Annotated in this window: 48 protein-coding genes and 3 pseudogenes (2 of these 51 running past the window's edge); 24 read left to right on the top strand and 27 right to left on the bottom strand. The window is 56.0% G+C overall.

Annotated features, from left to right (window positions below; genetic code table 11):
• A protein-coding gene (locus tag ACVWZ0_RS01055) for a NapC/NirT family cytochrome c (protein ID WP_253456727.1) crosses the window boundary here: on the top strand, positions 1–113 show its end. It extends 1,033 nt beyond the left edge of the window; the window shows 113 of its 1,146 coding nt (coding positions 1,034–1,146); its start codon lies off the left edge, out of view; the stop codon is at positions 111–113.
• Positions 103–2,598: a trimethylamine-N-oxide reductase TorA gene (torA, locus tag ACVWZ0_RS01050; protein WP_253456730.1), complete on the top strand. Its 2,496-nt coding sequence runs from the start codon at positions 103–105 to the stop codon at positions 2,596–2,598. Before ACVWZ0_RS01055 ends, torA begins: the two co-directional genes overlap by 11 nt.
• Here torA and ACVWZ0_RS01045 read toward each other — a convergent pair.
• Positions 2,582–4,567 carry an autotransporter outer membrane beta-barrel domain-containing protein gene (locus tag ACVWZ0_RS01045; protein ID WP_253456733.1) on the bottom strand — a complete coding sequence of 662 codons (1,986 nt, stop codon included), beginning with the start codon at positions 4,565–4,567 and terminating at the stop codon, positions 2,582–2,584. The genes torA and ACVWZ0_RS01045 overlap by 17 nt on opposite strands.
• A gap of 154 nt (positions 4,568–4,721) precedes the next feature.
• On the opposite strand from ACVWZ0_RS01045, the gene ACVWZ0_RS01040 reads away from it, so the two are divergent.
• The 8 genes and pseudogenes from ACVWZ0_RS01040 (at position 4,722) to ACVWZ0_RS01005 (ending at position 14,867) form a co-directional block, all read left to right on the top strand.
• On the top strand, positions 4,722–5,285 hold the full coding sequence (locus ACVWZ0_RS01040; RefSeq protein WP_253456737.1) for a DNA-3-methyladenine glycosylase I: 564 nt from the start codon (positions 4,722–4,724) through the stop codon (positions 5,283–5,285).
• Between the two features lie 120 nt (positions 5,286–5,405).
• A pseudogene (locus tag ACVWZ0_RS01035) lies at positions 5,406–6,059 on the top strand (OmpA family lipoprotein); the annotation flags it as partial.
• Positions 6,060–6,230: 171 nt separating this feature from the next.
• Positions 6,231–7,253, top strand: a complete 1,023-nt coding sequence (locus ACVWZ0_RS01030; protein WP_253456743.1) for a LacI family DNA-binding transcriptional regulator — start codon at positions 6,231–6,233, stop codon at positions 7,251–7,253.
• A 189-nt stretch (positions 7,254–7,442) separates the two neighbouring features.
• Complete coding sequence (locus ACVWZ0_RS01025) at positions 7,443–8,165, top strand: sugar phosphate isomerase/epimerase family protein (RefSeq protein WP_253456746.1); 723 nt, start codon at positions 7,443–7,445, stop codon at positions 8,163–8,165.
• Positions 8,166–8,168: 3 nt separating this feature from the next.
• Positions 8,169–9,123, top strand: a pseudogene (locus ACVWZ0_RS01020) (sugar kinase).
• A 103-nt stretch (positions 9,124–9,226) separates the two neighbouring features.
• Entirely contained in the window at positions 9,227–10,510 is a 1,284-nt protein-coding gene (locus ACVWZ0_RS01015) for an MFS transporter (protein ID WP_253456753.1), read from the top strand.
• A 47-nt stretch (positions 10,511–10,557) separates the two neighbouring features.
• A complete protein-coding gene (ghrB, locus tag ACVWZ0_RS01010) occupies positions 10,558–11,532 on the top strand; it encodes a glyoxylate/hydroxypyruvate reductase GhrB (RefSeq protein ID WP_253456756.1) in 975 nt (324 codons plus the stop codon).
• 593 nt (positions 11,533–12,125) lie between these two features.
• The gene (locus ACVWZ0_RS01005; protein WP_253456759.1) at positions 12,126–14,867 is read left to right on the top strand and encodes an inverse autotransporter beta domain-containing protein; all 2,742 of its coding nucleotides are present in this window, start codon (positions 12,126–12,128) and stop codon (positions 14,865–14,867) included.
• Positions 14,868–15,006: 139 nt separating this feature from the next.
• Here ACVWZ0_RS01005 and kduD read toward each other — a convergent pair whose 3' ends face one another.
• Both kduD and ACVWZ0_RS00995 read right to left on the bottom strand, forming a co-directional pair.
• Positions 15,007–15,768, bottom strand: a complete 762-nt coding sequence (kduD, locus tag ACVWZ0_RS01000; RefSeq protein WP_253456763.1) for a 2-dehydro-3-deoxy-D-gluconate 5-dehydrogenase KduD — start codon at positions 15,766–15,768, stop codon at positions 15,007–15,009.
• Positions 15,769–15,995: 227 nt separating this feature from the next.
• Positions 15,996–17,201 carry an aldose 1-epimerase family protein gene (locus tag ACVWZ0_RS00995; protein ID WP_253456766.1) on the bottom strand — a complete coding sequence of 402 codons (1,206 nt, stop codon included), beginning with the start codon at positions 17,199–17,201 and terminating at the stop codon, positions 15,996–15,998.
• A 347-nt stretch (positions 17,202–17,548) separates the two neighbouring features.
• Here ACVWZ0_RS00995 and ACVWZ0_RS00990 point away from each other — a divergent pair, with 347 nt between their 5' ends.
• Positions 17,549–18,817 carry a valine--pyruvate transaminase gene (locus ACVWZ0_RS00990; protein WP_253456769.1) on the top strand — a complete coding sequence of 423 codons (1,269 nt, stop codon included), beginning with the start codon at positions 17,549–17,551 and terminating at the stop codon, positions 18,815–18,817.
• 50 nt (positions 18,818–18,867) lie between these two features.
• On the opposite strand, the gene ibpA is transcribed toward ACVWZ0_RS00990, so the two are convergent.
• Positions 18,868–19,284, bottom strand: a complete 417-nt coding sequence (ibpA, locus tag ACVWZ0_RS00985) for a small heat shock chaperone IbpA (RefSeq protein ID WP_125289205.1) — start codon at positions 19,282–19,284, stop codon at positions 18,868–18,870.
• Positions 19,285–19,561: 277 nt separating this feature from the next.
• Between ibpA and ACVWZ0_RS00980 the strand changes: the two genes are divergently transcribed.
• The gene (locus tag ACVWZ0_RS00980) at positions 19,562–19,939 is read left to right on the top strand and encodes a YceK/YidQ family lipoprotein (protein ID WP_253456772.1); all 378 of its coding nucleotides are present in this window, start codon (positions 19,562–19,564) and stop codon (positions 19,937–19,939) included.
• Here the strand turns inward: ACVWZ0_RS00980 and ACVWZ0_RS00975 are convergent.
• From ACVWZ0_RS00975 to dnaA, 6 genes are all read right to left on the bottom strand, one after another.
• The gene (locus tag ACVWZ0_RS00975; RefSeq protein WP_253461171.1) at positions 19,911–21,185 is read right to left on the bottom strand and encodes a DUF3748 domain-containing protein; all 1,275 of its coding nucleotides are present in this window, start codon (positions 21,183–21,185) and stop codon (positions 19,911–19,913) included. The two genes, ACVWZ0_RS00980 and ACVWZ0_RS00975, sit on opposite strands and share 29 nt — an antisense overlap.
• Before the next feature lie 90 nt (positions 21,186–21,275).
• Positions 21,276–22,085 (bottom strand): sugar-phosphatase, encoded by an 810-nt coding sequence (gene yidA / locus ACVWZ0_RS00970; protein WP_253456775.1) that lies wholly within the window; start codon positions 22,083–22,085, stop codon positions 21,276–21,278.
• A gap of 355 nt (positions 22,086–22,440) precedes the next feature.
• A complete protein-coding gene (gene gyrB, locus ACVWZ0_RS00965; protein ID WP_253456777.1) occupies positions 22,441–24,849 on the bottom strand; it encodes a DNA topoisomerase (ATP-hydrolyzing) subunit B in 2,409 nt (802 codons plus the stop codon).
• Positions 24,850–24,866: 17 nt separating this feature from the next.
• A complete protein-coding gene (gene recF, locus ACVWZ0_RS00960) occupies positions 24,867–25,952 on the bottom strand; it encodes a DNA replication/repair protein RecF (protein WP_253456780.1) in 1,086 nt (361 codons plus the stop codon).
• A 146-nt stretch (positions 25,953–26,098) separates the two neighbouring features.
• Complete coding sequence (gene dnaN, locus ACVWZ0_RS00955) at positions 26,099–27,199, bottom strand: DNA polymerase III subunit beta (RefSeq protein ID WP_253456783.1); 1,101 nt, start codon at positions 27,197–27,199, stop codon at positions 26,099–26,101.
• A 4-nt stretch (positions 27,200–27,203) separates the two neighbouring features.
• A complete protein-coding gene (dnaA, locus tag ACVWZ0_RS00950) occupies positions 27,204–28,589 on the bottom strand; it encodes a chromosomal replication initiator protein DnaA (protein WP_253456786.1) in 1,386 nt (461 codons plus the stop codon).
• A gap of 603 nt (positions 28,590–29,192) precedes the next feature.
• On the opposite strand from dnaA, the gene rpmH reads away from it, so the two are divergent.
• The 6 genes from rpmH to ACVWZ0_RS00920 all read left to right on the top strand — a co-directional run bounded on the left by rpmH (position 29,193) and on the right by ACVWZ0_RS00920 (position 34,001).
• Positions 29,193–29,333, top strand: coding sequence for a 50S ribosomal protein L34 (gene rpmH, locus ACVWZ0_RS00945; RefSeq protein WP_003849659.1), 141 nt, complete (start codon positions 29,193–29,195; stop codon positions 29,331–29,333).
• Between the two features lie 17 nt (positions 29,334–29,350).
• On the top strand, positions 29,351–29,710 hold the full coding sequence (rnpA, locus tag ACVWZ0_RS00940) for a ribonuclease P protein component (RefSeq protein WP_125289198.1): 360 nt from the start codon (positions 29,351–29,353) through the stop codon (positions 29,708–29,710).
• Positions 29,674–29,922 (top strand): membrane protein insertion efficiency factor YidD, encoded by a 249-nt coding sequence (gene yidD, locus ACVWZ0_RS00935; RefSeq protein WP_125289197.1) that lies wholly within the window; start codon positions 29,674–29,676, stop codon positions 29,920–29,922. Before rnpA ends, yidD begins: the two co-directional genes overlap by 37 nt.
• 11 nt (positions 29,923–29,933) lie before the next feature.
• On the top strand, positions 29,934–31,577 hold the full coding sequence (gene yidC / locus ACVWZ0_RS00930) for a membrane protein insertase YidC (RefSeq protein WP_125289196.1): 1,644 nt from the start codon (positions 29,934–29,936) through the stop codon (positions 31,575–31,577).
• Positions 31,578–31,668: 91 nt separating this feature from the next.
• On the top strand, positions 31,669–33,033 hold the full coding sequence (gene mnmE / locus ACVWZ0_RS00925) for a tRNA uridine-5-carboxymethylaminomethyl(34) synthesis GTPase MnmE (protein ID WP_253456788.1): 1,365 nt from the start codon (positions 31,669–31,671) through the stop codon (positions 33,031–33,033).
• 389 nt (positions 33,034–33,422) lie between these two features.
• Positions 33,423–34,001 carry a hypothetical protein gene (locus ACVWZ0_RS00920; protein WP_253456791.1) on the top strand — a complete coding sequence of 193 codons (579 nt, stop codon included), beginning with the start codon at positions 33,423–33,425 and terminating at the stop codon, positions 33,999–34,001.
• Between the two features lie 47 nt (positions 34,002–34,048).
• On the opposite strand, the gene ACVWZ0_RS00915 is transcribed toward ACVWZ0_RS00920, so the two are convergent.
• Positions 34,049–36,145, bottom strand: a complete 2,097-nt coding sequence (locus tag ACVWZ0_RS00915; RefSeq protein ID WP_253456794.1) for a peptidase domain-containing ABC transporter — start codon at positions 36,143–36,145, stop codon at positions 34,049–34,051.
• On the bottom strand, positions 36,138–37,424 hold the full coding sequence (locus ACVWZ0_RS00910) for an HlyD family secretion protein (protein ID WP_253456797.1): 1,287 nt from the start codon (positions 37,422–37,424) through the stop codon (positions 36,138–36,140). The genes ACVWZ0_RS00915 and ACVWZ0_RS00910 overlap by 8 nt, the downstream gene beginning before the upstream one ends.
• 409 nt (positions 37,425–37,833) lie before the next feature.
• Here ACVWZ0_RS00910 and ACVWZ0_RS00905 point away from each other — a divergent pair, with 409 nt between their 5' ends.
• Positions 37,834–38,565: a 4'-phosphopantetheinyl transferase family protein gene (locus ACVWZ0_RS00905; protein ID WP_253456800.1), complete on the top strand. Its 732-nt coding sequence runs from the start codon at positions 37,834–37,836 to the stop codon at positions 38,563–38,565.
• Positions 38,566–38,601: 36 nt separating this feature from the next.
• Here the strand turns inward: ACVWZ0_RS00905 and ACVWZ0_RS00900 are convergent, their stop codons facing one another.
• On the bottom strand, positions 38,602–39,915 hold the full coding sequence (locus ACVWZ0_RS00900; protein WP_125289191.1) for an NCS2 family permease: 1,314 nt from the start codon (positions 39,913–39,915) through the stop codon (positions 38,602–38,604).
• A gap of 207 nt (positions 39,916–40,122) precedes the next feature.
• Here ACVWZ0_RS00900 and yieH point away from each other — a divergent pair, with 207 nt between their 5' ends.
• On the top strand, positions 40,123–40,785 hold the full coding sequence (yieH, locus tag ACVWZ0_RS00895) for a 6-phosphogluconate phosphatase (protein WP_253456803.1): 663 nt from the start codon (positions 40,123–40,125) through the stop codon (positions 40,783–40,785).
• Positions 40,786–40,819: 34 nt separating this feature from the next.
• On the opposite strand, the gene ACVWZ0_RS00890 is transcribed toward yieH, so the two are convergent.
• The 6 genes from ACVWZ0_RS00890 to pstS form a co-directional block, all read right to left on the bottom strand.
• Positions 40,820–42,010 carry an MFS transporter gene (locus ACVWZ0_RS00890; protein ID WP_253456806.1) on the bottom strand — a complete coding sequence of 397 codons (1,191 nt, stop codon included), beginning with the start codon at positions 42,008–42,010 and terminating at the stop codon, positions 40,820–40,822.
• 126 nt (positions 42,011–42,136) lie between these two features.
• The gene (phoU, locus tag ACVWZ0_RS00885; RefSeq protein WP_253456809.1) at positions 42,137–42,868 is read right to left on the bottom strand and encodes a phosphate signaling complex protein PhoU; all 732 of its coding nucleotides are present in this window, start codon (positions 42,866–42,868) and stop codon (positions 42,137–42,139) included.
• Positions 42,869–42,885: 17 nt separating this feature from the next.
• Positions 42,886–43,656, bottom strand: a complete 771-nt coding sequence (gene pstB / locus ACVWZ0_RS00880) for a phosphate ABC transporter ATP-binding protein PstB (RefSeq protein WP_125289188.1) — start codon at positions 43,654–43,656, stop codon at positions 42,886–42,888.
• Positions 43,657–43,698: 42 nt separating this feature from the next.
• Complete coding sequence (gene pstA, locus ACVWZ0_RS00875) at positions 43,699–44,586, bottom strand: phosphate ABC transporter permease PstA (RefSeq protein WP_253456812.1); 888 nt, start codon at positions 44,584–44,586, stop codon at positions 43,699–43,701.
• A complete protein-coding gene (gene pstC / locus ACVWZ0_RS00870; protein ID WP_253456815.1) occupies positions 44,583–45,545 on the bottom strand; it encodes a phosphate ABC transporter permease PstC in 963 nt (320 codons plus the stop codon). Before pstC ends, pstA begins: the two co-directional genes overlap by 4 nt.
• 69 nt (positions 45,546–45,614) lie before the next feature.
• On the bottom strand, positions 45,615–46,655 hold the full coding sequence (pstS, locus tag ACVWZ0_RS00865) for a phosphate ABC transporter substrate-binding protein PstS (RefSeq protein WP_253456818.1): 1,041 nt from the start codon (positions 46,653–46,655) through the stop codon (positions 45,615–45,617).
• A gap of 420 nt (positions 46,656–47,075) precedes the next feature.
• On the opposite strand from pstS, the gene ACVWZ0_RS00860 reads away from it, so the two are divergent.
• Positions 47,076–47,501: a hypothetical protein gene (locus ACVWZ0_RS00860; RefSeq protein WP_253456821.1), complete on the top strand. Its 426-nt coding sequence runs from the start codon at positions 47,076–47,078 to the stop codon at positions 47,499–47,501.
• Positions 47,502–47,546: 45 nt separating this feature from the next.
• Here the strand turns inward: ACVWZ0_RS00860 and ACVWZ0_RS00855 are convergent.
• Positions 47,547–47,790: pseudogene (locus ACVWZ0_RS00855) on the bottom strand (glutamine--fructose-6-phosphate transaminase (isomerizing)); the annotation flags it as partial.
• Between the two features lie 186 nt (positions 47,791–47,976).
• Here ACVWZ0_RS00855 and ACVWZ0_RS00850 point away from each other — a divergent pair.
• Both ACVWZ0_RS00850 and ACVWZ0_RS00845 read left to right on the top strand, forming a co-directional pair.
• Complete coding sequence (locus ACVWZ0_RS00850; RefSeq protein ID WP_253456823.1) at positions 47,977–48,813, top strand: YPO3983 family protein; 837 nt, start codon at positions 47,977–47,979, stop codon at positions 48,811–48,813.
• Positions 48,810–49,277 (top strand): DUF943 family protein, encoded by a 468-nt coding sequence (locus tag ACVWZ0_RS00845; RefSeq protein WP_253456826.1) that lies wholly within the window; start codon positions 48,810–48,812, stop codon positions 49,275–49,277. The genes ACVWZ0_RS00850 and ACVWZ0_RS00845 overlap by 4 nt, the downstream gene beginning before the upstream one ends.
• 129 nt (positions 49,278–49,406) lie before the next feature.
• Here ACVWZ0_RS00845 and glmS read toward each other — a convergent pair whose 3' ends face one another.
• The 5 genes from glmS to ACVWZ0_RS00820 form a co-directional block, all read right to left on the bottom strand.
• Positions 49,407–51,239: a glutamine--fructose-6-phosphate transaminase (isomerizing) gene (gene glmS / locus ACVWZ0_RS00840; RefSeq protein ID WP_253456829.1), complete on the bottom strand. Its 1,833-nt coding sequence runs from the start codon at positions 51,237–51,239 to the stop codon at positions 49,407–49,409.
• Between the two features lie 161 nt (positions 51,240–51,400).
• Positions 51,401–52,771, bottom strand: a complete 1,371-nt coding sequence (gene glmU / locus ACVWZ0_RS00835; RefSeq protein WP_253456832.1) for a bifunctional UDP-N-acetylglucosamine diphosphorylase/glucosamine-1-phosphate N-acetyltransferase GlmU — start codon at positions 52,769–52,771, stop codon at positions 51,401–51,403.
• A gap of 203 nt (positions 52,772–52,974) precedes the next feature.
• A complete protein-coding gene (locus tag ACVWZ0_RS00830) occupies positions 52,975–53,286 on the bottom strand; it encodes a phage holin family protein (RefSeq protein WP_253456834.1) in 312 nt (103 codons plus the stop codon).
• A gap of 65 nt (positions 53,287–53,351) precedes the next feature.
• Positions 53,352–53,819, bottom strand: a complete 468-nt coding sequence (locus tag ACVWZ0_RS00825) for a lysozyme (RefSeq protein WP_253456837.1) — start codon at positions 53,817–53,819, stop codon at positions 53,352–53,354.
• 58 nt (positions 53,820–53,877) lie between these two features.
• Positions 53,878–56,025: a glycosyl hydrolase family 18 protein gene (locus tag ACVWZ0_RS00820; protein ID WP_253456840.1), complete on the bottom strand. Its 2,148-nt coding sequence runs from the start codon at positions 56,023–56,025 to the stop codon at positions 53,878–53,880.
• Positions 56,026–56,604: 579 nt separating this feature from the next.
• On the opposite strand from ACVWZ0_RS00820, the gene ACVWZ0_RS00815 reads away from it, so the two are divergent.
• Positions 56,605–57,051, top strand: coding sequence for a winged helix-turn-helix domain-containing protein (locus tag ACVWZ0_RS00815; RefSeq protein WP_253456843.1), 447 nt, complete (start codon positions 56,605–56,607; stop codon positions 57,049–57,051).
• Positions 57,052–57,193: 142 nt separating this feature from the next.
• Here the strand turns inward: ACVWZ0_RS00815 and ACVWZ0_RS00810 are convergent, their stop codons facing one another.
• Positions 57,194–57,613 carry a F0F1 ATP synthase subunit epsilon gene (locus tag ACVWZ0_RS00810; RefSeq protein ID WP_125289177.1) on the bottom strand — a complete coding sequence of 140 codons (420 nt, stop codon included), beginning with the start codon at positions 57,611–57,613 and terminating at the stop codon, positions 57,194–57,196.
• Positions 57,614–57,637: 24 nt separating this feature from the next.
• On the bottom strand, positions 57,638–57,671 hold the end of the coding sequence (atpD, locus tag ACVWZ0_RS00805; protein WP_253456846.1) for a F0F1 ATP synthase subunit beta. The gene runs 1,349 nt beyond the window's last position; 34 of the gene's 1,383 nt are visible here — the last part of the coding sequence; its start codon lies beyond the right edge, outside the window; it ends in the stop codon at positions 57,638–57,640.

Genomic DNA, 57,671 nt, shown 5'->3' with positions numbered 1-57,671 from the left:
TGGCCTCGCGCACTTCGCTGGATACGGAGCAGCTGCGCCTGCTGACGCGCTACGCACAGCAGTACGCCAGCGACATGAAGTCGACCGCACAGGGAGAACCCCATGAAAAATAATCGTTTCGGCCTCAGCCGCCGCCAGTTTCTCGCCGCAGGCGGCACGCTGCTGGCCGCCGGCTCGCTGGATCTGCTATACGCCCGCTCCGCGCTGGCTCAGGCCATCAGCCAGGCAATGCCGCTGTTTACCGCGCTCAGGCCCGCCAGAAAAGGCATCCTGACCGCCGCTCACTGGGGCGCTTTTGAAGCGCTGGTAGAGAACGGAAAAATGGTCGGCGTACAGCCCGTGGAGGACGATCCCGCGCCCAACGAGCTGATCACTATGGCGCCTTATCAGGTTCACGCAGCCAACCGCATCACCGCGCCGATGGTGCGGCAAAGCTGGCTGGAGCACGGGCCGGGCAGCAATACGGCGCTGCGCGGCCGCGATAAGTGGGTCAGCGTCAGCTGGGAAAAGGCCACCGAGCTGGTCGCCAACGACATCCGCAGGCTACAGCGCGAGCACGGCCCGTCCGCTATTTACGCCGGATCCTACGGCTGGAAAAGCACCGGGATGCTGCACAACTCCCGCGCGCTGCTGCACCGCCTGATGAACCTGGCGGGCGGCTTTCTGGGCTACAGCGGCGATTACTCTACCGGCGCGGCGCAGGTGATTATGTCGCACGTGGTCGGTTCCATGGAGGTTTACGAGCAGCAAACCAGCTGGCCGGTGGTGGTGGAAAGCAGCGAGCTGGTGGTGCTGTGGGGCTGCAATCCGCTGGTAACGCTGAAAAACAGCTGGAACGTGCCGGATCACGTCGGGCTGGAAGGATTTGCGGCGCTGGCCGCCAAAGGCACGCCGGTTATCTGCATCGATCCCGTATTTAGCGACAGCGCCAAAGCGCTGAATGCGGAATGGATCGCGCCGAAAGCCTATACCGACGCCGCGATGATTTTGGGCCTGGCGCATACGCTGCTGGCAGAAAAGCGCCATGACGAAGCTTTTCTTGCCCGCTATACCACGGGTTTTGAAAAGTTTCGCGCCTACCTGCTGGGCGAAAGCGACGGCCTTGTCAAAAGCGCGGAATGGGCCAGCGAGATCTGCGGCATCGCGCCGGCGCAGCTGCGCCAGCTGGCAAGAAGGATGGCAGGTCAGCGCACCATGATCATGGCCGGCTGGGGCATTCAGCGCCAGCACCGCGGCGAGCAGCCGCACTGGCTGCTGGTAACGCTGGCCGCCATGCTCGGGCAAATCGGCCTGCCGGGCGGCGGTTTCGGCTTCAGCTACCACTACTCTTCCGGCGGCAGCCCAACGGCGCGAGGCGGGATCCTGTCGGGCATCAGCGCGGGCGTCGCGCCTGCCGGTTCGCCGCCGCCGATCCCGGTAGCGCGCATTGCCGACTGCCTTGCCAATCCCGGCAAAACTATCGCTTTTAACGGCAAAGAGGTGACTTATCCCGACGTCAAAATGGTCTACGTCGCGGGGGGCAATCCTTTCCACCACCATCAGGACACCAACAATTTGCTGCTGGCCTGGCAACGCCCGGAAACCATCGTGGTGCAGGATCCTTACTGGACGGCCACCGCCAGACACGCCGATATCGTGCTGCCCTGCACCACCAGCTATGAGCGCAACGATATGGATATGGGCGGCGACTATTCGCAGCGCTATCTGTTCCCGATGCGCCAGTGCGTGCCGCCGCAGCACCAGGCGCGCAGCGATTTCGCCATTTTTCAGGCCATTGCGGCCAGGCTCGGCGTCGAACAGGCTTTTACCGAAGGCCGCGATGAAATGCTGTGGCTGAAAAAGCTGTATGACGATATGAAGCAGCAGGCCAGAAACGCCGGCGTCCCGCTGCCGCCGTTCGATCTGTTCTGGCAGTCCAATAACTACATTCGCTTTCCGGTACCGGAAGAGAATAAAAAGTGGGTGCGCTTTGCTGACTATCGCGCCGATCCGCTGTTGAATCCGCTCGGTACGCCCAGCGGGAAAATTGAAATCTTCTCTAAAACTATCGCGGCGATGCACTACGACGACTGCGCGGGCCTGCCGGGCTGGCAGCCGCCGCAGGAGTGGCACGGCAGCCCGCAGGCGCAGCGCTATCCCCTGTCGCTGAATACCGCGCATCCGAGCCATCGACTGCATTCCCAACTGGATAACACGCCGCTGCGGCAAAAATATGCCGTCAGCGATCGCGAAGCGATCCTGATCCATCCGCAGGATGCCGTCACCCGAGGGATCCAGTCCGGCGATCTGGTCAGGGCGTTTAACGATCGGGGTCAGATCCTGGTCGGCGCGCTGGTAACGGAAGCGATCCGTCCCGGCGTAGTGCGCATCAGCGAAGGCGCCTGGTACGATCCCGCCGAGCCTGCCGAACCGAAAACGCTGTGCAGGAACGGCAACGTAAACTGCCTGACCTTCGATATCGGCACCTCACGGCTGGCGCAGGGCAACTGCGGGCAGATGGCGCAGCTGGAGGTGGAGAAATTTACGGGCGCGCCGCCGCCCAATACCGCTCATGCCGTGCCGGAAAGCGCACGCCAGCCGATCAGAAACGCGCGCTGACGCCCAGGTTATAGATAAACTGCTCGCCGGTGCTGAGGCCGCCGGTTTGCGACACCGAGGCGAAGGCCGCCGCGCTGTCGCCCAGCGGCAAGTTTGCGCCGACGGTCACGTCCGCCCAGTTGCTGTCCTGGCGGGCGGTATCGCGCGTGAAGCGGGTCTGCGTTGACTTCAGCCCGCCGCCGGCGCGCCAGACGTTATCGCCAAACTGGTGGTTATAGCTGACCGCCGCCCAGGGATTGATCCCGCCCAGCGTGGCATCCAGCCGCCAGCCCAGCGCGCCAATCTGCGAATGGTAGTTCTGATCGGCGAAGCGCATGGCGGTGCTGCTCTCGCCCCGCTCGCTGTAGCCCTCTACCGAACTGTAATCCAGCGCGTACTGTGCCGTCGGGCCGGTGGTAAGCGACGCGCCCAGCGGAAAATCCCAGCCGGTGGTAATACGCGCGCCGAGCTGTTTACCGTCGGTATCGCCCTTTTCCGTCCGCGTCGCCGGGCCGATGGCAAAACGCCGCTGGATATCGTCATAGCGGGCAAAAGCGTAGTGCACATCCGTATTTATCCAGCCGTTGTCCAGAAAAGCGAGCTCGCTCCAGGCCGAAAATAGCCAGCCGCGCAGCTTGTAATCGAAGCGCGGTGAAGGATGCTGCGTGTCGTCCGAGCCGGAAACCAGCGCGCCCACCAGCAGCGAATCGGTCAGCTTATAGTCCACGCCCAGCGTCAGGTTATGGGTGGTGGCGTTGCCGTCGCCCGCCGCCAGATTGGCGGCATAGTCGTAATGTTGACCGGCGTAGCCGCCGAACACGTTAAGCGATCCCTGCGGATTGTCGCTGTGGCGCTGCTGCTGCAAGCGACTGTCGAGCGTGGCGCGCGCATCGCGAGAGAGCGCCAGCATCGCCTGATCCAGCGCCACCACCTGCGCGGGCGCGTTCAGCACGGCCTCAATATAATCGGCGATCAGCTGGTGCGTAGCGGGGCCGGGATGCAGACGATCGGCAAACAGCAAAGCCTGCTCGTCGGAAAAGCCGGGCGTAGCCGAAGTGCAGACCGCCGCTGAAACGCCGGGCGGGCAGGCCATGCCGGCCGTATTGCTTAAGCCATAGCGCGCCGGGTCACTGAGGATCTCGCTGAAAAGACCGTTGATATCCACGCGCACAATGTTGCCGCCCAGCTGCGCCAGCCGATCGTCTTCCAGCTGGTTATAGCGGTTGGTTAGCGCGCTGCCCTGCTCGCTAAGGCTTTGCCAGGCGGCAAACAGCCGATCGGCGATAGCCTGCCGCACGGCGGTCACGCTGCTGGCCTCACCGGCGGCGGCGTACAGCGCCTGGTAAATCGCCTGATTGCGGCTGTTCAGATCCGGCGTCGTCTGGCCGTTCAGGGAAGCGAAGGCCGCAGCCAGCGCCGTACCGGCAACGGGCGCCAGGCCGGTCTGGATGACCGCTTCCAGCAGCACCGGCGCCGCACCGATATTGGGCACGGTCGGCACGATAACCGTTCCGGCTCCGGCAGCCAGCAGCTGCTGTACCTGGCCTGCGGCGGCAAAAGCACTGTTGCTGACCAGCCCTGCCGCCTGCTGCGGATTCAGCGCGGCCGCCGCCAGATCGTTGCCACCGATCCAGTGAATATAGAGGCCGTCGGCATCCGCCTGGCCGCCCCTGGCCGCCAGATAAGCGGCGAGCTGGTTAGCCGTATTGTTGTCGGCATTCAGCAGCGGCAGCGCCACCGCTTCGCCCGCGGCATAGTTGCTGCCGCCGTTATTGGAAGGCTGGAGCGACTGGTCGATTTTTGCGGCCAGAATTTCGTCATAGAGCGGATGTCGGCTGCTGTCCCAGGTATAGCGGCCGTTATTACCGCCATCGCTCAGGCTGTCGCCAAAGACGGTGTAGCTATCCCAGGCCAGCACCGGAAAAGTCGAGACGGCATAAAAGAGCCACGCGCTTCCGGCAGCGCGCAGGCGCGAATATTTTTTTAGCATGGCGTGACTCCAGAAAGAGCCTGAAAGCGGCGGCATGACGCCGGTTATTTTGTTGCTATCATCGTCAACCTGTCAGATAACTATTGCCTTTCCGGGCATTGCGTCAAGCCTTTTACGTGTATTTTTTAACCGATTCAGATAAGGAACTTTACTTATGCAGCGTTGCGGTTGGGTGACTCAGGATCCGATCTATCTGGCCTATCATGATACGGAATGGGGCGTGCCGATTACCGACGCGCAGGCGCTGTTTGAAATGCTGTGCCTGGAAGGTCAGATGGCCGGCCTTTCCTGGCTGACCGTCTTAAAAAAGCGGGAAAACTACCGGCGGGCGTTCTGCGGTTTCGATCCTGAGCAGGTGGCGTTGATGACGGAAAGCGACCTCGATTGGCTGATGCTGGACAGCGGGCTGATCCGCCATCGCGGCAAGCTTTCCGCTATTGTCGCCAACGCGCGCGCGCTGCTGGCGATGGCGGCGCAGGGCGAGGCCTTTGCTGAGTTTATCTGGCAGTTTGTCGATCGCCAGCCGCAAATCCACCGCTACAGCGACTATCGCGCTGCGCCAACCTTCAGCACCGTTTCCGATGCCCTTTCTAAAGCGCTAAAAAAGCGCGGCTTTAAATTTGTCGGCACCACTACCTGTTATTCGTTTATGCAGGCCTGCGGGCTGATTAGCGACCACACGACCAGCTGTTTCTGTCATCCGGATAACCTCAGGTAGCGTCTCTTTACAAATTTAGGAAGACAACACGGTTTTTTTTCGGCGCGGGGTCGGCATAATCGCTTCTTTTCAGGCTATTTTCGCCAGTCGCTGTTCAGGAAACGCTATCCATGATAAAAACGTTTTGTTACTCTTGCTCTGGTTTTGAGCGGTACCATCGCCCTGTCGGGCTGCACCACGAATCCTTACACCGGCGAACGCCAGGCGGGTAAAGCCGGTATCGGCGCGGGCCTGGGCGCCGCGCTGGGCGCAGGCGTCGGCGTGCTCTCCTCTTCCAAAAAAGATCGCGGCAAAGGCGCGCTGATTGGCGCAGCGGCAGGCGCGGCGCTGGGCGGCGGCGCGGGCTACTATATGGACGTGCAGGAAACCAAGCTGCGTGAAAAAATGCGCGGCACCGGCGTCAGCGTGACGCGTGAAGGCAATAATATCGTGCTGAACATGCCGAACAGCGTCACCTTCGACAGCAGCAGCAGCTCGCTGAAGCCTGCAGGTGCCAACACGCTGACCGGCGTGGCAATGGTGCTGAAAGAGTATCCAAAAACCGCCGTTAACATCGTCGGCTATACCGACAGCACCGGCAGCCGCCAGCTGAACATGAACCTGTCGCAGCAGCGTGCCGACAGCGTAGCCAGCTCGCTGATCACCCAGGGCGTGGCGACCAATCGCATTCGCACCGGCGGCATGGGGCCGGACAACCCGGTCGCGACCAACAGCACGGCCGCAGGTAAAGCGCAGAACCGTCGCGTGGAAATCACCCTCAGCCCGCTGCAGTAATCCCGCCAGCCGGACAATCTTTGTCCGGCTGTTTCCCTGCCCAACCGCCTGACTGTGGGCGAGACCGCCCTTATGCTTTATGATGGCCGGATCCGCTTTCCGCCATTACCCGCTATCTTAAGATTTAAGCCCGTGATGGCTGCTTTCATTTTTACTCGTTCAAGGATCGCTATGAACCGCAAGGCCGCACGCGCGACAATCAGCGACGTTGCCAGAAAAGCCCATACGGGCAAAACCAGCGTTTCTCGCTATCTCAACGGCGAGCAGCACCTTCTGTCCGCCGATTTAAAGCAGCGGATTGAAACCGCCATTGCCGAACTTAACTATCGACCCAGCCAGATGGCGCGTGGCCTGAAGCGCGGGCGCACCCGCTTAATCGGCCTGATTATCGCGGATATTACCAATCCTTACTCCGTTGATGTGATGTGCGGCATTGAGGCGGCCTGCCGCGCGCAGGGCTTTACGCTGCTGATGTGCAACACCAATAACGAGGTGGACCAGGAGCAGCACTATCTGAATCTGCTCAGCAGCTATCAGGTGGAAGGGATCGTGGTTAACGCCGTGGGGATGCGCGAGGAAGCGCTGAGCCATCTCCAGCAGTCGCTGCTGCCGATGGTGCTGATTGACCGTAAGATCCCTGATTTCGCCTGCGACGTGGTAGGGCTGAATAACCACGAGGCCGCCGCGCAGGTCACAACGCATCTGCTTGAAGAAGCCTTTGACGCCATTCTGTTTGTTACCGAGCCATTGGGCACCGTCAATACCCGCCACGAGCGCCTCAAGGCGTTCCGGGAAACGATGGCGCAGCATCCGCAGCGCGAGGCCGAACAGGCCGAAGTGGCGTTAAACGACAGCGCGCGGCTGGATGGCATCCTGCAAGATTTTTATCAGCGCCATCGCCACCAGCGCTGCGCCGTATTGGCCGTTAATGGCGCGCTGACGCTGCAAATCGCGCGCAGCTTCAAACGCCTGGATCTGCGCTGGGGCGAAGATTTAGGGCTGCTGGGCTTTGACGAGCTGGTCTGGTCGGAACTGGCGGGCGGCGGCATCACTACGCTGAAACAGCCTACGTGGCAGATTGGCTACGCGGCGCTGGAGCAGGTTATCCGCCGTATTGAAGGTGACGAAGCGCCGCCGTGCGAGCAGCTCTACTCCGGTGAGTTGATTATCCGCAGTTCCACGAAGTTCGCCTGATTTCTCTTCTTTTCACCGTATTAACGCAGCGGTCGGCCTGACCCGCTTCGTTCTGACGCTTTTCCAGTAAATTTCCAAATAATTGTCCACATCGTGAGCGCGATCATAAAACCGCGCTCCGCCCCTTTCGGTTGGAACCGGTTCCAGTTAACGTTTTTGTAACGTCAGGGCCACCGCCCGGAGGAAAAGATGAAACCTGAAATTATTGTAGTGACCGCCGCCTATGGCCGCGATCGGATCGGCGAACTCGGCGGTCAGCAGGCCGTGGTGCCGATTGTCGCCGCTGCCGGCGCAGACGGCATTGAGATCCGCCGCGAGCTGTGCAGCGAAGCGGAAATCCAGCAGCTGCCCGCGTTGGGCAAGGCAATCAGCGATGCCGGATTGACGGCGTTCTACTCCGTACCGGAAGCGCTTTATACTGAAGAAGGAGCGCTGAATCCTGGGCTGGCAAGCCACCTCAACGAGGCGCAGCAGTTAAACGCCCGCCTGATAAAATATTCATTAGGCCACTATCAGCCCGGTTCGGATGGCTCGCCGCTGCGCGACGGGCTGACGCTGGTGGTGGAAAACGATCAAACCGACTGCGGCACGCTCGCCGCCCTCAACGGCTATTTTTCTGACAACGCGCCTGTTGGGATGACGTTTGATATGGGCAACTGGCTATGGGTGGGCGACGACCCCATCCGGGCAGCGGGAAAGCTGGCGTCTTTCGTCAGCTACGTGCACGTCAAAGCCGCTGCGCCGACCGCTGACGGCTGGCGCGCCATCGCGCTGGACGAGGCTGATAATCTGTGGCGGGAAACGCTGGCGCTGCTGCCCTCCGACGTGCCGCGCGGTATTGAGTTCCCGCTGGAAGGCGACGACCTGGTGGCCGTCACCCGTCACTATGTAGATTTGCTGCGAGAGGTATAAATCATGACCCTTCATGAAAACGGCACGCTGGATGCGGTGACCATCGGCGAAGCGATGGCGATGTTTATCGCCAGCGACACCGGCGATCTGGCGGCGGCGGAGCATTTTACCAAACGTATCGCCGGGGCCGAGCTGAACGTCGCTATCGGCCTGGCTCGCCTGGGCCTGAAGGTAGGCTGGGTCAGCCGCGTCGGCGATGATTCCTTTGGCCGCTTTACGCGCCAGCAGCTGGAAAAAGAGGGCGTCGACAGCCATCAGGTGACCACCGATGCTCGCTATCCTACTGGTTTCCAGCTGAAATCCCGCGTGGAAGACGGCTCCGATCCGCTGGTGGAATATTTCCGTAAAGGCTCTGCGGCCAGCCATCTGTCGGTTGAGGATTTCAACCGCGACTATTTTGGCGCAGCGCGCCACCTGCATCTGAGCGGCGTGGCGGCGGCCATCTCCGACAGTTCGCTGGCGCTGTCAAAGCATGCGGCGCAGGAGATGAAGCGGATGGGCAAAACCATCTCCTTCGATCCGAACCTGCGTCCCGTGCTGTGGTCAAGCGAGCGCGAAATGGCTACCCAGCTCAACGCGCTGGCGGGCTTTGCCGACTGGGTTTTACCGGGCATCAGCGAAGGCAAAATCCTGACCGGCTACGACCAGCCGGAAGCGATCGCCGATTTTTATCTGGCGATGGGCGTCAAAGCGGTCATCATTAAAACGGGCTGCGAAGGCGCCTGGTATAAAACCCGCCGAGGGCGAAAAAGGCCAGGTCGACGCGATCAGAACCGCTAACGTGGTGGATACGGTTGGCGCGGGCGACGGCTTTGCCGTTGGCGTCATCAGCGCGCTGCTGGAAGGGAAAACCCTGCCGCAGGCGATTAAGCGCGGCAACCGCATCGGCTCGCTGGCTATCCAGGTCAGCGGCGACAGCGAAGGCTTGCCCACGCGCGAAACGCTCGGCGATTTTTAAACAGCGGGCGACACGAACCGGACCAGGCTTCTAACCGAACCATAATGAGCCGCACCTACCCTACAACGCAGAGTGCGGCCACCTCCAACAGAGGAAGCAGACGATGAATAAGCAGACAATCGCGCCTAAACGCTGGTGGTACATCATGCCCATCGTGTTTATCACCTACAGCCTGGCGTATCTCGACAGGGCCAATTTCAGCTTTGCCTCGGCCGCCGGCATCAATGAAGATCTGGGCATCACGCACGGCATGTCGTCGCTGCTGGGCGCCCTGTTCTTTCTTGGCTATTTCTTTTTCCAGATCCCCGGCGCGGTGTACGCCGAACGCCGCAGCGTAAAAAAACTGGTTTTCGTCTGCCTGGTGCTGTGGGGCATTTGCGCCTCGCTGACCGGCATGGTCAGTAATATCCCGATGCTGGCGGCCATCCGCTTTGTGCTGGGCGTGGTGGAAGCGGCCGTGATGCCGGCCATGCTGATCTATATCAGCAACTGGTTTACCAAGTCGGAACGCTCTCGCGCCAATACCTTCCTGATCCTGGGCAACCCGGTCACGGTGCTGTGGATGTCCGTGGTTTCCGGCTATCTGATCAATGCCTTCGGCTGGCGCGAAATGTTTATTTTTGAGGGCATTCCGGCGGTGATCTGGGCCGTGGCCTGGTGGTTTATGGTGCAGGATAAGCCCGCTCAGGCGAAATGGCTGAGCGAAGAGGAAAAAGCGGCGCTGGCGGCACAGCTGCAAAAAGAGCAGGAAAACATTAAGGCGGTGCGCAATTACAGCGAGGCGTTCCGCTCGCGCAATGTCATTATCCTTTGCGTTCAGTATTTTACCTGGAGCATCGGCGTCTATGGCTTTGTGCTGTGGCTGCCTTCTATTCTTCGCAACGGGATGCAGATGGGCATGGTGGAAGCGGGCTGGCTCTCTGCGGTGCCTTACCTGGCCGCCACCGTGGCGATGATCCTGGCTTCCTGGGCTTCCGACAAGCTGCAAAACCGTAAACTCTTTGTCTGGCCGCTGCTGTTAATTGGCGCGCTGGCGTTTTTAGGTTCATATCTTGTAGGGGCGAATAATTTCTGGCTGTCGTTCAGCCTGCTGGTGGTGGCCGGTGCCGCGATGTACGCGCCTTATGGCCCGTTCTTCGCCATTATCCCGGAAATGCTGCCGCGTAACGTGGCGGGCGGCGCAATGGCGCTGATTAACGCGATGGGCGCGCTAGGCTCTTTCCTAGGCTCCTGGGTCGTGGGTTATTTGAACGGCGCGACGGGCAGCCCTTCCGCTTCGTATATCTTTATGGGGGTATCGCTGCTTATCTCGGTCTGGCTGACGCTGATCGTAAAGCCAGCAGCCAATAAGCAACCCCCGATGCCGCATGGCGCTAAACACGCTTAACGGTGCGGGCCGCCTGGCCCGTGCCTTAAAGAAACAGGGAGACAAGCATGAAACCATCCGTGGTGCTGTATAAGAAGCTGCCGCAGGATCTGCGTTCGCAGCTCGACGAGCATTTTAACGTTACCGAAATCAACGGCCTGACCCCGGAAACCCTTAGCCAACACGCGGAGGCCTTTCAGCAGGCCGAAGGTATTTTAGGCTCCGGCGGCAAAGTGGACGCTGAGTTCCTGAAAAAAGCGCCGAAGCTGCGCGTCGCCTCTTCCGTTTCCGTGGGCGTGGACAACTTTGATATTCCCGCGCTGAGCGAACGCGGCGTGCTGTTGATGCACACCCCGACCGTGCTGACGGAAACCGTCGCCGATACCATGATGGCGCTGGTGCTGACCAGCGCGCGTCGCGTGGTGGAATCCGCCGAGCGCGTGAAAAAAGGTGAGTGGCAGGGCAGCATCGGCGCGGACTGGTTCGGCATTGACGTGCACCACAAAAAAATGGGCATCCTGGGCATGGGTCGTATCGGACTGGCGCTGGCGCAGCGCGCGCACCTGGGCTTCAGCATGCCGATCCTTTACAACGCTCGTAAGCACCACGAAGAGGCGGAGCAGCGTTTCGACGCGCAATACTGCGATCTGGATACGCTGCTGAAAGAGTCCGATTTCCTGTGCATCAGCCTGCCGCTGACTGAACAGACGCACCACCTGATCGGCCGCGAGGAGCTGGCGAAAATGAAGCCTTCCGCCGTGCTGATCAATGCCGGACGCGGCCCGGTTATCGATGAAGAAGCGCTGATCGCCGCGCTGAAAGAGGGCACTATCCATGCCGCCGGTCTGGACGTGTTTGAGAAAGAGCCGCTGCCAAAGGATTCGCCTTTGCTGACGCTGCCTAACGTGGTGGCGCTGCCGCATATTGGCTCTGCGACGCATGAAACCCGTTACGGCATGGCAAAAGACGCGGTAGAAAATCTGATTGCCGCCCTGAACGGTAAAGTGGAAAAGAACTGCGTTAATCCTGAAGTAGCAAAATAATTTTCCGTGCCGATGCGCTTTGCGTGTCGGCACGTTTTTCAGCGCCCTGCCGACCTCTTTATCCCGCAAAAATTCCCTTCTTAGCCTAAACAGGCGCTAAACAAATAGCCTGTTCGTTCCTGGACGCCTCAGTGCCCTGTTGTTATTTAGTTGATCCACTCAGGTAACCATAAGCTAAATCATTATTTAATTAAGATGATATAAAATGAGATCCTGCGGATTTTTAATTAAAAAAAAGCGGTCATATTGTTAATTAAATGCTCAACATAAAGAAAGCAACAGAAATGTAAAGATCCCTTTTTGTTACCTGGCCTTTTTTCCCCCTTTTGGGCGGCCATTGTACCAACTTAAGATTGTGATATAACTACGCTCATTCGGAAACTCGCTTATCGGTATAAATTATGCCGAGGGTATTATTTTGCCCGTAATAAGCGCCGCGTTAATAAGGAGAGAAGCTTCAACGATTTAAAGATGTTTAATTATCCGTAGCGCCAGCAATCACGAGTGACAGGTTTATTATTCATGGGATCCCCTGAATTAATACAGCACGCTCACGCTGGCTGAAATTCTCTTTTATTTAATATAAAGAAAAAATGAAAAATAAACCTGACCTTAATAAAGCAAATAAGTCGCCGTGGCGGCACCGTTTAACCTGGCTGACCGTAGCGATTCAGGGCGCTTTCCCGATTGCCTGTGCGTTTACGCCCGCGCTGGCCGTTGCCCGCCAGCATTTTTTGACGCAGTCGGCGGATGCCGTTGCTATCCGCACCCAGGTTTATACCCTTGGCCAGGCGGAAACGGTTAAGAGCGTGGCGCAAAAATACAATATGAGCGTGGAAGCGCTGCGCAAGCTGAACCAGCTGCGCACTTTCGCTCACGGCTTTGATCGGCTACAGCCGGGCGACGAGCTGGACGTGCCGCTTTCTCCTTTGCCAAAAGTGCACTGGCACAACGCCGACAACGGCCTGGAGATGAAAGCCGCCGGTCTTGCTACGCAGGCGGGTTCCTCGCTCGACAGCCGCAACGGCAACGGCGCCGCCTCTGCCGCCGCCAGCATGGCCGCAGGCGAAGCGAGCGAGCAGGCGCAGGCGTGGCTGGGCCGTTTCGGTACCGCGCGCGTGCAGCTGGACGCGGATAAAAACTTCTCGCTGAAAAACTCGCAGTTCGACCTGCTGCTGCCTTTAAGCGATCGTAGCGACCGCTTGATCTTCACTCAGGGAAGCTTCCACCGCACCGACGATCGCAACCAGGCGAATCTTGGTCTGGGCATGCGCCATTTTGGCCAGAATTTTATGACCGGCGCCAACGCCTTCTTCGATTACGATCTTTCCCGTCAACATGCCCGTTCCGGCATGGGCGTCGAGTACTGGCGCGACTTTATCAAAGTGGCGGCAAACGGCTATGTGCGGTTGACCAGCTGGAAAGACTCTGAAGATTTTTCCGGCTACGAAGAGCGTCCGGCCAACGGCTGGGATATCCGTACGGAAGCCTTCCTGCCTGCCCTGCCTCAGCTGGGCGCGAAGTTTAACTACGAACAATATTACGGTAACGACGTGGCGCTGTTTGATAAGGATAACCGCCAGAAAAATCCGCACGCCATTACCGCAGGCGTCACCTTTACGCCCTTCCCGCTGCTGTCGCTGGAAGCGGAACAGCGCCAGGGCAAAGCCGGAGAACACGATACGCGGCTGGGCCTGACGCTCAATTATCAGCTCGGGATGCCGTGGCGCAAACAGCTGGACAGCGATGCGGTAGCGGCGATGCGTAGCCTGGCCGGCAACCGCTACGATCTGGTGAACCGTAATAACAACATTGTGCTTGAGTACCGCAAACAAGAGACGATCAGGCTGAGCACCGCGAAGCTCATCAGCGGCACGGCCGGCGAGCAAAAAACGCTGAACGTTTCAGTCAACAGCAAATACGGCCTGGATCGCATCAACTGGTCCGCGTCGTCGCTGCTGGCTAACGGCGGGAAAATTATCGCTAACGGCCCTACCGATTTCAGCGTGGTGCTGCCGGCCTATCATGCCGACGCCACCGGTACCAACAGCTACACCCTCAGCGGCGTGGCGATCGATAAAAAAGGTAACGCCTCAAAGCGTACGGAAACGCAAATTACCGTCACCGAAGCCGCTATTAACGTTAACAGCAGTTCACTGCTGCCGGTCAGCAGCACGCTGGTATCAGACGGCCACGCTCAGCAGACGCTGACCCTGACGGTAAAAGACAGCCTGGGCAATCCGGTTGATATCAATGAAAAAGAGATTAGCGTGACCAAAAGCGCGCAGGCCGCCGACGATACCAAAGTGTCTGCCTTTACTCGTCAGAGCGCGGGCCGTTATACCGCCGTGGTGACGGCGGGCACGCATCCGGAAACGCTGACCATTACGCCTGTTGCCCGCAATATGACTTTTCCTGGTGCAACGGTAACTATCGCGGCGGATAACGCAAGCGCACGGCTGGCAAGCCTGACCGTGGTCAGCAACGATGCGGTAGCCGACGGTAAAGCAGCCGATCGGGTTACAGCGCTGGTAACGGATGCGCAGGGCAATCCGCTGGCCGGACAAACCGTGACCTTCAGCGCTGATAATAGCGCCGTCATTACACAAAGCGCGATGACTGACGCACGCGGCGAAGCGTCCGTTCCCGTTAGCGATACCAAAACCGGTCAGAGTAAGGTTGTCGCGCAGATGGGCTCCGCCCGTAAAGAAGCCGAAGTGAATTTTGTGGCAGGCAAGGCGGCATCGGTTTACATGCATCGAGTCACGGGCCGCGCCGTTGCGGATGGTACAGATACCAGCGTGGTTGAGATCTTTGTAAAAGATAGCAACGGCAATCCCGTCACCAACAGAAAAGTCGCCATTACGGCCACTGACGACCGCGTCAACATTCCTTCTGAAGTGACGTTAGATAAATATGGCGCGGCGCGTTTCCCGACCTCCAGCAATCACGATGGCGGCTGGAAAGTAGAAGGAACTATTGATGGCCTCAAAGGCTCGGTGATTGTCTATTTTTACGCGGGCTATCCAACCGTCAATAACTCTTCTTTCACCGTAAGCGCCACGAGCGTGCCGGCTGACGGCGTCAGCGCCATCACGCTTACCCTCGTCGCCCGGGATATGCGCAATAACGCGGTGAAAACGCTGCCGAACTTAATTAACTTTGATACCAGCGGCCTGCCTGGCTGCCATATCAGCGCGGTTAAGGTCAGAGGTAACGTCTATACCGCTCAGCTGACCTCAACTAAAGCGATGAGCGGAAAGATTGCGGTTAACTTGATGCTTCGCCGTGGCGTGATGCCGATTAACGTAACGTTTACGCCTCCGGCCCGGTAATGTTGCCAGGGTAAGATCGGAAAGGCCCCATTTTGAGCGCGTACGCCAAAAACGGGGCCTTTCAACTGACCGGCTGGCGCGGGTAGCGCCGCAGACCAATAAAACCGTCCCTGACAGCTATCCGGGGCGGTTTTTACTTTTAACGAGCCAGCCAGCCGCCGTCTACGGCAATGGTGTACCCGTTAATATAGTCGGCAGCCGGAGAGGCCAGGAATACCGCTGGCCCCATCAGATCGGCCGGCAGTCCCCAACGGCCTGCCGGGATACGCTCCAGAATATCGGCGTTGCGCTTTTCATCGGCACGCAGCTGTGCGGTATTGTTGGTCGCCATATAGCCCGGCGCGATGGCATTAACGTTAATACCGTGCTTCGCCCATTCATTGGCCAGCAGACGCGTCACGCCCATCACGGCGCTTTTTGATGCCGTATAAGAAGGCACGCGAATGCCGCCCTGGAAAGAGAGCATGGAGGCAATATTGATGATTTTCCCGCCCTTGCCCTGTTTGATAAACTGACGCGCTACCGCCTGCGACATAAAGAACACGGATTTAATATTCAGGTTCATCACGTCGTCCCAGTCTTTTTCTGAGAAGTCGATCGCATCTTCACGACGAATGATACCGGCGTTGTTGACCAGGATATCGATTTTGCCGTATTCCGCCACGGCTTTTGCCACAACGCCTTCAATACATTCGGTTTTGCCCAGATCGGCGGTCAGGCTGAAAAAACGGCGGCCCAGCGCGGTGACGCGCTCAATGGTTTCTTTCGGCTCGACAATATTCACGCCAACGATATCGCATCCCGCTTCCGCCAGCCCCAGCGCCATACCCTGACCCAGTCCCGTATCGCATCCCGTGACCATCGCCACGCGGCCTTTTAAATCAAATGCATTCAAAATCATAACTGCTCCTGTAAGCCAGAGGGCGGACTGCGTGTCAGAAGCCGGGAAAGTGGCCTGTTATCCGAGACAGGGCAGCCCTGCCCGGTTTTCGAGCGCACACTATAGCGGAGGGAAAAGCACGCACGCCGTGATCGAAATCAGGAAAAGGGGGATAATGAAATCGCTATTTATAAAAAATAAAACAATGTTTCATTTTAAAGGGCGAAACGGCGTCCGCCCTGGCTGGCTTATTCTACGGCTATCGGCGTTTGCTCCACGTTGATTTTGGTCTCGCCCTGAAGCGTTTTGATACGCTCTTCGACTTTTTGTACCGCGCTGGCATCCTTCAGCAGCGAATAGGTCAGCGTAAACTCCGCGCTCTGGCCCGGCTGCAGCTGTTTAACCCTGCCCTGCTCTTTTTCAATCGTTACCGGATAGGCATAGTTGGTGCCGGGCTCGATCCCCGTCACGTAGCCCTGCTTCAGCGTATCGGTGTTTTTCCACATCGTCAGCACCGGCAGCTGCCGCGTATCGAATTCGATAGCCGCGCCCTTGTCGCCTTTGCTGTTAACCACGGCCGCCACGGTTTTGCCATTGCTGTCGGCAATGGGCTGCAGGTTAAACACCATTTCATCGAAATCTTTGGTTGGGGCGCCATAGGTCTGCCAGTTTTCCAGCCCTTTTTTCGCATAGTCGTTAAACGGCGAAACGGATTTTACCGGCGCCAGGAAACGGGCGTTTTCTTCCAGGATCGGCGTGCTGAAGTTGCTGTGATAGATAATTTCATAGTCGTGCGGGTAGTCAGCCTGGTTGGTCAGCACGTCGTGGATGGTAAAGGAGTCCGCGCCCGGCACGTAGCGCAGCTCGGTCCAGGTTTCCAGACGCGCTTTTTTAAAGGTGTTTTCTTTCAGCAGGCCGCGAATACGGATTTCATGCGGCGCCTGGTCATCCACGATCACTTCCACTTTCGACGCTGGTGTATTGCCCGCTTTACCGTGCAGCGTGTAAATACGCCCGTCTTTGGTGACCGGATGGCCGGTCCACTCAAAGCCGCAGCGCACCATCATCTCGTTAAATCCTTCCAGCCAGCCCAGGCCGTTACGGCTTTCCAGATTGATATAGGCCGGGTTCACCACCTCATCAACCGGCGAATCCCAGCCCAGCCGCACGCCGTGACCGTTAACGTGCAGCAGATCCATACCGCGCGTCGGGCTGAGCGCGATAGTCAGGCCGTTTTTGCTGGTCAACGTCAGCACCTTCGAGCCTTCCTGCTTGCCGCCGTGCAGCACCTGCTGTTCCAGCGTAAAGGGTTCGCCGCTCAGCTTGAGCTGCCTGCTGTCGATCCGCCAGTCGCCTTTTTCCGTGCCCTGCGTATCGGTTAACACCCAGCTTTGCGCCGCCGCCTGCCCGCTGAACATTGCTATCACCGCGCCCGCCAGAAGAGTCTTATGCATTTTGTTGTCCTTGCTGAAATGATTAAGCTGAAGAGCAGCCAGCCTACAAAGCATGCGGTATCAGGACTGTGACTGGCGTCACCGCACGGATTTTTAAGAAATTTTTATCAATAAGTCGTGCAGTTCATCACAAATTATTAACTGAAATAGCCGGCTGACGGAAAAAAGCGGCAGGGCTAACGGCGAAAAAAAGCTAATTAGTTGAAACGATTCACCTTTAGCCTTCGCTGCCTGCCTGACCACTGCCTGCTGTTTCTGGCCGACACGGCTGCCCGCTGACGTTGCATCACGCCTGGCGTGGCGTTAAGGTTAGCTTTCACTTGCCTACGATAAGCAGTTAATACGTTATGAGCTTTTCCGCTTTCGGTAACAAATTCACACGCGCCTCAGGGATCACCCGCCTGATGGAAGATATGGGCGAAGGGCTGCGCACGCCCGGTTCGGTGATGCTGGGCGGCGGTAATCCGGCCCAGATCCCGGCGATGAACGACTATTTTCAGCAGCTGTTGCAGCAGATGCATGATGAGGGCAAGCTGGCCGATGCGCTTTGCAACTACGACGGCCCAAGAGGAAAAAGCACGCTGCTGGAATCGCTTTCCACGCTGCTGCGCGACGAGCTGGGCTGGCAGGTAGGGCCGCAGAATATCGCCCTGACCAACGGCAGCCAGAGCGCCTTTTTCTATTTGTTTAATCTTTACGCGGGCCGCCGCGCAGACGGGCGCAAAAAGCGCGTATTGTTTCCACTGGCTCCCGAATATCTGGGTTACGCTGACGCCGGGCTGGACGAAGAGCTGTTTGTTTCCGCCCGTCCCGATATCGAAATGCTGCCTGAAGGCCAGTTCAAATATCACGTTAATTTTGAGCAGCTGCATATTACCGAAGATACCGGGCTGATTTGCGTTTCCCGGCCGACCAATCCAACCGGCAACGTGATTACCGACGAAGAGCTGATGAAGCTGGATGCACTGGCGCAGCAGCATGAGGTACCGCTGCTGATTGATAACGCCTACGGCGTGCCTTTTCCCGGCATCATCTTTAGCGACGTTCGCCCGCTGTGGAACCCGAATATTATTCTGTGCATGAGCCTTTCCAAGCTGGGCCTGCCCGGCTCACGCTGCGGCATCATTGTTGCTGATGAAAAAGTGATTACCGCCATCGGCAATATGAACGGCATTATCAGCCTGGCGCCGGGCAGTATCGGCCCGGCCATCGCGCATGAGATGATCCAGCGTGGTGATTTGCTGCGCCTGTCGGAAGAGGTGATCAGGCCGTTTTATCAGGAAAGGGTTAAGCAGACTATCGCCGTTATCCGGCGCTATTTACCCGAAGAACGCTGCCTTATCCACAAGCCGGAGGGTGCTATTTTCCTCTGGCTCTGGTTTAAAGATCTGCCCATTTCGACGGAGATCCTTTATCAGCGTTTAAAAGCGCGCGGCGTATTGATGGTGCCGGGCCACTTTTTCTTTCCGGGACTGGAGCATGAATGGCCGCACACGCACCAGTGCATGCGCATGAACTATGTGCCGGACAGCGATAAAATTGAGAAAGGGATCGCCATTCTGGCGGAAGAGATTGAGCGAGCGCACAGCGAATCGGGCGGCAGAGCCCTCTGCTGATGCAAACGAAAAAGGCCGCACAAAGTGCGGCCTTAATTTTACGCGCGGTCTTATTTCAGAATTTCAATGCGGCGCGGTTTGTTGGCTTCCGGCACGATGCGCTCCAGATCGATGTAGAGCAGGCCGTTTTCCAGGCGTGCATCACGCACGTTAACGTGCTCGGCCAGCTGGAATTTACGCTCGAAGTTGCGTTCCGCAATACCCTGATAGAGATAGGTTTTTTCCTGCTGCTCTTCAGGATGGGCGCCGCGCACGGTCAGCATATTGTCGTGAGAGGTGATCTCCAGTTCGCTCTGCGCGAACCCTGCCACGGCAATGGTGATTCGGTACTGGTTTTCCGCCACCAGCTCCACGTTATAAGGAGGGTAGCCGCCGTTGCTCTGACCCTGGTTGGATTCCAGCAGGTTGATCAGACGGTCGAAACCAATAGAAGAACGGTACAGCGGGGCGAGATCGAAATTACGCATGGTATAGCTCCTGATTATCAGCGAGGGGGTAATGCGACCTTCCACTATGGACAGATCGTCGGGCTACAAGCGGTATCCTGTCGGCATACGTTTTGTGACCCTGAACATAAAATGGTGACATTAAGATCGCTTTCAAGGGCCCGTTCAGGAAATTTTTCGGCCAATCCGGTGCGAATGTCATACACTCAGAAAGAGATTAATCGGAGCGTTAAAGCAGCGGGCACATGCTGATCATGATAAGCAGAGCGGTTTTGCCGCTGCTGAAGGGATAAAGAATATGATGGTACTAAAAAAAAGTCGTTTCGCTGGCCTGCTGGCCTGTCTGTCACTGGCCGGCACGGGTGGATGCTCCAGCTTTATGTCCCATTCCGGCCCCGATCAGGGCTATTATCCCGGTACGCGCGCCAGCGCAAAAATTGTTACCGACAGCGACAGCGGCTGGGTCATGCGCCCGCTGGCGGCTATCGACCTGCCTTTCTCCGCCGTGCTGGATACGCTGCTGCTGCCGTTTGACTACTACCGCTCAGGCCGCGATAAAACCGGCGATTCACCGCGTGAACGCGTGTTGCGCAGCGAGCAGCAGAACCATACCAGCGACAGCCTTTCGCAGGCCGCGCCGCTGGTGATCAATACGTCGCCTCGACATCAGCAATAAAAATCTGCTGAAAGCCTGCCACGTTACGCAAATAGGCCACATAAAGCCCGTCCGGCGAGCAGACGACCGCTTCCGGCAAAGGCGCTTCGGCGGTGCGGGCCGTCAGCCTCCGCATTTTACCGCTGCCCGTATCGCATAACACCACGCTGTTATCGTTAATAAAAGCCACCGACTTGCCGTCGGGATGCCAGCTGAAGGCGGACTGAATATCGCTGGCGGCGTGGGTGATCTGACGAGGCTTGCCGCCGCCGGGCGCGATGGTCCACAGCTGCACCACGCCTTCGTCGTCCTTCATTAAAAAGGCGATGGCGCGACCGTCGGGTGAGCTACGCAGCCAGTGACGCGGCGAGGTCGCCAGGCCCGGAAAGGGGCGATCGTGCGTAAAAGTCAGCCGACGCTGCCTGACGCCCAGCGGCGGAGCGGGCAGCGTGGCGGCGGTGCCAGCCAGCGGAGCGTCGCCTTCCAGCGCATAGTCGGCCATCTTTTCCGGCAGATCGACAATAAACACTTCCGGTACCTTCTCGCCTTTTTCGCTGAGCGTATCGCCGATAAACGCCAGCGCCCAACGCTGCCGGTAGCCATCGCTTTTCAGGTAGCCCTCTTCGCCGATCCAACCCTCTTCATAGGCTCGATTGATCTCATCGCTGCCGGGCGTCGGCGTGGCGGTGGTGGCGCTGACCAGCACGCAGAAATGGCTGCCTGCATACTCTCGGGGATGCTGCAACGGCGGACAAACGGCATGTAGCGGCACGGCCACGCCGACGTTGCGCAAATCTTGTTTCACGTCCAGCTCGTGCATCACATGATCGTTATAGGTAAAACTCAGCCTGGTGCCGTCGGGGCTGAACACGTGTACGTGCGAGCCGCCGCGCAGCGCGCCGGGCGTAAAGGGCGGCGTAATATCGCAGGCGTCCATATTTTCCACCAGGCCGTTCTGAATAATAACGCCGCGGCGATGATGAAAGTCGTAGCGCCACTGGCTGTCAGGATGTTCCGGGCCGTGAATGCAAACGTAGCGCGGCGGCGAATCCGGGCTGACGGTGATCACGCCAACGTGCGCGCCCGCCTGCGCCTGGTAAAGGATTTCCGTCTGGCCGCTGAGATTAACGCGCTCGACGGTTAAGCTGTTGAAGGTGGAGGCATTGCTGCGAACGTCGTAGACCAGCCAGTGGCTGTCGGCCGTCCAGACGTTGATATTGGTGAGCTGGTGATTGCGCTGAGCAAAAGTGAGCTGTTTTTCCGTCATCATGCTTACCCTTAGCGAGGTTTGCTGCTAAGGGTAATGCATTACGCGCTTTTGCGGTACTGGCGCTTAAAGCGTGATACCGCCGCCCTGTCAGAGCGCGAATTTTTCGATAGCGTGCGCCACGCCGTCTTCCATATTGGTTTTGGTAACGAACTGCGCAATGTTTTTTACCTTGTCGATACCGTTGCCCATCGCCACGCCCGTGCCGGCGAAGGTCAGCATCGCCAGATCGTTTTCCTGATCGCCGATGGCCATCACTTCATCGCGGGAAAGCCCTAAACGCTCGGCCAGCGCTTTGACGCCCGCGCCCTTATCGACTTTCTTATTAAGGATTTCCAGGAAATAAGGCGAGCTTTTCATAATGGTATAGCGATCGTAAGCTTCCTGCGGAATGCGGGTAATGGCCTCATCCAGCGTTTCTGGCGTATCGATCATCATGACTTTAGGGAAAGTGGCGGTTTTATCCATCTCTTCCACCGCGCGGTAGCGCAGCGGCATCCCGGTCAGCGAAGCTTCGTGGACGGTGTATTCGCTGATGTCCTTGTTGGGCGTAAACAGCAGCGATTTCGTCAGCGCCTGAAAATGTACGCCCAGCTCGCGCGCCAGCTTTTCCACATAGAGGTAGTCGTCAAAGTTCAGCGTGACTTCCGCCACGCACTCGCCCGATTCCGCTTTCTGCACCAGCGCGCCGTTATTGGTAATGCAATACTGCCCTTCCCGTTGTAAATCCAGCTCCATCAGATAACGCTCCACGCCGATAAACGGCCGGCCGCTCGCCAGTACAATCGCTATTCCTTTATCACGGGCTGCCTGAATAGCCCGCTTAACGCCAGGCGTCACCTCATGCTGAGGATTAAGCAGCGTGCCGTCTATATCAATCGCAATCAGTTTTATCGCCATAACTTCCTCTTGAGCTTCACGGTTTCTTTCATGCTAACGCGATTCAGCCAGCCATGACCAGACGAATCATGCCCGGTAATTTTAAGTTCGATTTGGTAAATCTTCCGGTAAATGTGCTCGCGCTTACGGCCTTTGGGCGAAAAAAGCGGGAAACGGGCCTGTCAGCTAAGCCCTGAAAAGTAGCAGTAAAACCCTCACCGCCCATAAGCGCGCAGGCCGGAAATGAAAATAATGGTCAGTTTTATCAGCGCGCGTTTGGCGATCCGGCACAGCAGAAAAGCTGAAAAAAAAGGCAGATCGAACGATCTGCCTTTCAAACGCTGTTGCATGGCCGGAGGGCTTGCGTCCTGCTTTATCAGATATCGATATTGGCGGCTTTCAGCGCGTTCTCTTCGATAAAGGCGCGGCGCGGCTCCACCGCATCGCCCATCAGCGTGGTGAACAGCTGGTCAGCGGCAATCGCATCCTTCACCGTAACGCGCAGCATACGGCGGCTGTCCGGATCCATCGTGGTTTCCCACAGCTGCTCCGGGTTCATCTCGCCCAGCCCTTTATAACGCTGTACCGACAGGCCGCGACGCGACTCTTTCACCAGCCAGTCCATCGCCTGCTCGAAGTTAGCGATCGGCTGACGACGCTCGCCGCGTTCGATAAAGGCATCTTCCTCAATCAGGCCGCGCAGCTTCTCGCCCAGCGTACAGATCTTGCGGTATTCGCCGCCCGAGATAAATTCGCTGTCCAGCGGATAATCAGTATCAACGCCGTGCGTACGGATACGCACTACCGGTTCAAAGATATGCTGCTCGCGGTTCTGGCGCACATGGCTGGCATAGGTGCTGCCGTGCTGCTCGTTCTCGTTCAGGCGCGTCACCAGCTCGTCGATCCACTGCTGAACCGGCGCCTCTGCGGAGATATCGCTCAGCGTCGGGTGATAGATCAGCGCGTTCAGCAACGCCAGCGGATAGCGGCGCTCCATACGCTTGATCATCTTGCGGGTGCTGTTGAACTCGGCCACCAGGTTTTCCAGCGGCTCGCCGCCCAGCGCAGGCGCATCGGCGTTGGTGTGCAGCGTTGCGCCGTCCAGCGCGATGGCGATCTGATACTGATCCATCGCCTCGTCATCCTTGATGTACTGCTCCTGCTTGCCTTTCTTCACCTTGTACAGCGGCGGCTGCGCGATATACACGTGGCCGCGCTCGATAATTTCCGGCATCTGACGATAGAAGAAGGTCAGCAGTAGCGTACGGATGTGCGAGCCATCCACGTCCGCATCGGTCATGATGATGATGCTGTGGTAGCGCAGCTTGTCCGGGTTATATTCGTCACGGCCAATGCCGCAGCCCAGCGCGGTGATCAGCGTCGCCACTTCCTGCGAAGCGAGCATCTTATCGAAGCGCGCTTTTTCCACGTTCAGGATTTTTCCCTTCAGCGGCAGGATAGCCTGGTTTTTACGGTTACGGCCCTGCTTGGCGGAGCCGCCCGCAGAGTCCCCTTCCACCAGATAGATTTCTGACAGCGCCGGATCGCGCTCCTGGCAGTCCGCCAGCTTGCCCGGCAGGCCGGCCAGATCCAGCGCGCCTTTACGACGGGTCATTTCGCGAGCGCGCCGCGCCGCTTCACGCGCGCGGGCTGCATCGATGATTTTACCCACGACGATTTTGGCATCGCCCGGATTTTCCAGCAGGTACTCTGCCAGCAGCTCGTTCATCTGCTGCTCAACGGCTGATTTCACTTCGGAAGAGACCAGCTTGTCCTTGGTCTGCGAAGAGAACTTCGGATCCGGTACCTTAACGGAAACCACGGCAATCAGGCCTTCGCGCGCGTCGTCGCCGGTGGCGCTGACCTTGGCTTTTTTGCTGTAGCCTTCTTTATCCATGTAGGCGTTCAGGGTACGCGTCATCGCCGCGCGGAAGCCGGCCAGGTGCGTGCCGCCGTCGCGCTGTGGGATGTTGTTGGTAAAGCAGTAGATGTTTTCCTGGAAACCGTCGTTCCACTGCAGCGCCACTTCCACACCGATGCCGTCTTTCTCGGTAGAGAAATAGAACGCGTTAGGGTGGATAGGCGTTTTGTTGCGGTTCAGGTACTCCACAAACGCCTTGATGCCGCCTTCATAGTGGTAGTGATCGTTCTTGCCGTCGCGCTTGTCTTCCAGCTTGATAGAGACGCCGGAGTTAAGGAACGACAGCTCGCGCAGACGCTTCGCCAGGATCTCGTACTCGAAATCGGTGACGTTGGTAAAAGTTTCGTGGCTTGGCCAGAAACGCACGCGCGTCCCGGTCAGGTCGGTTTCGCCGGTTACCTGCAGCGGGGCCTGAGGCACGCCGTGAACGTAGATCTGCTGGTGAACTTTGCCTTCGCGACGGATGGTCAGCTCCAGCTTTTCAGACAGGGCGTTAACCACCGACACGCCTACGCCATGCAGGCCGCCGGACACTTTATAGGAGTTATCATCAAATTTACCGCCTGCGTGCAGCACGGTCATGATCACTTCCGCAGCGGAAACGCCTTCTTCTTCGTGAATGCCGGTTGGAATACCACGACCGTCATCCTGCACGGAAACGGAGTTATCGGCATGGATGGTGACCAGAATGTCTTTACAGTGACCTGCGAGGGCTTCGTCGATGGCGTTGTCCACAACCTCGAATACCATATGGTGCAGACCGGTGCCGTCATCCGTATCGCCGATATACATACCCGGGCGCTTGCGTACCGCATCCAGCCCTTTCAGAACTTTGATACTTGAGGAGTCATAAGAATTCGACATCAACGTTTCTCGCTCGTTTAATCTTCAGGTTGAACCGCTATTTTACCCTGTTCCACGTGGAACATCTTGCCCTTTTCGTCAGCCATATCGAACACATGATCGGCACTAATAGCGCTGACAAAAACCTGGGCTCGAGTGGCCTTTAAGCGCGATGCCAACAGGTGGCGCCGCGTCTCATCCAGCTCGGAGGCAAAATCATCTATCAGATACAGGCAGCGTCGCCCGTTCTGTCGGGTGAGAAACTCACCCTGCGCCAGCCTCAGGGCGCACATCAACAGCTTTAACTGGCCGCGCGACAGCAGATCCTCCACCGGCGTGCCGTCGGCGCGAATGCGGAAGTCCGCTTTGTGCGGGCCGCTGGCCGTGTAGGTTAAGGCGCGATCGCGCTCAAACTGACGCTCCAGCAGATCGCGATAGTCCGTTTCTTTATCCCAGCCGCGCTGGAATGAGAAATTCAGCGCAAACTCCGGCAGAAACTGCGCGCAGGTGGCGGTGATATCCTCAGCAATGGCTTCGCTGTAGGCGGCGCGCCACTGGCTTATCTGCTCCGCCAGCGGCGCCAGCTCCTGATCCCAGGCGCGGATCTGCTGGTAGCGCGTGACCTGGCGCAGCGCCGCGTTGCGCTGCTTCAGCAGCCGCCGCAGGTTGCTCCAGGCGGTGAAAAAGCCCGGCTCGTTATGAAAACAGCCCCAGTCGATATAGGCGCGCCGGTACTTCGGGCCGCCGTTAAGCAGCGTAAAGCCTTCCGGCGTAATCAGCTGCATCGGCAGCATCTGCGCCAGCTCGGCCACTTTATGACCATCGGTGCCGTCAACCCGCACCTTGCTGTCGCCCGCACGATTTTTGGTCAGGCCAACGGTGGTTTCGCGCTCGGCTCCTTCAATGCGGCCGTGCAGAATAAAAGCGTCCTGCTCGTGGCGGATCACTCTGCCTGCCTGCAAACTGCGGAAAGCGCGGCCGTGGCCCAGCGTATAGATCGCTTCCAGCACGCTGGTTTTGCCGCTGCCGTTAGCGCCGACCAGAAAGTTGAAGCCGGGCGCCAGCGCCAGATCGGCATTTTCAATGTTGCGAAAATCTTTGATAAGCAGGCGGGTTAAAGCCATAAGTGGAGTCATTCCGCGGGCAGTAGATCGGATAAAACGGCACGTGCTGTTATACAAGGCCAGAGCGTTACGGTGCGGGCGAGCCGCCGCCGCGTGAAAGCACGCGAGGGCGGCGGGCGCCGGACCAAGTCAGCCCGATAATTTTACTACAAACGCATTGGCATGACGACATAGGCCGCCGACTGGCTGGCCGCGTCTTCAATCTGCACGCTGGAAACGGAGTCGGTCAGCAGCAGACGTACGTTTTCGCACTTCAGCGCGTTAAGCACGTCCAGCACGTAGCTGACGTTAAAGCCGATTTCGAGATCGGTGCCGCCATAAGTGACGTCCAGAATCTCTTCCGCTTCTTCCTGTTCCGGGTTGTTGGCGGTGATTTTCAGCTGGTTTTCGCTGATATACAGGCGAACGCCACGGAACTTCTCGTTAGAGAGGATTGCCGCGCGCGAAAAAGCCTGCTTCAGCAGATCGCAGCCGGCATCCAGCGTTTTGTCCGGGTTTTTCGGCAGCACGCGACGATAGTCCGGGAAGCGGCCATCCACCAGCTTGGAGGTGAAGATAAAGTCGCCGACGTGCGCGCGAATATTGTTGCTGCCGATCTGCACCTGTAACGGCGTCTCGCCGCCGTCCAGCAGGCGCACCAGCTCAATCACGCCCTTACGCGGCACGATCACCGAATGATTGGGCAGCGACTGGCCTACCGGCATCGAGCAAACCGCCAGACGGTGGCCGTCGGTGGCGACGGTGCGCAGCTCTTCGCCTTCCGTTTCAAACAGCATCCCGTTCAGGTAGTAGCGTACGTCCTGATGGGCCATAGAAAACTGGGTGGCTTCGATCAGGCGCTTCATCGTGGCCTGCGGCAGCGTGAATTCCACCTCGCTTTGCCAGTCGTCCAGGTTCGGGAAGTCGCTGGCCGGCAGCGTGGAAAGCGAGAAGCGGCTGCGGCCGGAGCGCACCAGCATTCTTTCGCCATCCAGGATCACCGTGATCTCTGCGCCTTCAGGCAGACCGCGGCAGATATCGAAAAATTTACGCGCGGGCACGGTGGTCGCGCCCGGCTCGTGATCCTGCGTCAACGCGACGCGGGCCACCATTTCCATCTCTAAGTCCGTTCCCGTCAGCAGCAGGCTGCCGTCGTTAACCTGTAAAAGCAGGTTGCCGAGGATCGGCAGCGTCGGCCGTCCGCCCAGCGGGCTGCTGACCTGCTGTAAAGGTTTAAGTAACTGCTCACGTTCAACAATAAATTTCATAGCGTCAGGAAGATAATGTTCTGATTAGATTTGAGAAATCTTCTTTAATATCGTGACTCTCTTCACGCAGCTGCTCGATCTTGCGACAGGCGTGCAGCACCGTAGTATGGTCACGACCCCCGAAAGCGTCGCCGATTTCCGGCAAGCTGTGGTTGGTCAGCTCTTTCGCCATCGCCATCGCCATCTGGCGAGGACGCGCGACGGAGCGCGAACGCCGCTTGGAAAGCAGGTCGGCTACCTTAATCTTGTAATATTCCGCCACCGTCTTCTGGATATTATCGATGGTGACCAGCTTTTCCTGCAGCGCCAGCAGATCGCGCAGCGCTTCACGCACAAAGTCGATGGTGATGGCGCGGCCGGTAAAGTTGGCGTTGGCGATCACGCGGTTCAGCGCGCCTTCCAGCTCACGCACGTTGGACCGCAGGCGCTTGGCAATAAAGAAGGCGACCTCGCCCGGCAGGCGAATATCGTTTTCATCCGCCTTTTTCATCAGGATAGCCACGCGGGTTTCCAGCTCTGGCGGCTCGATCGCCACCGTCAGGCCCCAGCCAAAGCGGGATTTCAGACGATCTTCGACGCCGTTGATCTCTTTAGGATAGCGATCCGACGTCAGGATGATCTGCTGATTGCCTTCCAGCAGCGCGTTGAAGGTGTGGAAAAACTCCTCCTGCGAGCGCTCCTTGTTGGCGAAAAACTGAATATCATCGATCAGCAGCGCGTCTACCGAACGGTAGTAGCGCTTAAATTCTTCAATGGCGTTGTTTTGCAGCGCCTTCACCATGTCCTGCACAAAACGTTCCGAGTGCATATAGACCACTTTGGCGTTGGGCTTGCGCGCCATAATGCCGTTACCCACAGCATGCAGCAGGTGAGTTTTCCCCAGGCCAGTGCCGCCATAGAGGAACAGAGGGTTATAGGCGCCGCCGGGGTTGTCGGCGACCTGACGAGCGGCCGCACGCGCCAGCTGGTTCGATTTACCTTCAACGAAGTTATCGAAGTTATGCTTGGTGTTCACGTTTGAACGATACGACAGTTCCGCAGGCGCAGGCATGCTGTCCCAGCTTGGACGTACCGGTGCCGGTCGGTTCATCGGCGGCGGCGCGCTGGCGCTGCTCATCACCGGCTGGCTGACCGGACGCGTTACCGGCTTGCTGCCGACTTCAAAGCGCAGCAGCGGCACATCGGCGCCGCAAAAATCATTAAGCAGCGCATTGATATTGTTAAGGTATTTGTCACGAACCCAGTCGAGCACAAAGCGGTTTGGTGCATACAGGGCCAGGGTGTTGTCGTTCAATTCAGCCTGGAGCGGACGTATCCACATGCTGAATTCGGTGGCAGGTAGTTCATCCTGCAAACGGGCAAGACACTGTTGCCAAAGCGTAAGTGACACGGCGGACTCCACTCGAAAATATTCGATAAGAAAAAAGGCGCTGAAGCGATAAATTCATCATTGTTGACGCATGCAGATGACGCACATACGAACCGCTGTCCGCGGTTTCTCCGCCGCTGACTGACCCGAAGGATCGCTAACGGAAGGGCGGATCATAGCGCAAAGCGCAGCAGAGATCTTCACTTTCTACACAGTTTTGTTCCAATTTATCCACAGGGCAAAGCGCGCAGGGACAAGTTTACTCGTTCGCGCTCAAAAGACATTCAGGATCCTGCGCATAAGATGAAAATTTAAGGCGCCGTCACGTTATTTACGCAACGCGCTTGCAATAAGATCGGCGGAAGATCCTGAACGATCCTTGCGCTTTACGACAGAGGCCGTATAATTCGTGCCCCGGCGTGTTGCGCTCTGGCCCGTACCGGCTGGTTTTGCGGTCGAACGGGATATCCAGACGCGCCTTTAAAAGCGAAGTAAATTGACTCCGGACTGTACAATTATTACAATCCCGCCTCTTTATTAAAGATACACTGAGGCGTCGGTTGGTTTTCGGACCTTTCAAGCGCGTCACTAAGTGAAATTTTCCAAGTTTAGGTAGAAATCGCCATGAAACGCACTTTTCAACCGTCCGTACTGAAGCGCAACCGTTCACATGGTTTCCGTGCTCGTATGGCAACAAAAAATGGTCGTCAGGTTCTGGCACGTCGTCGTGCTAAAGGCCGTTCACGTCTGACCGTTTCTAAGTAATAAAAGCTAACCGCTGAGTGGTTAAGCTCGCATTTCCCAGGGAGTTACGTTTGTTAACTCCCACTCATTTCACTTTCGTCTTCCAGCAGCCACAAAGAGCCGGTACGCCGCAAATCACCATCCTCGGCCGCCTTAACTCGCTGGGGCATCCCCGCATCGGTCTTACCGTCGCCAAAAAACATGTTAAGCGCGCGCATGAACGCAACCGGATCAAGCGATTGACCCGCGAAAGCTTTCGTCTGCGTCAGCACGACCTGCCCGCTATGGATTTTGTAGTGGTGGCGAAAAAAGGCGTGGCCGATCTGGATAACCGTGCGCTGATGGAAGCGTTGGAGAAGATGTGGCGTCGTCACTGTCGCCTGGCTCGCGGCTCCTGATTGCGCTGATCCGCGTTTATCAACGCGCGATCAGCCCGCTTTTAGGACCCCACTGTCGTTTCCACCCAACCTGTTCGCAATACGGTATTGAGGCATTGCGCAGGTTTGGTGTGGTAAAAGGCAGTTGGTTGACGATGAAACGCGTATTAAAATGCCACCCTTTGAACCCGGGTGGTGACGATCCGGTGCCGCCAAAAACCGACGATAACTGAGAACATTAACGATGGATTCGCAACGCAATCTTTTTCTCATCGCTTTTCTGTTCGTGTCTTTTATGATCTGGCAGACCTGGCAGACGGACCATGCTCCGCAGCCGCAGCAAACCCAGACCACGCAAAACACGACAGCAGCCGGTGATGCCGCAAACCAGGGTGTACCCGCCAGCGGCCAGGGCAAAACGATCACCGTTAAGACTGACGTCCTGTCTTTACAGATCAATACTCGCGGTGGCGATATTGAGCAGGCGCAGCTGCTGACTTACCCGGACAAACTGGGTTCTTCACAGCCTTTCCAGCTGCTGGAAACCTCGCCAGGCTTTCTCTATCAGGCACAAAGCGGCCTGACCGGACGCAACGGCCCGGATAACCCGGCCAACGGCGCCCGCCCGCTTTACACCACGACCCAGGACAGCTTTGAGCTGGCTGACGGCGCGAGCGAGCTGCGTATTCCAATGACCTTTACGGCGGAAAACGGCGCGACCTATACCAAAACCTTCGTGCTGAAGCGCGGCGAGTTTGCCATCGACGTCGATTACCAGATCAACAACACTACCCAGCAGCCGCTGGAAGTGGCGATGTTCGGCCAGCTGAAGCAGACTATCGATCTGCCTAAGCATCGCGATACCGGCAGCAATAACTTTGCGTTGCACACCTTCCGTGGCGCGGCTTACTCCAGCAGTGAGACCAACTACGAGAAGTACAAGTTCGATAAAATCAGCGATAACGAAAACCTGAGCGTCAATACCAACAACGGTTGGGTGGCGATGCTGCAGCAGTACTTCGCTACCGCCTGGGTGCCGCGCACCAACGGCGCCAACACGCTGTACACCAGCAATCTGGGTAACGGCATCGCTGCGGTAGGCTACAAGTCTACGCCGGTTTCCGTTGCGGCAGGCGCGCAGCAGAACCTCAACGCCACGCTGTGGGTTGGCCCGGAAATTCAGGATAAAATGGCGGCTATCGCCCCACACCTGGATCTGACCGTGGACTACGGCTGGCTGTGGTTTATCTCTCAGCCGCTGTTTAAGCTGCTGAAGTTCCTGCACAGCTTTATCGGTAACTGGGGCTTCTCCATTATCGTCATCACCTTTATCGTGCGCGGCATCATGTACCCGCTGACCAAAGCGCAGTACACCTCGATGGCTAAGATGCGTATGCTGCAGCCGAAGATTCAGGCGATGCGCGAGCGCTTAGGCGACGACAAGCAGCGCATGAGCCAGGAAATGATGGCGCTGTATAAAGCAGAGAAGGTGAATCCGCTGGGCGGCTGTCTGCCGCTGGTTATCCAGATGCCGATCTTCCTTGCGCTGTACTACATGCTGATGGGCTCTATCGAGCTGCGTCATGCGCCGTTCGCGCTGTGGATCCATGACCTTTCTGCTCAGGACCCGTACTACATCCTGCCGATCCTGATGGGCGTGACGATGTTCTTCATTCAGAAGATGTCGCCGACCACCGTGACCGACCCGATGCAGCAGAAGATCATGACCTTTATGCCGGTTATCTTCACCGTGTTCTTCCTGTGGTTCCCGTCTGGTCTGGTGCTGTACTACATCGTCAGCAACCTGGTGACCATTCTGCAGCAGCAGCTGATCTACCGCGGGCTGGAAAAACGCGGTCTGCACAGCCGCGACAAGAAAAAAGCTTAACCGACGTCCCGTCGCCAACGGCGCGGACAAGGGTTATCATAAGGCGGTCAACTGACCGCCTTATTTTTTTGCCTTAAAAAGAGAGTCGAACATGAGTCATAGCGAGACTATCGTCGCCCAGGCGACGCCGCCAGGCCGCGGTGGCGTGGGTATTCTGCGCGTTTCCGGCCCCAAAGCCGCCGAGGTGGCCCAGGCGCTGCTGGGCAAGCTGCCGAAGCCCCGCTACGCCGACTATCTGCCCTTCCGCGACGCCGATAGCACCACGCTGGATCAGGGAATTGCGCTCTGGTTCCCCGGCCCGAATTCCTTTACCGGCGAAGACGTGCTGGAGCTGCAGGGCCACGGCGGGCCGGTAATTCTGGATCTGCTGCTGAAGCGCATTGTGGCTATTCCCGGCGTGCGTATCGCTCGTCCCGGCGAGTTCTCCGAGCGCGCCTTCCTTAACGACAAGCTCGATCTGGCGCAGGCGGAGGCTATTGCCGATCTGATTGACGCCAGTTCGGAGCAGGCGGCACGCTCGGCGCTGAACTCGCTTCAGGGCGCTTTTTCGCTACGCGTCAACACGCTGGTGGAAGCACTTACTCACCTGCGCATCTACGTGGAAGCGGCGATTGATTTTCCCGACGAGGAGATAGACTTTCTGTCTGACGGCAAAATCGAAGCCCAGCTGAATCAGGTGATAGCCGATCTGGACAGCGTGCGCGCCGAAGCGCGTCAGGGCAGCCTGCTGCGCGAAGGCATGAAGGTGGTGATTGCAGGCCGCCCCAACGCCGGGAAATCCAGTCTGCTCAACGCGCTGGCGGGCCGTGAAGCGGCCATCGTTACCGACATTGCCGGTACCACGCGTGACGTGCTGCGTGAGCATATCCATATCGACGGGATGCCGCTGCATATTATCGATACCGCCGGGCTGCGCGAAGCCAGTGACGAGGTGGAAAGGATCGGTATTGAGCGCGCCTGGCATGAAATTGAGCAGGCCGACCGCGTGCTGTTTATGGTTGACGGCACCACCACCGGCGCGACCGAACCGGCGGAAATCTGGCCGGACTTTATCGCCCGTCTGCCGGCCAGCCTGCCGATTACCGTAGTACGCAACAAAGCGGATGTTACAGGCGAAACGCTGGGGCTGACGCAAGTAAACGATCACTCACTTATTCGTCTCTCCGCGCGTACGGGTGAAGGTGTTGAGGTGCTGCGCGAGCATCTGAAGGAAACGATGGGCTTTGCAGGCAATACCGAAGGCGGCTTCCTGGCGCGCCGTCGCCATCTTCAGGCGCTGGAGTTAGCGGCCGTTCACTTACTTCAGGGCAAAGAGCAGCTGCTGGGCGCCAAAGCGGGCGAGCTGCTGGCGGAAGAGCTGCGCGTCGCGCAGCAGGCGTTAAGCGAGATCACCGGCGAGTTCACCTCCGACGATCTGCTGGGACGGATTTTCTCCAGTTTTTGTATCGGTAAATAATCATTTAAAATGGTGCTCCTGCTGTGGGCACCGTTTTTATTTATATTTCACTCCCACATGAACTTATATCTTTTTACTTTCACTCATTAAGACAGAATAATTTTTTACCATTACTCAGACGAATGTCGCAATTTTTTAGCGTTAAAGTAATTATTATTGCATCAGCTTCACTTATGCATTCAGGCCAGACAAAGCGGTGAGATACCGCCGGGATAATTTATTAATATAAAGAAAGAAATTAATATTTTTATTGTATTTGTACAATAAAAACAATGAATTACATAGAAGAGTCATAAAGAAATGAGGCTGTATTTTATAGGGAAGAATAAGTTAAAAACACCTTACAAATAAAGATAAATTTTCCATATGATATATTAAGGACAATCCTCATGAAAAAAACCTTCATTAATGGCCTGGCCGCACTATTTTTTTGCTCTGTTACTATGACGGCCTGTGCAGCTGATGACACGACGCTAAATTGTAAAAATTCGAGTACGATAACAGCGCTTAATTTAAAAACATTAGGCTTGAAATTATCGGCAGATACGCCTGTCGACACCGTAATCTATAGCGGAAAAATGGACGTAAAATTTAATTGTGCGTTAGATCAGCTTAAGCAGTATGGGCAAGACGCGGAAGTCTACTTCAAACGTAATGCTGCAGGCGAGTTGGGGTATGGGCTGACCATTTATGTTGGCTACGGCGATACCGAGCCGGGAGCAGCCCCCGTTAATATCCCTACGGGGAAAAAAGTTTCTACCTATGCCTATACCAGCGGCGGCACAGTGGGTACCTATACGGAGGTTGAACTTTCCGTTCCCTTTAAAATTGTCAGAACCGCTATGTCAACAGCGCCCTATTCGGCGTTGAGAAACTATGTTAATCCGTTTGCTGTCGGGTCTAAAATCCCCGGCACAGATTTGCAGTTTCAGGTCAATAACATCAAAAAAGCGATTACCTTAGAATAAGGGCAACATAGAAAACGCCTGTAATTACAGGCGTTTTTTGCTAAAGCTTACAGCTCAATCACCCTGTCCGCGCTGGCGATAGTCGAAGGCCGGTGCGCGATAAAGATCCGGGTGATTTTCAGCGCCGCCACGGAAGCATTGATATGCGCCTCGTTAGCCAGATCCAGATGGCTGGTCGCCTCATCCAGAAACAGGATGTTGGGCCGTCGATATAAGGCTCGGGCAATCAGCAAGCGCTGCTTCTGTCCGCCCGACAGGCTGCCGCCCAGCTCGCTAATCAGCGTCTCGTAGCCCATCGGCATCGCGCTAATTTCCTCATGAATATTGCAGTCCATGGCGCAGCGGATAATACGCTCCATATCCTTCTCGCCGTCAAAGCTGGCGATGTTCTCAGCGATGGATCCGGCAAACAGCTTGTCTTCCTGCAATACGCAGGCGATACATTCCCGATAGTTATTCAGCCCGATATTGTTGATATTCAGGCCGTTGATCAGGATTTCGCCCTCGGCAGGCGCCAGCAGGCCGGACATGACCTTCATCAGCGTGGTTTTGCCAATGCCGGAAGGCCCGACAATCGCCACGCTCTCGCCGGCCTCGACGATGATATTCAGCCCGCTGAAAATCGGTTTCGACAGCTTGTCATACTGATAGGTGACGCCGCGCGCCTCAAAGCTGGCCGGTTCGCCCGAGGCGACCAGCGCCCGGCCCGGCTGGCTTTCTTCGGCGTCGGTAAAGACGATGTCCGCTACCCTGTCGCTGTGCAGCGTCAGCATTTTCAGCTGTAGCACCATATTGATCAGGCTGGCGGCCCGGTCGGAAAACTGGCCGCGATAGGCGTTAAAGGCGACAAACATACCCAGCGTCATTTGACCATCGATCACCATTGAGGCGCCAAGCCACAGGATCACAACCTGGTCGATGGTGCTGATAAACGTGTTTACGCCGCCAAACAGCAGATCGAGTCGGGTCAGGCGAATATTGGCGTTAGTGGTGTCGATATTCAGATTCAGCCAGAACTGCGCTCGCTTGGCGGTTATGCCCAGCGCTTTTAACGTGCCGATGCCGTAAAGGCTTTCCATAAAATGCGAGCTGGCCCGCGCGCCCTTCACAATCTGCTCTTCCTGCGCCTGCCGATAGCGCTGCCAGGTCGCCAGGCGCAGCAGCATATACAGCGCCGTAAAGCCCAGCACGACCCATACCAGCCAGCCGCCGTACAGGAACATCATGATAAACACGCCAATCGACATCAGCGAGTCGATAATACCGTTCACCAGGCTGCTGGTTAGCGTGTTGCGGATCACGTCCAGCGAGCCAAAGCGGGACTGAATATCGCCAAGCTTGCGCTTCTCAAAATAGTTGAGCGGCAGATTAAGCAGATGATCGAACATGCCCGCTTTCCACTGTACGTCGATCAGCGATCCCATCACCAGCGATGTCCAGGCGCGCAGCATACTGACGAAGGCACGGAACAGGATAAAGCCCAGCAGCCCGATACAGATCAGCGACAGCAAATCGTGGTCTTCCGCGATAATCACATGATCCATCACCAGCTGCGTGCCTACCGGCATCAGCAGGTTAACCGCTTCTATCACCAGCGAAAGGCAGAAGATTTTGGCCAGGAAGCCCGGCAGCCCGCTGACGTTTTTCATCATCGTGGTAAAGCTCAGGCTGCTGCGTTGTTTAATGCGGGAGAACTCGCTGTCTGGCCAAACTTCCAGCGCCACGCCGGAAAAGTGCTGGGACATTTCCGCCAGCCCGACAACACGCCGGCCAAAGGCCGGATCGTGCAGGATAAAGCGCGAGCCTTTAACGGCAACCAGCACCACGAAGTGGCTCATATCCCAGTGCAGCAGACAGGGCGTTTTCAGCTGTTTCAGCTCGTCCAGATCCAGCGCCAGCGGTCGCGTTTTCAGCTTCAGCTGCCTGCCGATGTCGATCAGCACGGCCAGCGTAGCGCCATGTGAAGAGATGCCAAATCGGCTGCGCAAATTAAACAGGTCAATATCCATGCCGTGATAGCGGCAGGCCATGACCAGACAGGCCAGGCCGCATTCTGCCGCTTCGGTTTGCAACACGACCGGCACCTTGCGCCGAAAGCTGAAATTCAGCCGACGCAGGATGGTGTCAAAAAGAGGATTATTCATTTACAGGCCCGCTAATGCTTTTTTTGAGGTCATAGTAAGGCGACAGCATCCACTGCCAGAGAGGCCGTTTTTCCAGAAACAGCGTGGCCTGCGCTTTCATGCCGCTGGAGAGCGCCAGGGGCTTGCCCTGATAGCTGAAGCGGCTCTCTTCAAGCGACACGATTACCTTGTAATAGGGTTCAATGACGCCGTCGGTGCGCGGAAGCGTGTTGTACTTGCCCATTTCCTGATAGGAAGCCGGCACGTTGGAAATGGACAGGATGCGGCCCGGAAACTGGCCATATTTCTCGAAGGGGAACGCTTCATAACGCAGGTTGATGGCGTCGCCAGGATGGACATAGGGCATGCTGGTGTTGGGCAGCCACAGCATCAGGTAATAACGGTTGCTGCTGGCGGGCGTCAGCTGGGCCAGGCTGTCGCCAGGGCTGACCATTTGCCCTTCCGTCACGCTCATATTTTCAATTTTGCCGTCGCTCGGCGCGGTAATAAACAGCGTGCCGCTGGCGTCCACCTCCGCCAGCTGGCGCATCAGATCGCTGCGCTGCGCCTGATATTGCGAAATCTGGTTGTCATATTCGATCCCCCTGGTCAGCAGCTCGCTCTCCAGGCTGCTAATCTGCAAAGCTTCCTGAATAACCTGCGTATTCAGGCTCTGCCAGGCATTCTGCTGCTGATAAAAAAGATAGCGCTGGTTGGCGAACTGCTCCTTGTTAATCAACCCTTTACGTAAGTAATCACCGTAACTCGTCATGCTTTTCCGCATTTCGCTCAGGCCGTTTCCGGCTTCAAAAATCAGCGTCTGCGATTTTTGATGCGCCGCCTGGTACTGCGCCAGCTGATGCTGCAAATTCTTCAGCGTGGCCGCTTTGTTTTTCTGAAGCCGGGCGATAATCGTTTCCGATAGCGCAATCTGTTGATTAATCGCAGCGATCGAACGGACGCTGACGTTGCCGGTCAAGGTAATCCGGCTGACGTCGATTTGATAAAGCCGATCGCCCTTTTTTACGCGCTGCCCGGTTTCAGCCCAGGTTTTGGTAATAAACCCCTGCTGTGGTGCAAGGATGGTGATGGCGTGCGGCAACGAGATCACCTCGCCGTTGACGTTAATTCGGCGGGTAAAGGTGCCGTAAAGAATAAACATCAGCAGCAAAATAAAGAACAGCATTGACGCCAGAGCGACGGCCCAGGCGGGATAGCCGGAGGTTAACAACGCCTTACCCAGCCATTTCGTCTTCAGATGCTGCACCGCTTCCATGCGAAATAAAGGTTTGTTTTCCATAACATTCTTAGCGTTTGATTATAAAAGATTTATTAGCACTTACTGATGAAGTGAATAAAATCCGGCCTTCCGTGCCTGGCAGAGGAAAGTACACTATTTCCCGTACGACAATCAACTTCAATTTAAAATTGAAAATAACAACAATATTTAATTCTACTACACTAATTTATTGGAATTCTTCTGCACTCCCTTTAGCAATTATATATTGGCATTACAGGAAATTATTAAACTTAAATAAGACAATGAAGATATTAAAAAGCCATGTAAAAATAATATTGACGATGAGAACCACACGCGCATTCGTTAATATTAATCCTAATTTAGAGGTAAAACGGGAAAGTTACGTGTCACGCGCTAAGAAAATTCTTACAATAATAACGCGTTTTCACCCATTTTCACGGAGCGACAGATGGCCAGCCATTTCGCACGCTGGATCCTGACGGATACCCGCGTCCCGGTACACCAGCTTTCTCAACAGATAACAGAAAGCGCCAGTAACCTACCGGAAAGACGGCGGACGCGCTTTCTGGTGGCCCGTATGCTGCTGGCGGAAATGCTGCTGCGCCTTTATGGCATTTCGCCGCTGCCTGAAATCCGGCTCTCACCAAACGGACGTCCCCACTTTGCCGATGCGCAGCTGCCCGATTTCAGCATCGCCTACGCAGGCAATATCGTTGGTGTACTGCTAGCCGGAGAAGACGGCAGCGTCGGGCTGGATATGGAAATCGTCCGCGCCCACAGCCGCCAGACGCTGGAGCGATATTCACGTGAAATTTCTCCGGCCGAAAAAGCCTGGATACTGGCCCAGACCGATCCCGATGAGGCGGCCACCCAGCTCTGGACGATGCGGCAAAGCATACTAAAGCTGTCCGATAACCCGGAAAAAGATTCGCTGAGGCTGCATCCCGCGTCCGGGCGGCTACGCTCGCTGTTGCAGCCGCAGACAGAAGCCTTTTCCGACGTTGAGCCGCTGATTATCTGGTCTTGCGCCCATTCATCGGGCTGTGAGCGGCTCTCGCTGTGGGAAGTGGACAACGCGCGCTGGAAAGGCCTGCAGGATATTCCTGCCACGGGACAGAAGATGGGGCCGCGCGCGCTGCGGCTGGTGAGCCTGCCGCCGGAAAAAGCAATCGCGCTTTAGCGCGGCGAAAAAAAACGGGCCAGCGGCCCGTTCAGATTAGTGCGCGTCGATAAAGACAATTTTTAACACAAACAGGATCGCCACGACGATGACGCACGGCGAAATTTCACGCCAGCGGCCCGTGCCCAGCTTCATCACGCAGTAAGAAATAAAGCCCAGCGCAATCCCTTCGGTAATAGAAAAACTGAACGGCATCATCACGGTGGTAACAAAGGCCGGCACCGCTTCGGTCAGGTCGTCCCACTTGACGCGCGCCAGGCTGGAGGTCATCAGCACGCCTACGTAGATCAGTGCGCCTGCGGCAGCGTAAGCCGGCACCATGCCCGCCAGCGGCGACAGGAACATCACCAGTAGAAACAGCACGCCCGTCACCACGGCCACCAGGCCCGTGCGTCCGCCAATAGAAACGCCGGAGGAGCTTTCGATATAGGCGGTAACGGAAGAAGTACCGATGTAAGCGCCCGCTACCGAACTGATGCTGTCGACGTAAAGCGCCTGCTTCATGCGCGGAAACGTGCCTTTTTCATCGGTCAGGCCCGCTTTATCCGTTACGCCAATCAGCGTGCCAGAAGAGTCAAACAGGTTTACCAACATAAAGGAGAAGATGATCCCCGCCATGCCGACGTTCAGCGACCCTTTCAGATCGACTTCGCCCAGAATGGACGTAATGCCCGTAGGCATAGAGAACACGCCGCCATACTTCACGTCGCCCAGCGCCAGGCCGATCAGCGTAGTCACCACAATGGAAACCAGCACTGCAATATGAATATTGCGGGAAGCCAGCACGGCAATAATAAAGAAGCCCAGCGCGCCCAGCAGGACGCTGTGGGAGGTCAGATCGCCTACCGCCACCAGCGTTTCTTTATTGGGCACCACGATCCCGGCATTTTTCAGGCCGATCATCGCGATAAACAGGCCAATACCGGCAGTAATACCCACGCGCAGGCTGACCGGGATATTGGAAATCATCCAGTAGCGAATGCGGAAAAGGGTCAGCAACAGCAGCCCTACGGCGCCCCAGAAGATGGCGCCCATGCCGGTCTGCCAGGAGACGCCCATCGCGCCGACGACCACGAAAGCAAAAAAGGCGTTCAGGCCCATTGCGGGCGCAAGCGCTACCGGCAGGTTGGCGACCAGCCCCATCAGAATACTGCCTCCGGCGGCGATCAGGCAGGTCGTCACGAATACCGCCTGGGTATTCATGCCCGCCACGCCGAGGATCTGCGGATTCACGAACACGATATAGACCATGGTCAGGAAGGTGGTAAAACCGGCAATCACTTCCGTACGCACCGTCGTGCCGTGTTCCTGTAGTTTGAAGATCCGCTGCAGTAGACCTGAGTTGTTCATATAAGATTCCAAAACGGAGAAAAGTTATCGTCGGCTATCCTAAACGATAAATTTTAATTTGCCAGACGGCGCCAGAGTTTTTTCGCAACCGATTGCGCCTTGTTAGCCCTGACTTCAGCGCCGTTAACGTAAAATTCATCTTTTCCGGTCGCGTTTTACCTTTCCACGCGTAAAGTAAAAGCACGCCCCTTCGTTAAGGATGAACCGATGTCTGTTAGCTGTATCTTTTTTGATTGCGACGGCACGCTGGTAGACAGCGAGCTGCTTTGTACCCAGGCCTATGTCAATACGTTTGCGCGCTACGGCGTCGAGCTGTCGCTGCAGGAGATGTTTGAAAAATATAAGGGCGTAAAGCTCTATGACATTATTGCCGACGTGACCGCTGAACATCATCTCAGCGCCGATGTCACGGAGCTGGAGCCGGCTTACCGTCAGGAAGTGGCGCGCCTTTTTGAGCAACAGCTACAGCCGATTGCGGGCGCGAAAGCCCTGCTGGCGCAGATTAGCGTGCCGATGTGCGTGGTATCGAACGGCACCGTGCCGAAAATGCAGCATTCGCTGGGATTAACCGGGATGCTCGACTATTTTGATGACCGGTTGTACAGCGGCTATACGATTTCACGCTGGAAGCCCGATCCCGCGCTGATGGCATACGCGGCGGAACAGATGGCGATCCCGCTGGCGCAGTGCATCCTGGTGGATGATTCCGAAGCGGGCGCCAAAGCAGGCATCGCGGCGGGTATCCCGGTGTTCTATTACTGCGCGGACGCCCACAACAGGCCGCTGGATCATCCGCTGGTGACGCCTTTTGACGATATGGCGCAGCTGCCGGAGCTGTGGCGGCAAAAAGGCTGGCAACTGACGCGCTGAGCAGGCACTCCGCGCCAGGCGGCGCGGACACCGTTTAGCCGATCGCGCCCAGCGTATCTTCGCTGCCCTGCTTTTTCGGCAGTAAAAACAGCGTGGCGAAGATATCCAGCAGGTAAATCAGCGCCAGCAGCGTAATCGCTGCCGTAAAGGAGAACTGCATCGCCAGCAGTCCGATAACCAGCGGGCCAAAACCGCCGACGCCGCGGCCCAGGTTAAATAAGACGTTTTGCGCCGTAGCTCTGACCTGCACGGGATAGGTGTCTGAGATCAGCGCGCCGTAGCCGCCGATCATGCCGTTGACGAACATCCCCATCACGGCGCCCGCAAACAGCATCATCATCGGATCGCGTAGCTGGGCGTATGCCACCACCATCACGACCGCACCAGCCTGATAAAGCAGGAAAATCTTCCAGCGGGCAAAGCGATCGGCCAGCATGCCGAACAGCCAGATACCCAACGTCATGCCCACGACCGTGACCGCCGTCCACAGCCCCGATTTGGTCAGCGAGAAGCCAAAGCGGCTGGAAAGGTAAGCCGGCATCCAAATCATCAAGCCGTAGTAGCCAAAGTTCTGTACCGAGCACAGGATAAAAATCCCCAGGCTGGCCTTAGTCGTGGCGGCATCTTTACACAGCAGCTTCAGCCTGGCGGCGAACGATAAGCCCTGATGAACATCCACATGCCGCGTAAAGCCTTCCGGCTCGCCCAGGCCGCGCCGGATAAAAAACGATGCGGCGGCAGGCAGCAGCCCGACCAGGAACATGCCGCGCCAGCCGATGTAGGTTAACAGCAGCGGGGTAATAAAAGCGGCCAGCAGCACGCCAAGCTGCCAGCCGATGCCGACCCAGGCGGAAGCACGGTTACGCTTGTTGGCGGGCCAGGCTTCGGCAATCAGCGCCATGCCGATGCCAAACTCGCCGCCCAGCCCCACGCCCGCCAGCGTGCGGTACGCCAGCAGATCCCAGTAGCCCTGCGCAAAGGCGCAAAGCCCGGTAAACACGGAAAACATCAGGATGGTAAAGGTCAGCACGCGGATCCGGCCCAGCTTGTCGCTGAGATGGCCGAACACGACGCCGCCGATCACCGCGCCAATCAACGTCCAGGTGACCAGCGAGCCTGCCTGCGAGGGATCGAGCGCCAGAGAAAGGCTGATGGCGGGCAGCATAAACCCGAGGATCAGCAGATCGAAGCCGTCCATTGCGTAGCCGCTGATCGCCGCCAGCATCGCTTTGCCTGGCGTTACGCCTTTTTTTGTTGCATCACGGGAGTTCCTTGCCGGTGTGAAGTGCGGCAAGTATAAATTACGAGCGCCGCCAGACCAACTTAAAGCGTCAGGCCGGAAGCGCGATGGTCAGACTGGCTTGTCGTCGCTTTCGCCGGTGAGCAGCTCGTCCAGCTTGTCGCCGCCAACGTGACGGAAATCCTGACCTTTCACGAAATAGAAGATGATTTCACAGATATTCTGGCAGCGATCGCCAATACGCTCGATAGCGCGCGCGCAGAACAGCGCGGTCAGCACGCTGGGAATGGTGCGCGGATCTTCCATCATATAGGTCATCAGCTGACGCACGATGCCCTCATATTCCTGGTCGACCTTTTTATCTTCCCGATAGATTTCAATAGCCGCATTGAGATCCATGCGCGCAAAAGCATCCAGCACGTCGTGCAGCATCTGGATGGTGTGATAGCCCAGCGATTCCAGATTTACCAGCAGCGACTGGTGCTGCTGGCCAAATTTTTCCAGCGCCGTTCGGCTGATTTTTTCCGCCACGTCGCCAATGCGCTCCAGCTCGGAAATGGTTTTGATGATCGCCATCACCAGACGCAGGTCGCTGGCGGTCGGCTGGCGCTTGGCGATAATGCGCACGCACGCCTCGTCAATCGACACCTCCATCATGTTGACCTTCTGGTCGCCATCGATCACCCGCTGCGCCAGCTCGGCATCCTGGTTGTGCATCGCGACGATGGCGTCCGTCAGCTGTTTTTCCACCATGCCGCCCATCGTCATCACCTGGGTGCGGATGTGCTCCAGCTCGGCGTTGAACTGCCCGGAGATATGTTTATTCAGATTGAGATTATCCATGCGTTTCTCCAGTCAACTTAACCATAGCGGCCAGTGATATAGTCTTCGGTTTGTTTTTGGTGCGGTTTGGTAAACAGCGTATCCGTATCGCTGAACTCAATCAGCTCGCCCAGATACATAAAGGCCGTATGGTCGGAACAGCGCGCGGCCTGCTGCATGTTATGCGTGACGATCACCACGGTGTAATCCTGCTTCAGCTCGGTGATCAGCTCTTCGATACGGCCAGTGGAAATAGGATCCAGCGCGGAGCACGGCTCGTCCAGCAGCAGCACCTCCGGGCGAATGGCAATGCCGCGAGCAATGCAGAGGCGCTGCTGCTGGCCGCCGGAAAGGCTGTAGCCGCTCTGCTGCAGCTTGTCTTTGGTTTCCGTCCACAGCGCTGCTTTGGTCAGCGCCCATTGTACGCGCTCATCCATTTCGGCACGGGAAAGTTTTTCGAACAGGCGCACGCCGAAAGCGATGTTATCGTAAATCGACATCGGGAACGGCGTCGGTTTCTGGAACACCATGCCGACGCGCGCGCGCAGCAGGGCGATATCCTGGCTGGCGGTCAGGATGTTTTCGCCATCCAGCAGGATCTCGCCTTCCGCGCGCTGTTCCGGATAGAGCGAAAACATCTTGTTAAACGTGCGCAGCAGCGTCGATTTACCGCAGCCCGACGGGCCGATAAAAGCGGTGACCTGGTTTTTAGCAATATCCAGATTGATATTCTTCAGCGCATGAAATTTTCCATAGTAAAAGTTCAAATCACGAACCTGGATCATATTGCCGGAAGTGTTGTCAGCCATTCTTTTTCTCGCTTATACGCGCCGCCGCAGCCGCGCGTTAGATCAGTGTTTGCTTTTGGCAAAAATCACGCGCGCCAGAATATTTAAAATCAGCACGCAGACGGTAATCAGCAGCACGCCTGCCCAGGCCAGACTTTGCCATTCGGCAAACGGGCTCATGGCGAATTTAAAAATCGTCACCGGCAGGTTAGCCAGCGGCTGCAGCATATCGGTGCTCCAGAACTGGTTGGAGAGCGAGGTAAACAGCAGCGGTGCCGTTTCCCCGGCGATACGCGCTATCGCCAGCAGGATGCCGGTAAGAATGCCCGATATCGAAGCCTTCAGCGTAATGGCCGAAATCATTTTCCATTTCGGCGTACCCAGCGCGTATGCCGCTTCGCGCAGGCTGTCCGGCACCAGCTTCAGCATATTTTCCGTGGTGCGAATAACCACGGGGATCTGCAACAGTGCCAGCGCCACCGCGCCCGCCAGGCCAGAAAAGTGCTGCATCTGCGCTACCACCAGCGTGTAGACGAACAGGCCGACCACGATGGAGGGAGCGGAAAGCAGGATATCGTTGATAAAGCGGATCGTTTCCGCCAGCCAGCCTTTACGGCCATATTCCGCCAGATAGATACCGGCCATGATGCCCAGCGGCGTCCCCACGATGGTCGACCAGAAAATCAGCAGGCCGCTGCCCATAATGGCGTTAGCCAGACCGCCGCCGGCCGTATTGGGCGGCGGCGTGTTTTCCGTAAACAGCGCCAGCGTCATGCCGTCCACGCCGCGCGCGATGGTCGCCCAAAGGATCCAAATCAGCCAGAACAGGCCAAACGCCATCGTCAGCAGGGAAAGGGTCAGCGCGATGCGGTTTTTCATCCGCCGCCACGCCTGCATTTTACGGCGGGAGGCTTCCAGCTCCGCGCGGGACTGCATGGCTATCATGCTCATGAGCGTGCTCCTTCACTTTTCGCCAGGCGGATAATCATCAGCTTTGAACAGGCCAGCACGATAAAGGTGATCACAAACAGGATCAGCCCCAGCTCCATCAGCGCGGCGGTATGCACGCCCGATTCCGCTTCGGCGAATTCGTTTGCCAGCGCGGAGGTGATGCTGTTGCCCGGCATAAACAGCGAAGCGCTGTCCAGCTGGTAGGTATTACCGATAATAAAGGTCACCGCCATGGTTTCGCCCAGCGCGCGCCCCAGCCCCAGCATAATGCCGCCGATCACGCCGTTTTTGGTAAACGGCAGCACGATGCGCCAGATCACTTCCCAGGTGGTGCAGCCGATGCCGTAAGCGGACTCTTTCATCATCACCGGGGTCTGCTCGAAAACGTCACGCATCACCGAGGCGATATAAGGAATGATCATGATCGCCAGGATAATCCCGGCAGCCAGAATGCCGATGCCAAAAGCCGGGCCGGAGAACAGCGAGCCGACAATAGGCACGTTGGCCATCAGCTCGCCCAGCGGCGTCTGAAAATAAGTGGCAAACAGCGGAGCGAAGATAAACAGCCCCCACATGCCGTAAACGATGCTGGGGATGGCGGCCAGCAGCTCGATCGCCACGCCTAAAGGGCGACGCAGCCAGTTTGGTGCCAGTTCGGTGAGAAACAGCGCGATGCCAAAGCTGACCGGCACGGCGATAACCAGCGCGATAGCAGAGGTCACCAGCGTGCCGTAAATCGGCACCAGCGCGCCGAACTGTTCATTAGGCGCATCCCAGGTTTTGGTCCACAGAAAGGAGAGGCCAAATTTCTGAATGCTGGGCCAGGAAGAGACGATGAGCGAGACAATAATGCCGCCGAGCAGCAGTAAGACAATCAGCGCGGCCAGCTTGACCAGCGCGCCAAAAATGAGGTCACCCTGCTTGCCGGGAGCCTTGAATGTCGGCCTGGATGTAGCCATAAAATTCCCGATAGTGAACGTTTTTGGGCGGCACAGCGGCCGCCCGAAACTTATAGCCGTTTAGTCAGCTTAGTACAGCGCTTTGCCCGAGCTGTCTTTAATATTGGTTTTCCATGCGGCGCGGATCTGCTCTACGACGGAGTCCGGCAGCGCGGCATAGTCCAGGCTGGTGGTGACCTGGGCGCCGTTTTTATAGGCCCAGTCAAAGAACTTCAGCACGGCTGCGCCCTTCTCCGCGTTGGCCTGATCTTTCTGCATCAAAATAAAAGTGGTGGAGGTGATTGGCCAGGCGTTATCGCCTTTCTGGTAGGTCAGATCCTGCGCGAAGGATTTGCTCCAGTCCGCGCCTTTCGCCGCGTCGCTGAAGCTCTGTTCGCCTGGCGCAACGGCTTTGCCGTCGGCATCCAGCAGTTTGGTATAGGCCAGGTTGTTTTGTTTGGCGTAGGCGTATTCCACATAGCCAATCGAGCCAGGCAGACGCTGCACGAAAGCGGCTACGCCGTCGTTGCCTTTGCCGCCCAGGCCAGTTGGCCAGTTAACGGTGTTGCCTTTGCCAACTTTGCTGTTCCAGTCGCTGTTCACCTTCGCCAGATAGCTGGTGAATACAAAGGAGGTACCGGAACCGTCAGCGCGGCGCACCACGTTGATATTGGCATCCGGCAGCTTGACGCCAGGGTTCAGCTTAGTGATGGCCGGGTCGTTCCATTTCTTTACGTTACCGAGATAGATATCGCCAACGGTTTTGCCATCCAGCGTCAGTTCGCCGGATTTTACGCCGGGAATGTTCACCGCCAGCACCACGCCGCCAATCACGGTTGGAAACTGGAACAGGCCGTTTTTCTGCAAATCTTCTTCTTTCATCGGCGCGTCGGACGCGCCGAAGTCGACGGTCTTAGCAATAATCTGTTTTACGCCGCCGGAAGAACCGATCCCCTGGTAGTTAATCTGCGCGCCTGTTGCTTTGTTGTACTCGGCCGCCCATTTGTTATAGACCGGCGCCGGGAAAGTCCCGCCCGCGCCCGTCAGGTTGTCGGCGGCAAAAGCGGAAACCGCGCTCAGCGACAGCGTAACAGCCACCAAACGAGCCAGGTTTTTTTGCATCAGTGTCATATTCCCTCCAGGGGATAAAGTCAGTCTTTATACTGTTTTAGTATGATTAATGATTGCTGCTGGAGGCAAAATAGGACAGTTTGATGACAGTAAAATGTACACAATATGACAGTTTTGTGACGAACATCTTTTATACAGACATCCCAGAAAAGAGTGGATCGCCTTTGCAATCGCCCTGTTGTTACTTCGCTACGCCAGCAACGCGCGCGGCAGTTGCGTGACCCGGCTTCCGAATCGACGTCGTGTATCTTCCGGAAGCGCCGTCCATTCGTTGCGCTGACTTTTCTCTGCATAAAATTCATTTTTTATCCAATATTTAGCGGCCCTGAGTGGGCTAATATCAAAGCCGAAAACGCGATGGAGGACGATTAATTTTCGCTCTCGTTTATGGAATGAAATACGTTATTAAGGGAAATTTTTATGAAATACACAGCAAAAGTGATTATTGGCAGCCTGCTGCTGGCCGCCACAGCTGGGCTGGCGCAGGCAAATGAGCAACCACCATTATTATCAGGCGATGGTTACCTGTCAGACAGAGATAACCTGGTTGCCTATTCCGATTACAGTAAAGGTTTTTCCCGCTCTTTTCAGATTGGTGACATAAAAGCTCTTATTGACGCTAACAAGACGTTGCAGGAGAAGGTAACGCAGCAGCAGGAGAGGCTTGAAAAGCTTGAGCAGCAGGAAGAAACGAAGAAACTGGATAAACAGCTCCAGGAGCTGAAAAAAAGCGTAGAGGAAAAAGACCGGGCAAACAGGGAAACGCAAGCCACCGTGCAGAGCCTTAAGGATCAAATCAGCGATCTGAAAAGGACGCTGGATGAGGTTAACAACAAAGTGAAATAGCTTTAAAAACGCGCCGATCCTCTGCAGGATCGGCGCGGTAGTCGGTTACTCTACCGTGACCGATTTCGCCAGATTGCGCGGCTGGTCAACATCGGTGCCTTTAATCAGCGCGACGTGGTAAGAGAGCAGCTGTAGCGGCACGGTGTAGAAGATTGGCGCGATAATCTCTTCCACGTGCGGCAGCGGGATAATACGCATCCCTTCGCTGTTGGCAAAGCCCGCATCCCGATCGGCGAACACGTACAGCAGGCCGCCGCGCGCGCCCCTTTTCAATGTTCCACTTCAGCTTCCCGGCTGAAGCATGTGCCGTCAACGGACAAAGAGTGGATTAGAACATCCGTTATTTTCTCTGCCCGAAACGGCCAAAAATCCGAATTCAGACAGGGAAGCCGCACAGCGTTTACTCTCTGGCTTTTCACCGCGTATTATTCCCTGTAAAGAATGCAACGGACGCTAACACAAGGAGTGTGCCACGATGGCCGGACTGCAATTCCCCTGCACTCTATTCAAAACCCAAAAGCGGATGGACGATTACAGCGCCAGTGATATGCGCTGCGGCGATCTGACCGAAGCACGGTTAAAATCCTATTACGGGCTGGTAGATGTTTCTGCCAAAGCCAATCCTTATACCCTGACGAAAATCACCCCGTTTAATCAGCCACAGTCTATGTTTTACGGCTCCCGTGGAGCTGGCGAGAAAATTACCCGCCAGCAGTGCGCGGCGATCCTGTTTGATGAGTTTCGGGAGCGTTCCCCCTTGTTCTCGGTATATGGGCCTTACCGCCATTTGGCCGAAGAGATGATTACCCACATGCAACACGGCAAAGGTTCACCTTTCAGCAGTGTGAGCCTGAACAGGGCGCTGAAGGAGCATATTTTGTCCGATAACACACCAAACAGCACTCGCTTACGGTTAGGTGAGGCTATTGAAAAATATATTGACTGGAAAAATAAATGTTATCCGGCAAAAGATAAAGAGGAGTTGCGAAAAGCTATTCTCGAAGGAAAACTCCCCAAATTCGACCGCATTCAGGATAGTTTTAATGGTATGGGCATAACTGTCCACGACACCTGGGCAACACACATCACTATCAAATCGCTACAGGTTGATGATGGTAGTTATCGGGCGGTGGTGCATTACAGAATCCAGGATCACTTTGGCCTGGATGTTGACGATATATCAAAATTCAGCTTCAACCTGTTCCGCTTCTTTCGTATCTGGTTTGTGTTGCAGCGATACAACCAGTTTGGTTTTAAGCCTTTTATGACCAACATGGAAGCCGTCATAGAAATTACTGGAGACCGCAAATGAGAGTAAAGAAAAGGAGTCTTATTGCCTTGCTCGCTCTGGCTGTCTGCGTATTGCCTGGTTACTGGCTTTGGCTATCACTGCGTCCGGTGGAAGTTATCGCAGTTCATGATAATGGTAATCATAGCTATGTTTTAGTCAGGAATTTCCCGCAGACCGATATGGGGAAAATAAACTGGTGGCTAAAAAATAAAGATACACTGAAAGAAAAGTATAACATTCCTAACCCCTCATCCTCTGGCTATTTTACTGTTATTTTTTGGAATTTCGGTGAGGGTTATAAAGAAGAAGGAAAATATGACAGGCTTTGTTTTGATGATATGAAAATAAAAATAAATTGCATCGAAAAGGATGCTGTTTTTTCCGTGGATAAAAGCAGGAATTTTGGTATGACTTTCACAGCATACGATGGCGATAATTATCGCTTAGGCCAGAATGGCGACATTATAAAAGTCGGTTCCGATTAGGATTGCGTCTTTCGCAGAGAAGCAGCGACAAAACAATCCTTTCTACCGGCTTGAATCCCCCTGATAACTTCCAGGCGTTAGAGCAAAAGATAACGCGCCGATCCTCTGCAGGATCGGCGCGGTAGTCGGTTACTCCACCGTGACCGATTTCGCCAGATTGCGCGGCTGGTCAACGTCGGTGCCTTTAATCAGCGCGACGTGGTAAGAGAGCAGCTGTAGCGGCACGGTGTAGAAGATTGGCGCGATAATCTCTTCCACGTGCGGCAGCGGGATAATACGCATCCCTTCGCTGTCGGCAAAACCCGCATCCCGATCGGCGAACACGTACAGCAGGCCGCCGCGCGCGCGCACCTCTTCGATGTTCGACTTCAGTTTTTCCAGCAGCTCGTTGTTTGGCGCCACCACAATCACCGGCATATCGGCATCGATCAGCGCCAGCGGCCCGTGCTTCAGCTCGCCCGCCGCATAGGCTTCGGCGTGGATATAGGAGATCTCCTTCAGCTTCAGCGCGCCTTCCATCGCTATTGGATACTGGTCGCCACGGCCCAGGAACAGCGCGTGATGCTTATCGGAGAACTCTTCCGCCAGCGCTTCAATCTGCTTGTCCTGCGACAGCATCTGTTCGATACGGCTCGGCAGCGCCTGCAAACCGTGCACGATATCGTGCTCGATCTGCGCGTCCATACCCTTCAGGCGGCCGATTTTTGCCACCAGCATCAGCAGCACGGTCAGCTGCGTGGTGAAGGCTTTGGTCGAGGCCACGCCGATTTCCGTCCCGGCTTTAGTCATCAGCGCCAGATCGGATTCGCGTACCAGCGAAGAGCCGGCCACGTTGCAGATCGCCAGCGAGCCGAGATAGCCCAGCTCTTTCGACAGGCGCAGCGCCGCCAGCGTGTCCGCCGTTTCACCGGACTGCGACAGCGTGATCATCAGGCTGTTTTTGCGCACCGCCGATTTGCGATAGCGGAATTCAGAGGCGATCTCCACGTCGCACGGCACGTTAGCCAGCGCTTCAAACCAGTAGCGGGACACCATGCCGGAATTGTACGAGGTGCCGCAGGCCACGATTTGAATATGCTCAACCTGTGCCAGCAACGCGTTGGCGTTTGGCCCCAGCTCGGAGAGATCCACTTCGCCATGGCTGAAACGCCCGGTCAGGGTGTTTTTGATCGCCATCGGCTGTTCGTAAATCTCTTTCTGCATATAGTGACGATACAGGCCTTTGTCGCCCGCGTCGTACTGCACGTTGGATTCGATTTCGGCACGCTCCACGCGCTCGCCCAGGCGATCGAAGATAACCACGTCGCGACGGCTAACCTCTGCGATATCGCCTTCTTCCAGGTACATAAAGCGACGCGTCACCGGCAGCAGCGCCAGCTGATCGGAAGCGATAAAGTTTTCACCCACGCCACGGCCAATCACCAGCGGGCTGCCGGAACGGGCGGCCACCAGCACGGACGGATCGCGGCTGTCCATAATGACCATGCCGTAAGCGCCGCGCAGCTGCGGGATCACGCGCTGTACCACTTCACGCAGCGTGCCGCCGCTCTGCTTCTGCTCCCAGTGCACCAGGTGCGCGACTACTTCCGTATCCGTTTCGGACGCAAAGCGATAGCCCAGCTCTTTTAACCGCTCACGCAGCGGCTCGTGGTTTTCGATAATGCCGTTATGCACGATAACGATATGTTCTGAGATATGAGGATGCGCATTGGCCTCCGACGGCTCGCCGTGGGTTGCCCAGCGCGTGTGCGCGATACCGGTGCCGCCAGCCAGCGGCGTGGTTTCCGCCGCTTCCGCCAGTTTTTGCACCTTGCCTAAACGACGAAGGCGCGTGATCTGCCCTTCGGCGGTAACGACGGCCAGACCCGCGGAGTCATAGCCCCGATATTCCAGGCGGCGTAACCCTTCTAACAGGATTTCTGCGATATCACGTTGCGCTACTGCACCAACAATTCCACACATAGTAGTTTTCCTGACGTCATGGCGTTTGCCATTAACTTTGTCTTCTGCCTGTTTGTTCCGGTATGTTCCGGTTCCCCGAGCCTTGTAGAGAGTGGGGATTAGAGTTATATGGGTGCCATGCACCCCTTACTGCAATCGGGCGATCTTCGCCGCCCGTAAAATTATTTTTTCTTCGCCGGACGCTGCCAGTCGGTTTTCAGATTCTGTTCTTTACGATTGTAGGCCAAACCTGGCGCGGAGATATCTTTCATCACCGTGGTGCCTGCGGCGATGGTCGTGCCCGCCGCTACCGATACCGGCGCCACCAGCTGGGTATCGGAGCCGACAAAGACATCGTCGCCGATGATCGTCAGCGATTTGTTCACGCCATCGTAATTACAGGTGATGGTGCCCGCGCCGATATTGACGTTAGCGCCGATCGAAGCATCGCCCAGGTAGCTCAGGTGACCGGCTTTAGAGCCTTTGCCCAGCGTCGCCTTTTTCATTTCGACAAAGTTGCCGACGTGTGCGCCAGCGGCAAGCGAGCTGCCGGGACGAAGCCGGGCGAACGGGCCGACGGTGCAGTCTGCCGCCAGCTCGGCGTTTTCCAGCACGCTGTAAGGACTGATTTCGCAGTCGTCGCCAATCACGCAGTTTTTCAGCACGCAGCCGCTGCCGATTTTCACGCGGTTGCCGAGCTGCACCTTACCTTCGATAATCACGTTGGTGTCTATTTCTACGTCGCGGCCATGTTTAAGCTCGCCCCGCAGGTCGAAACGCGCCGGATCTTTCAGCATCACGCCCGCCAGCAGCAGTTTTTCCGCCTGCTGTGCCTGCCAGACGCGTTCCAGCGTCGCCAGCTGTAGCCGGTTGTTAACGCCGTCGGTTTCCGAACTGTGCAAAGGCTGCGTCGTTTCCGTCACCCGGCCTTCCTGATGAGCCAGCGCGATAATATCCGTGATGTAATATTCGCCCTGAGCGTTGTCATTGGTGAGCTTGCTCAGCCAGCGCTTCAGGTCGCCGCCGTTGGCCAGCAGAATACCGGTATTGATTTCGCGGATCGCCAGCTGTTCCGGCGTGGCGTCTTTCTGCTCTACGATGCCCACGACCTGGCCCTGCTCACGGAGGATGCGACCATAGCCGGTGGGATTATCAAGGATGACCGTTAGCAGCGCGATGCCGCCCTGCGGTTTTGCCTGGCGCAGTCGCTGTAGCGTTTCGGTAGAAATCAACGGCACGTCGCCGTACAGCATCAGGATATCTTCGTCATCGGCAAACCAGGGCGCGGCCTGCTGCATAGCGTGACCGGTGCCCAGCTGCTCGGCCTGCAATACCCAGTTCAGCGAGGGATCCTGCAAGGTCGACTGTAAGCGTTCGCCGCCGTGTCCGTAAACCAGATGGACTTTATCAGCGCCCACGCCCTGCGCGGCGTCAATGACGTGTTGTACCATTGGCTTACCGGCCAAAAGATGAAGAACTTTGGGAAGATCGGAGTACATACGGGTTCCCTTGCCTGCGGCAAGGATCACCACGCTCAGCGCGCTGTTTGACATAGACATCCTGCTTGATGTTGAAATCGCTTTCCTGGCGAAAAGTAAAGCTGGATTGCGGGAAAAACACTACTTCTTTTACCCTTCAAAAATACTTTCCGCCGGGCCGAACAAGGGCACCACGCCGGGAAAAGCCGGTATGCGTCCCTCAGCCGGAGCATGATACCACCAAAATAGAGTCGTCTATGACTTTCCACCGCTGTCGATCAAACGGTTTTACTCTTTAACCATTCAGAGATTTTTTGCTGCAGCACGACCACGACTTCGCTGCCGCTGGTGCCGGCGATAGCAGAGAAAAGAAGCGTTTGGGACGTAGTCATGTTGAAATCAATACAGAGTAAGCCAACCACAAAGCCAGTAAACATTGAAATAAATATGTGTTTCAGGAAAAAGCTCAGTTTCCCTTTATTTTCTTTTATCAGCTCGCCGTGGATAAAGTAATTAACCACTCCTCCGGCGCTGGCAACTATCATGGCATCCAAAAGATGATGTTCACTTAAAAACTTCATCAGCAACATAGTTTCATCATTATATAACACGGTAATACCTCAGAAAGATAAATAGCGATCGGCAAAGACCATGGCTATTTATGGCGAAGAAAAAGATTTTTTTCGCGTTCCCTGCGAGTAATTAACGTTTTAACCACGCCATTTCCGGCGTAAATCCACGAGCCGAACTGTTCGGCGGCGGCGGCATAGCAGCCCTGGTTTAAAAACATCAGCAGCGTGGAAGGCTGACCGCTTTTTAGCTCGATCAGGCCAGCTTTTACGCCCTGCTGCCCGGCGCCGACGCTGTGCAGAATGGAGCAGAGCGCGTCAAACTGATCCTGCGTGACGGGCACTTCAACTTTCTGCCGCAAGAGTTCGGCGCATTTGTTCAGGTCGCTGACAAGCAGCACCTCCGCCTGTTCAGGCGTAACGCTGTCGCCTTCACGGACGCTTTCCGCATGGCCATAGCCCAGCGTCCAGATGCCCGCGTCATTCTTCTCTGCGGTTAAACGAAGTTTTTCCTGAGCCTTGATAAAATCAATGCCCCTCTCTGAAATATTCATTTTTTTCACTCTGGCAGACGGGAAATAATGCTCCCGAAGGAGCATTATTTATTTCAAATTAACGAAGGTAATCCCATGGTTTACCGAACTGGCCGGTAGTTTCTTCCAGACCAGGTTCAGAACCCTGTGACCAGAATTTACCGATAAAGTTAACGCCTTTATGCGTCACTTTACTGCCTTCCACGTAGACTGCGGTTGCACTCCACAGGGGATATTCAGCAGGCACATCCGGCACCACTGGCTCATCCGGAGTAACTTCGGATGCAGGCACGATAACCACTTTGTAAGAGGCCATATCGGTTTTGCTATTGGCCGCGGTGACGGTCAGCAGCAGCTCTACCACCTTTTCAGAGGTAACAGCCGGCAGCGCAACTTTCGTTTCGCTGGCCTGCGGAGAAACGATCTGCACGTTACCGCTGCCTGACCATTTGTAGCTGGCGGCTTTAACGGATTTATCCGCAGAGAAGACCAGCGTGCTGCCGCCCAGCGCTTTCATAGTGATAACAGCAGTTGGCGCGGTGTTATCTTCCGGGTCAACGGGATCGATTGGGTCAACCGGGTCAATTGGGTCAACTGGATCGATTGGGTCTACCGGGTCTACCGGGTCTACAGGGTCTACAGGGTCTACAGGGTCTACAGGGTCTACAGGGTCTACAGGGTCAATCGGGTTTTCACCGTTGATATTGATCCCTTTGAAGTAGAAAGGGGACATATCGATATTCTGCTGCACAATCGGGCAGCCCATACCTTCACGACCGGCGTTAACCAGCAGGCCGTTATCGTTATCGATAGTCCAGGTGAACAGACCGCCCAGGCCTTTTTCGATCACATAACGCGCTTTTTCACGTACGGTACGTGGCGTATCGATAGAGTGGAAAACTTTAGACGTCGGGCTGTACAGATAATCTGCGCAGGCTTCGTCATCGGTATACACGTTGTAACCGTTACGGCCAGACTGGTTTTCCAGATCCAGGTAGTTGTTGATAATGTCATAGTATTCAACACAGCCGGACTCAAAAGTCCCCACGGTAGTACCGCTACCATCGTAAGAACCCTTCAGCGGAGAGAAGGATTCAATGTTGCCGCCCTTGGCGCTACGTGAATAGCCTGCATAACCGATGTTGATGGCTTCAGGATCCACACCCAGGTTCAGCAGATACTCAACCGCTTCTTCCAGACTGTAGGTGCTGTTTTTGGTTTTATACAGGTTGGCGTGATGGGCCAGGCCGTCCGCCCACGGCGTACCGAAGAAGTCATAGGTCATCAGGTTGATGCCGTACAAACCCACTTCCAGCAGGCCTTTGATATTAGAATGCTGCAACACATCCACGTTAGCGGAAGACGCGATACTGATTTTCACGTGTTTCATGCTGTTAGCATCAAGCGCCTTACGCAGGCTGGAGATCAGCGCCACGTAGTTCTCACCATCTTCCGGGCCGTGTGGGTTACCCGCGCCTGCAGCATTTGGATATTCCCAGTCGATATCGATTTCAGAAAACATCGGGAAGCGGTCGAAGAACCAGATAATGCTGGCTACCAGCGTATCAATCGCGCTCTGGCTTTTCGCCAGCTCGTGGAAGGCTTCGCTCATCGTCCAGCCGCCGAGGCTGAAGGAAAGCGCCAGATCGTGACCCTGAGCTTTTGCATCAATCTGCAATTTACGCATCGCGCCCAGCACGCCCTGCAGGTTAGGGTGATCCTGATAGAAACAGTCGCCTTCGCCATCGGACGGATAGGTGGTGCCCGGGCCAAAACCAAATGCTTTCCAGCCGCTGAAGCCGCAGTTGATATAAGACTGGCAATCGGCCCACGGATCCAGGATGGTCATTTCGTTGGCTTTCTTGCCGGTCCAGGCCGCAGCCTGATCGATTTTTTCTTTATTAGCGCCTTTATCACCGACGATACCGGTAAAACCAAAAATGATTTTATCGTAGGCGGTTGGGTCTAACTTAGTGATATCAATCCCACGGCCGCGATTGGCTTTAAGAATGTTGCCATTATTATCAACCTGACGCTGATCGTAATGCGCCCAGTCAGTGTAATAGCCAAAGAGTTTAGGTTTATTGGCGGTGTTATATTTGTTGTATACACGTTTTGCTACGCGACCTGAAGTGTAACTAAATTCTGAAGTGTTCGTTACCGGGTTAAATCCATCTGCGGCATAAGACTGTTCTGTAAGAATGTCTTGTTGAATCAACTTGCTCATTGCAAATCCTTATATGATAAAAGTTAGTGTACTCAGCGCCATTGATTAAGCTGGCCGACAAACTTTTACCCGATACGGAAAAGCATACCAGTTACAAATAAAGAATAATTATTAGCTCACTCCTGCCCGCCCCGAAATAACATTAATAAGCCAGCTATCGGCCAGACTGCGTGCGTGAGTCTGGGGACAGGCAGGATAAATAACCCCAGACCGGATAAACGACCTTCGAATAACAAGACTCTGTTCTCTTTTATCAATGACGGATAAACAATAATTAGAACCTCGCTTAACATTGCGCGCGGCAAAACCGCTACAGACCCTTGACCGGCGCGGATTACCGCCTTCTGGCGTGCACTTTCTGCAATGCCTGTGCTAATAATTACAACCCGTCTTTATCTTTTCTGCTGGTATATTCCTGCCACCAACAGAGCGAAGCAGTTAAGCAGAGCGATATCTGCTAAAAAATAAAAAGAATATTAAAGCAAACATTAATAAGGATTTGCAGAGGCTATACAAAGCCTTTTACCATCGCTGTTTTTTTAATCTATTACTGGTTTCCCCACTTAACAGGTCACAGTCATGAACGAAGAAATTTATCTTGGTAACAATATTTATCTCTCAGAGGAGAGAAATCATCTGATCAATGGCAACATTACATTAACCATCAGCGAAAAAGAGAAACGATTGCTGAGCTATTTCCTTCGCAACCCGGAAAAAGAGCTGACAAAAAGCCATTTGATTACGGCAATCTGGGAAAGCCGGGCTGCGACTATCGATGACGCCAACCTGACTCAGCTGGTTTATAAAATACGCCGCGATTTAGCCGCGGTGAATCTCAGAAACTGTATTAAAACGATACCGGGCAAAGGCTATATCTATATTCCGGAGAAAAAGAAAGCGGTGCAGGAACCTGTGATGGCGGACGCTGGCAGCAGCAAGACGGAATGCCTTATCTGTTCAGCGCTTACTATCATCGCCACCGTTATGGCGTTGTGCACGCTTTGCTTTTTCTTCTGGCGTAGCTGAACGTTTAACGCTCAGTTTAATTACAACATTAAATATAGTGTTTTATCCGATCGGGATTTCCTGCAGCGCGCTCTGTGTCGCCCCTTCGACAATAAAAAAAGGCCAGGCAGTTTCCTGTCTGGCCTTTCTGCTTAAACCTGAATTACATCGCTTTTTTGGTCAACTCGATCACGCGCAGTTTGGCGATCGCTTTAGCCAGTTCAGCCGACGCGGCAGCAAAGTCCACATCGCCGTGAGAGCCACTCATGTGCTCCTCGGCTTTGCGTTTCGCTTCCATCGCGCGGGCCTCGTCGAGGTCGGTGCCGCGGATCGCCGTATCAGCCAGCACGGTAGCCGCGCCTGGCTGTACTTCCAACATGCCGCCGGAGAGATAGATATACTCTTCGTCGCCCTGTTCTTTAACGATGCGAACCATACCAGGTTTAATGGCGGTCAGCAGCGGGGCGTGGCCAGGATGGATCCCCAGCTCGCCTTCGCTACCTGACACCTGAATACGCTGCACAGTGCCGGAGAACATCTGCTGTTCTGCACTGACCACGTCCAGGTGAAAAGTCATAGCCATAATTAACCTCCCGGGAAACCGTTATTACAGTTTCTTCGCTTTTTCCACGGCTTCTTCG

Source organism: Erwinia sp. TECH1, from assembly GCF_054057575.1.
Note: the sequence above shows the minus strand (reverse complement) of the source record. Positions and strands in the feature narration are given on the sequence as shown.

Bases quoted from the DNA above. Each gene is read 5' to 3' on its own strand.
- ACVWZ0_RS00900 (WP_125289191.1), bottom strand. From the start codon at position 39,915: ATGAACAACTCAGGTCTACTGCAGCGGATCTTCAAACTACAGGAACAC.
- ACVWZ0_RS01030 (WP_253456743.1), top strand. From the start codon at position 6,231: ATGAACCGCAAGGCCGCACGCGCGACAATCAGCGACGTTGCCAGAAAA.
- ACVWZ0_RS00810 (WP_125289177.1), bottom strand. From the start codon at position 57,613: ATGGCTATGACTTTTCACCTGGACGTGGTCAGTGCAGAACAGCAGATG.
- ACVWZ0_RS00975 (WP_253461171.1), bottom strand. From the start codon at position 21,185: ATGACGGAAAAACAGCTCACTTTTGCTCAGCGCAATCACCAGCTCACC.
- ACVWZ0_RS00890 (WP_253456806.1), bottom strand. From the start codon at position 42,010: ATGCTGGCGGCGATCAGCGGCTACGCAATGGACGGCTTCGATCTGCTG.
- ACVWZ0_RS00830 (WP_253456834.1), bottom strand. From the start codon at position 53,286: ATGTTGCTGATGAAGTTTTTAAGTGAACATCATCTTTTGGATGCCATG.
- recF (WP_253456780.1), bottom strand. From the start codon at position 25,952: ATGGCTTTAACCCGCCTGCTTATCAAAGATTTTCGCAACATTGAAAAT.
- torA (WP_253456730.1), top strand. From the start codon at position 103: ATGAAAAATAATCGTTTCGGCCTCAGCCGCCGCCAGTTTCTCGCCGCA.
- pstA (WP_253456812.1), bottom strand. From the start codon at position 44,586: ATGAGCATGATAGCCATGCAGTCCCGCGCGGAGCTGGAAGCCTCCCGC.
- ibpA (WP_125289205.1), bottom strand. From the start codon at position 19,284: ATGCGTAATTTCGATCTCGCCCCGCTGTACCGTTCTTCTATTGGTTTC.
- ACVWZ0_RS01040 (WP_253456737.1), top strand. From the start codon at position 4,722: ATGCAGCGTTGCGGTTGGGTGACTCAGGATCCGATCTATCTGGCCTAT.
- kduD (WP_253456763.1), bottom strand. From the start codon at position 15,768: ATGATTTTGAATGCATTTGATTTAAAAGGCCGCGTGGCGATGGTCACG.
- yidA (WP_253456775.1), bottom strand. From the start codon at position 22,085: ATGGCGATAAAACTGATTGCGATTGATATAGACGGCACGCTGCTTAAT.
- pstB (WP_125289188.1), bottom strand. From the start codon at position 43,656: ATGGCTGACAACACTTCCGGCAATATGATCCAGGTTCGTGATTTGAAC.
- ACVWZ0_RS00845 (WP_253456826.1), top strand. From the start codon at position 48,810: ATGAGAGTAAAGAAAAGGAGTCTTATTGCCTTGCTCGCTCTGGCTGTC.
- glmS (WP_253456829.1), bottom strand. From the start codon at position 51,239: ATGTGTGGAATTGTTGGTGCAGTAGCGCAACGTGATATCGCAGAAATC.
- ACVWZ0_RS00815 (WP_253456843.1), top strand. From the start codon at position 56,605: ATGAACGAAGAAATTTATCTTGGTAACAATATTTATCTCTCAGAGGAG.
- ACVWZ0_RS00920 (WP_253456791.1), top strand. From the start codon at position 33,423: ATGAAAAAAACCTTCATTAATGGCCTGGCCGCACTATTTTTTTGCTCT.
- ACVWZ0_RS00825 (WP_253456837.1), bottom strand. From the start codon at position 53,819: ATGAATATTTCAGAGAGGGGCATTGATTTTATCAAGGCTCAGGAAAAA.
- rpmH (WP_003849659.1), top strand. From the start codon at position 29,193: ATGAAACGCACTTTTCAACCGTCCGTACTGAAGCGCAACCGTTCACAT.
- pstS (WP_253456818.1), bottom strand. From the start codon at position 46,655: ATGACACTGATGCAAAAAAACCTGGCTCGTTTGGTGGCTGTTACGCTG.
- ACVWZ0_RS00860 (WP_253456821.1), top strand. From the start codon at position 47,076: ATGAAATACACAGCAAAAGTGATTATTGGCAGCCTGCTGCTGGCCGCC.
- ACVWZ0_RS01005 (WP_253456759.1), top strand. From the start codon at position 12,126: ATGAAAAATAAACCTGACCTTAATAAAGCAAATAAGTCGCCGTGGCGG.
- ACVWZ0_RS00850 (WP_253456823.1), top strand. From the start codon at position 47,977: ATGGCCGGACTGCAATTCCCCTGCACTCTATTCAAAACCCAAAAGCGG.
- yidC (WP_125289196.1), top strand. From the start codon at position 29,934: ATGGATTCGCAACGCAATCTTTTTCTCATCGCTTTTCTGTTCGTGTCT.
- glmU (WP_253456832.1), bottom strand. From the start codon at position 52,771: ATGTCAAACAGCGCGCTGAGCGTGGTGATCCTTGCCGCAGGCAAGGGA.
- ghrB (WP_253456756.1), top strand. From the start codon at position 10,558: ATGAAACCATCCGTGGTGCTGTATAAGAAGCTGCCGCAGGATCTGCGT.
- ACVWZ0_RS00905 (WP_253456800.1), top strand. From the start codon at position 37,834: ATGGCCAGCCATTTCGCACGCTGGATCCTGACGGATACCCGCGTCCCG.
- ACVWZ0_RS00910 (WP_253456797.1), bottom strand. From the start codon at position 37,424: ATGGAAAACAAACCTTTATTTCGCATGGAAGCGGTGCAGCATCTGAAG.
- ACVWZ0_RS00980 (WP_253456772.1), top strand. From the start codon at position 19,562: ATGATGGTACTAAAAAAAAGTCGTTTCGCTGGCCTGCTGGCCTGTCTG.
- yieH (WP_253456803.1), top strand. From the start codon at position 40,123: ATGTCTGTTAGCTGTATCTTTTTTGATTGCGACGGCACGCTGGTAGAC.
- ACVWZ0_RS00820 (WP_253456840.1), bottom strand. From the start codon at position 56,025: ATGAGCAAGTTGATTCAACAAGACATTCTTACAGAACAGTCTTATGCC.
- phoU (WP_253456809.1), bottom strand. From the start codon at position 42,868: ATGGATAATCTCAATCTGAATAAACATATCTCCGGGCAGTTCAACGCC.
- pstC (WP_253456815.1), bottom strand. From the start codon at position 45,545: ATGGCTACATCCAGGCCGACATTCAAGGCTCCCGGCAAGCAGGGTGAC.
- ACVWZ0_RS01045 (WP_253456733.1), bottom strand. From the start codon at position 4,567: ATGCTAAAAAAATATTCGCGCCTGCGCGCTGCCGGAAGCGCGTGGCTC.
- ACVWZ0_RS00995 (WP_253456766.1), bottom strand. From the start codon at position 17,201: ATGCATAAGACTCTTCTGGCGGGCGCGGTGATAGCAATGTTCAGCGGG.
- mnmE (WP_253456788.1), top strand. From the start codon at position 31,669: ATGAGTCATAGCGAGACTATCGTCGCCCAGGCGACGCCGCCAGGCCGC.
- dnaN (WP_253456783.1), bottom strand. From the start codon at position 27,199: ATGAAATTTATTGTTGAACGTGAGCAGTTACTTAAACCTTTACAGCAG.
- ACVWZ0_RS00990 (WP_253456769.1), top strand. From the start codon at position 17,549: ATGAGCTTTTCCGCTTTCGGTAACAAATTCACACGCGCCTCAGGGATC.
- ACVWZ0_RS00915 (WP_253456794.1), bottom strand. From the start codon at position 36,145: ATGAATAATCCTCTTTTTGACACCATCCTGCGTCGGCTGAATTTCAGC.
- ACVWZ0_RS01015 (WP_253456753.1), top strand. From the start codon at position 9,227: ATGAATAAGCAGACAATCGCGCCTAAACGCTGGTGGTACATCATGCCC.
- ACVWZ0_RS01025 (WP_253456746.1), top strand. From the start codon at position 7,443: ATGAAACCTGAAATTATTGTAGTGACCGCCGCCTATGGCCGCGATCGG.
- gyrB (WP_253456777.1), bottom strand. From the start codon at position 24,849: ATGTCGAATTCTTATGACTCCTCAAGTATCAAAGTTCTGAAAGGGCTG.